Here is a 57,671-nt window from a genome sequence, read left to right as displayed (position 1 = left end):
CACGACATTGACGATATCGATGCCGCTTGATTGAGCCGCTACCCACTGCACCCGCTCTGCGCCTGGCGCGGTGGGTGTTTCACCGAGCCGAATGAACAGATCATCGCTGTGCTGGTGCTGGATTAATGTCAGCGTGCTGTGCGGCATCAATAGCGAAGTTGGCGCAGAAAGCGGCCTTATCCAGGCCGCTTTTCCGTCCGTATCTCTTCATTTCATGGACACAGTTATTTCGGAGGCGTTGGTGAGCCCTCTACCGGAAGATAGACATGCTTGGGATGCGGATGGCGCAGAAAGTCATGATGCGAAATGTGCCACGCATAGGCCCCGGCGTAAGGAAACACCACCAGATCGCCGGTACGCACGCGCTCGACCGGCGCGTCGTAGGCCAGCAGATCCTTCGGCGTGCACAACTGGCCGACCACGCTGACCCGCGTCCCGTGTACTTGGGGGCGCGGGTATGGGTGGGGCCAGTGGTCGATCGGCAGCACGCGGAAGGGGTGGCTATGCCCCTGCGCATAAGGGGTGCGGAACTGGTGGGTGCCGCCGCGCGCCACCACGAAGGTGCGGTCGAAGGCATGTTTCACGTCGATCACCTGCATCGCGTAGTAGCCGCAGAACGCGGTGACGTAGCGTCCGCATTCGAAGCGCACGGTGAGCCCGTCGCGCTGCATCGACAGCGCGGCAAGCCCTTCGGCGAAGGCCGGCCAGTCGAACTGGCGTTCCGGCTCCCGGTAGTTGACGCCGATACCGCCGCCGACGTTGACCTGATCGAGCGTGGAAAGTCCGTACTCGGCACGCCAGCGCCGCACCTGCGTGAGATAGGCGCCGAGCAGCCGCAGATGGGCGGCGGCGTCGAGCTGATGCGACATCAAGTGGAAATGGAACCCGCGCAGTTCGATCTCGGGATGCTCCCGCAGCCACGCCAGGCAGTCCGGCAACTGGTCGCCGGCGATGCCGAACGGGGTCGGCTTGCCACCCATCATCAGCGTGGTGGCTTGCAGTCCCTCGATGGCCAGATTGACGCGCAGCAGCACCGATGCGGTGACGCCGCGCTCGCGGGCGAGCCAGGCCAGCCGCTCCAGTTCGTGCCGGCTTTCGACGTGCAGCGCCTCGACGCCGAGGTCGAGCGCCTGGCCCAGCTCGGCGTCGGTCTTGCCCGGTCCGCTGAAGATGATCGGAGTGTCGGCGAAGTGCGAGCGCACCCAGGCCAGCTCTCCGCCGGAAGAAACCTCGAAGCCGTGCGTGAGTGGCGCCAGCGTCTCAAGGATAGGCAGATCGGAGTTCGCCTTGATCGCGTAGAACAACTCGAAGCCTGGCGGCAGCGCCGCCGTGAGCGAGCCGGCGTGACGGCGCAGCGCTTCGAGGTCGTACAGGTAGGCGGACAGGGGCGCGTCATCCCTGCCCACTTCCTGGCGCAGCCGCTCGAATACCGGCGCCCAGCGCAGTGCGTTCGCGTTCAGCACCATGCGTCCCCCCCTCCGGCCAGCGCGATCGGGTTGGTCACCGGCACGTAGGTCGAGGCGCGGTCGGCGCGCTGGAAAAAGCGGTTGCTGAAATTGGTCTTGGCCGGGAATGGCACGCCGGTCAACAGCGCGTTGATGCGCCGGCTGGACGCGGCATTCCCGTAGTGAGCCTGATAGTAATGCAGGTGATGACGCACGATGGACCACAGCCGCTGGGTCAGACCCGGCGTGCCCGCGCCCAGCTGGGTCACCACTTCACACAGGTTGTTGACGAACACGCAGTAGGCGATGCGGTTCCAGCCCAGTTCCTCTTCGTACCAAAGCGAGGCCCTGGCGCGCTCGCTGATGTCCGGCATGGTCTCGGCAGGATGGCGCGATGGCGTCAGCTTGACGCCCTCGAAGTCACGCAGGAACAACTGCTTCGGCCATCCCTTTTCCAGCCCCAGCACCACATTCTGCAGATGCGGTTCGAACACCACGCCGTGCGCGAAGAACAGATGGAAAACGGGGTAGATCAGCTGCTCGACGTAGGCGGAGAACCAGCGCTCGGTCACCGCCTCGATGCGGCCACCCTCGCGCGCGGCCAGGCCGGCGAGCAGTTTGCGGGTGCGCGCTTCGCCGTAATAGTGGTTGCCGAACAATGAGCCGGCCAACAGCGGCACGCTGTCGGGCGTGCGCAGCACATCCACGCTCTGGCGCAGGATCAGGCCGAAACCCTCGATCACCTGGCGGTTTTGTTCGGCATCGGCATCTTTCAGGTCGACCGACATGAAGGCCGGCTCCTCCATCAGCTGCAGCCCCGGGAACAGGCGGGCCAGTTCCGGCTGCAGCGGGCGCAGCACCCTGTTCACCTGCATCGCGCTCTCCAGCTCGTACCAGGCATTCTTGCGCACGCAATTGGTGATGCGGATATTCAGCGACAGCTTGTAGAAGTACGGATTACCCGGCTGGTACAGCGTGCGGATCGACGAGGTGGGATAGAAATCGCCCCCCTGCACGCCGAGGTCCTGCAGCCGGCCGCTGGCGAGCGCCTGGCGCACCAGGGGGTGCTGGCGCAGAAAACCCGCCTGCCACGGATGCACCGGCACCGCCACGCAGCCCTCCGGTGCCGCCGGGGCGTTCGGCGCGATCAGCTCATCGCAGCTTGCCGCCATCAACGATTGCTGCGCCAGATCCTCGCGCCGCACCGCGAACCAGGCCAGTGGGAAACGCGTGCGCAGCTCCGGCGAATAGCGCCGGAGATCGTCGTCGGAAAACCCCTGGCGGCTCTTCGGCGTAGGGTGGAAGGGGTGGCCGAAGGTCAGCGATTGCTCGGAGTCGATATACGCCTCGACCGGATCGGCCGGGATGGCATCCGGCACCGGCAGCGCCAGCACCTCGGTGCCGACTTCCACGCTGTTGCGGATCTGTTCCATCAGCTCGGCGTTCGGCGCAACCTCGTGCTGCAGCGCCATTTCGCGCAGCAGCAAGGCAGCCAGCGCTTCCCAGTCGAGCAGGGCCCACGGCTTGTTCTCCGCCTTGTGGAACACCGGCGAGCGGTAGCGGTAGTTGCCGGTGACCGAGGCCGCTTCGACGATGGTCAGCAGGCGGTCGTGGGTGTGTGGCAGTTGCACTTGCAGCACCTGCCCCTGGTCGCGCTGCAGAATCATCCGGATCGCCGCCGGCCAGTCGTTCTGGCCGAAGGGTGGCCCGATGCGCAACTGACCGTTGGGGCCGGCGATCTCGCGGCAGTAGCAGTTGAGCAGCGTCTCCTGGCAGCGCCGCTGTGCGGCCAGTTCCGCCGGGTTGGCACGTTCGGCGGTATTCACGTTCGATTGCATAGTATGTCCTCTCGAAGCCGATCGAGTCGGCCAAGAAATAGCTAGGGTGCGGCGCAAAGACGCACCCGCAAGGTGTTCAAGCCGTTTGCGCGCCCGGCGCCCGCCGGGCGATCAGCAACAGGTAGCCGAGAGCCGGAGCCAGCGCGGCGGCGCCCAGCAGGAAGGGGGCCCGCGTGCCGGCTGCGCCGACTGCCGCCCCGGCCATGACGCCCGCCGCGACCCCGCCCCACTTCGAACTGCTCTCGAACCAGCCGAAAGTGCGTCCGGCGTTGCCGGCGTTCACCACGCCCGCCACCAGGGCATGCAGGCCGATGAAGCCGACGGTCATCGCCATCCCCATCAGCAGCCGCCAGCCGACCAGTGCCGGCAGATCCAGCGGCACGGCCTGAGCGGCGAGGCTGAGCATCAGCGTGCCGTAGCCGGCGGCCAGCAGGCCCAGCGACGGCGTCGCCCCCACCCGGCGCGACAGCAACGGCGCCGCGAGCAGATAGACGAGGTGGGGCAGGCCGAACAGCAGGCCGGCGGCCGCCGCGGACAGCGTGGGCAGGCGCAGCTGCACATCGGAAATGAAGTACGGGAAGGTCGCCACGGTGGCGAAGATGAACGCAAACTGCAGCGCGTAGATCTGGCGCGGCGTGGCCGGAGCGGTCGGCACCGGGGTCGGCGTGCGCCGGGCCGCGCTTGCCGCCATGCCGCCAGCCGGCAGCAGCGCGATGAGCACGGCAGAAACGAGTGGCAGCAGTGCCAGCCAACGGTACAGCACGATGGGCGACTCCACCCCCATCCACAGCCCGAGGGCGGCCGGCGCCGCCACCAGCGCGGCGCGCGCCGACCATTGCATGGCGGTGAGGCTGCGCGTCAGCGTCGCCCCGCTGGCCACCGTCGCCAGGTACGCGTTCGACGCCGCGAAGGTGCCGCCGAGCACGCCCTGCAACACCAGCGCCGCGAAGAAGCCGCTGGTGCTGGTGGCGAAGCCGGCCAGGAGAAAGCTCAGCGCCAGCCCGAGCTGAGCGCGCAGCAGCAGCGGCTTCTTGCCGAAGCGGTCGGCCAGCCGGCCCCACCACGGCGCCGACAGCGCCGCCAGCAGCGTCGGCACCACGTAGAACGTGCCGGCAAGCCACGGGACGTCGTTGTTCAGCGAGCGCTGCAGGATCTGCGCGAAGAACGGCGGCATCCCGAGCGCCGCGAACGACGCGACGAAGTGGCATAACATCACCACCGCTACCACGCGACGTGTATTCGCGCTCATCGCACCGCCTTCAGGAAGTTGGGCGCGCGCTTGCCGTAGAACTTGTTGACGTCGGCGGCACCGGTCTGCGACTTGTCCTCGAGCGAGGCGGCGCGCAGCAGGTACTTCAGATACAAGGTATCGTCCTCGAGCAGCGCCTGCCGCGCGAACGCCACGTTTTCGCCCTCGGCCGCCAACTGCTCCAGCACGGCTTCAACGTGGCGGCGCACTCGCGCATAGCCCACGGCGGGATCGGTGCCACGACGCTCGGCGATGCCCTCGATCAGCACCGCGATGTTCAGCTGCAGGGTGATGGTGGTGAACATCTGCGCCAGCGGCAGTTCCTCGCTCACCGCGATGCGCGCATCCACCAGCCCGGCCAGCCTGTCTGCCAGTTGCGGCCAGCGGCGGGCGAGCAGCCCGGTGTCGATGCGCGCGGCATCGTTGTCCTTCAACAGCAGCCGCAAGCCCTCGCCGCCGTAGACCAGCACCGAGTTCTGCTGGTTCGATTCCAGCGCGATGCCGTAGCGCAGCCATAGTGTCAGGTGCAGCCGCAGCGTGAGCGCCAGGTACGCGTCGAGCCAGGCGTCCAGGTCGCCGCCGAAATAGCGCTCCGCCAGCTCCTCGACCACCATCCTGCCGTGCGGCGCCTCGGCCAGCAGACCGGCGATCGGCACCGCCGTGGCGCTTTCCAGCACCTGCGCCGGATAACGACGCAGGATGAAGCCCAGGAAAGGACGGTGTGCAACGTGCGCGCCGTTCTCTTCGTTGGTGAGCAGCACCTGGCCCGTCAGCGCGGCTTCGCGGGCGATGATGTCGCCGAGCAGCGTCTGAATGCGGTGGCCATCGGTGATGGTGCTGGGCTTGATGGTACGGATGTTCTTCGCGCCCAGCGTGCGGATGGTCAGGGGCAGCTTGACGTGCCATTCGGGCGTGTCGCGCAGCACCAGCGAGCGGACCGACAGCGTCGGCGTGACCGTGAGGCGGCTGCGTGGCGCGCGGATCACCTGTCCGGCCAGCCCGGCCTCGGCGAGGAAGCCGTCGAGATGGTGCTGCCAGACGAAGGGGTGCACCGGCACCAGCGCATGCTCGGCGGCGAGGCCGGCGGGCAGGCCGACATCTTCGAAGCTCGGCCAGCCGGGTGGCAGCGCATCCCCGCTCGGATGGTAGAGCGCGCGCGGCACCGCCAGCCAATTCAGCTCGAAGCTGGGCTGGAATTCCGGGGCGTAGCGGGCCAGGTCGCTGGGCTCGAAACCGAGCTTGGCGCGGGCCGTCGGGTAGTAAGGATGGTCGAGGAAGGCGGCCAGCCGGTCGTGGTGCAGCAGCCGTTGCTCCCAGCGCGGCAAGTTGTGGCCGGGCGCCACGTCCGGCTCGCCGAACCAGCGCGCGCGTTCGGCCTTCGCTGCACGGCGGTGCTCCAGCGCGGCGCGGCACTCGGTGACATAGTCGGTGAACAGGCGGGCGGCCTCGGCCGGCAGCCCGTCGGCGAAGGCAGCCAACACCGCGTCCACGTCATACAGCGGGATGTAGCCTGCGGCGTCCTCGCGCAGCAGCGGCAAGCGGGCGAGCTGCCAGCTCTGCATGTAGCGGGTCGGCGCCACCGGAATCCACAGCGTGGCCGATCCGAGGTGGGCGACGCGCAGCCAGCGCTGGCCGGCTTCGTCATTCCCGGTGAGCGCGGCCGGCAGGGCGTCGCCGCCCACCAGTTCGCCGCGGCTGGCGCAATCGCGCACGTCTTCGCGCAGCAGCGTGTCGATCACGCGGGTGCAGATGTAATCGGTATCGTGATCGATGTCGTGCCGGGAGAGCACGGATGCGGACAGGGGCGCGGTCATTGTGCGATCTCCCACGAGAGCTTCTGGCTGGCGCGCTCGACGGCGGCTTGCAGGCTGGGGGTGTCGGGGCCGCTGCCGCGCAGCACGCCGACGTAATCCTTGTTGGAATTCGTCAGCTGGATCGCCTCCCCGACGTGGCGCAGGGGCTGATAGGCCAGCCGGATCCCGTCGGCTTCGTGCTCGAACGCCGGCGGGGCCTGGTGCAAACGGCCTTCCTCCTGCGCGGTGAAATAGCGGATCCAGGCTGCACGCGGCGGCACGGCCAGTGTCGGCAGCGGCTCGCCCAGATGGAGGCGCAGCACCTGCTCGAACAGCGGGAACTGCAGCGCGTCGGACAGCAGGAACTCGCGATAGTCGCCGATGTTGCGGTAGTTGATCTCGATCAGGCGCGGGCCGCTCGCGGTCAGCACGTATTCGGTGTGGCAGGCGCCGAAGCCGACGCCGAAGCGGCGGATCGTCTCCAGCACCTCGGCTTCGACCGTCGCCGGCAGTTCGGTCCCCCACACCGCCTCGAGTTCGACGAAATGCGGCGGAGGCGACAGCGTGACACGAAAGCCCCCGAGGGCATGCAGCGCCTTGCCGTCTCCCAGCGTTTCCAGTGTGTAAAGCGGGCCGTCCAGGTACTCCTCCAAGAGCAGCGGCTGGCCGGGCTGCTGCGCCCAGATCGCAGCGCACTGCTCGGTCAGCTCGGCGCGGCTGCGCGCGAGGCTCACCTGCTGGCTGGCGACACCCTCGCGCGGCTTCACGACGCACGGCAAGGGCAGGTCGGTCAACGCCGCCAGCGATGCTGGATCGCACACCACGGCGTGCCACAGCGTATCGATGCCCAGTTCGGCCAGGCGGGCACGCATCTCGGCCTTGTTCTTGGCCGCGTAGGCGGTGCGCCAGTCCTTGCCCGGCAGCCCGAAGTAAGCGGCGGCGATGGCGGTGGAGGCCTGCAGATGATCGCTGTTGGAGAACACGGCCGCCGGGCGGGTGCTGCGTTTCGTGACCGCTTCGATCACCGACAGCGGGTTGAATACGTCGCATGCGACGATTTCGTCCGGGTAGGCGGCAAGCCCTGTCTGCGCGAAGTGAGCGCGGTGCGCATCGGCGCAATCGGTCAGCAGCACGACGGAAAGGCCAAGCGCCTTGGCGGCCGGGAGGAAGCCATCGTTGACCGGGGCGGTTGGCACGTGGGCCAGCAGGATCAGCTCTCGCATGATGCTCCTTGTCTTTCAAGTTCCGGCACATGGCCGGGCGGGTGGGTTATTAGGAATTCTACTAAATAATAATGAGAATGATAATCGTTAGCTTTTGCTAAGACAAGCATCCAGCGCGGAAGGCTGAGGGGATTGGCATCGGGGGGGAATTCGGCACCAGGACAGGCGCCGGGACAAGGAAGTAAAAAGCCGCCCACGAGGGGCGGCCGGTCTTGCGTTAGAAGCGCAGGCGCGCGGTCAGCTCGGCGCTGCGCGGTGCGCCGGGCACGTTGAGGTTGTTGCTGGCATCGTGACCCGACACGAAGTACTTCTCGTTGCTGAGGTTCTTCAGGTTCAGCGCCAGGTCATAGGACTTGGCCTTGTACAGCAGAGCCGCGTCGTAGGTGACGTAGCTGTCCAGCCTCACCGTGTTGTTGGTGCCGACGAAGCGCTTGCCCACGTAGTTGGCGCCGCCGCCGAGGCTGAAGCCGCCGCCGAGATCATGCATCAGCCAGACGTTGGCGCTGTGCTTGGGCACCAGCGCGGCCCGCTTCCCTTCCAGCGGGATGCCGTCGGTCTTGGTGGGCGATTTGGTGATGATGGCATCGAGGTAGGCGTAGCCGGTCGAGAGCTGCCAGCCCTTGGCGATTTCGCCCGCCAGCGTCAGTTCGAGGCCGCGCGTGCGCTGCTCGCCCACTGGCACCACCTTGCCGCCCTGAGTCGGGTCGGCGGTCTTGATGCCGTCGCGGGTCAGTTCGAACAGCGCAGCGGTGAAGCTGGCTCGTCCGTCCAGCAGATCCAGCTTGGTGCCCACTTCGACGTTCTGCGTTTCTTCCGGCTCGATGTCGGAACGGCTGGTGGACAGTACCAGCGTTTCGTACGACGGCTGGAACGAGTGGCTGTACGACACATAGTAGGACTGCCAGTCGGTCGGCTGGAACACCACGCCGGCACGTGGGCTCCACTCGCGGTCGACGCGGCGCAGATCGACCTCGCCCGCGCGGCGCTGGTCCAGGTTCTGGTCGAACTCGTCGTAGCGCACACCAACCAGGGCCTTCCACTGCGGCGTGAAGGTCAGCAGGTCCTGGATATAGGCGCTGGCCACCTTCACCGTCAACAGGTTGCTGGCGGTCACCGTGGTATTGAAATCAGGGCGCACCAGCACCGGGTCGTACAGCGATACGGTGGCGGCGTTGCTGCGGCTCTTGTTGACGAGGTCTTTCTGCTGCTCGCCGAATTCCAGGCCGTACAGCAACTGGTGCTTGATGCGGCCGGTGCTGGCGTTCTGGGTCAGCTCGAACTGGTTGAACCAGCCGTCGTCCTGGCGGCGCACATCGCCGCGGTTGAGCCGGACCTGGGCGCTGGCACCACTGCCGACAACCGATGCGGGGTTGGTATTGTGACGATCCAGCTCGTAGCGGTAGGTGCCGAACAGGTTGCGCAGCGACCAGTTCTCGTTGATCTTGTGGTCCAGCGTGACGCGGCCGGAGGTGACGGTCGACTGGCTGTAGTCGTCCTCGCGCGCGTTGGACGAGCCGTAGTAGGTCTTGATCGACACGTCAGCCGGGCGGCCGTTGATGGCCGGGATGCCCATGTCGGTGATGCGGCGGTCTTTCAGGTATTCGGCCTGCAGCAGCAGCTTGGTGTCGGGGCCGAGTTTCACGGCCAGCGACGGCGCCAGCGCCTCGCGCTCCACGAAACCCTGGTTGCGGAAGCTGTCGGAATCTTCCAGCGCGCCGGTCACGCGCAGGCTCACGTCCTCGCTCAACGGCTGGTTGATGTCGATCGCGCCGCGCTTCTGATCGTACGAACCGACAGTCAACTCGATCTCGCGCGAGGGCGTGGAGGTCGGTTTCTTGGTGACGCGGTTGATGATGCCGCCCGACGAGCCGCGCCCGTATAGCACGGCGGCCGGCCCCTTCACCACCTCGACACGCTCGGTATTGGACAGGTCACGATAGTACAGCGCATCGTCGCGGATGCCGTCGACGAACATGTCGCCCAGGGCGTTGAAGCCGCGGATGTAGAACTGGTCGCGTTGGCCGTCGCCGTTGTTGAACGACACGCCGGGGACGTTCTTGAGCACGTCCTGCACCGAGCGCGCGCCCTGGTCCTCGATCAGACTCTCGGTCACGACGTTCACGGTCTGCGGAATGTCGCGCAGCGGCGCCTTGATCTTGGTCGCCGTCGTCGAGACGACGGCTTGGTAGGTCTCGGGAGCCGCTTCGGAAGAGGCCTCCACGTGGACGGTCGGCAACTCGGTGTCGGCAAAGGCCGGCAGGGCGAGCGGGAGATAGGCTGCCGCGACGGCAGCGGCAATGCGCTTCATGGTCATAAGTTCCCCTTGCAAGCAAAAATCTTTGTAAATTTTTGTGAAGCAAAAGGGAATGATAATTTTTATCATTATCATTGTCAAAGCGTTATGACGATGAGGGTGGCTTTACCGCTTGGGGTGTGGGGGCCCGCCGCGGCGGTTTCACGAGGGATATGCCGTAACGAGAAGCGACTGATGAAAACCGGCGAGTGCGGTTATGGCGACGACGATGGGCGGTGCTGGCTGACGGCGATGTTGGTGACGAAGGGGGCATGCTCCACGCCAAGCAAACCGTGGTGGAACAGGCAGTGAGACCCGTTCCACCCAGGCGGCATCCCTCTTGATGATCAATCCCGGTCTGGGGCACCCAGCGGGAAGAGCGAGCGATAAGGCCGCGCCTCGTCCACCGCCCTGGCGAAGGAGGGGCGCGCCAGCAAGCGTCGCCGATAGCCATGGACGTTCGACCAGGCCTCGTCGATCGGATGGGCCCAGTCGGCGTAGAACAAGGCGGGTGCGGCGGCACAATCGGCGAGGCTGAAGGTATCTCCCGCCGCCCATTCGCGATCCGCCATGGTCTGGTCGAGCCAGCGGTAGGCCGTATCGAGCAACTTCCGCGCTTCGTTGACGCCGTGCGGGTCGCGATTTTCTGCCGAGCGAATCCGGTCGGAAACGATTTTCTGCATCGGCGTCATGATGTAGTTGTCGAAGAAGCGGTCCATCAGGCGCACGTCGAGTGCCGCGCGCGGGTCCTCGGGAAGCAACCGCACCGGCCCGGGATGATAGAGGCCGAGATATTCGATGATGATGCTCGCTTCCATCACCGTGCGGCCCTCGTCGACGAGCACGGGCATGCGCTTGAGCGGCCACAGGGCGGCGTGTTCGGCTACCGCCTGTTCATTGCCCGGCGCCAGCAATTGGAGCTCGAAGGGGATTCCGTTCTCGTAGAGCGCGGTCAGCACCTTCTGGCAGTAAGACGAAAAGGGGTGGGCGTAGAGTTTCATGGATATCGTGACTCCCTGGTTTGTCGAGCTTGCCGTTCCAGGCGCCTTGGCAAGGGGCGCGATTCGAGATGCGGCGCTTGCTGTTCGTCGCGAATCGGCCGGGAGAGTTCATTCTTCCGGCTTATCCATGTATCAAGTAAAGGCTAATGCCCTATGCGAATGGGAATCCGTCGGCGCCCGAACTGGCGGTCGAACTGCTCGAACCGTCCTGCAATCGGCGCGAGACACTCGGGGCATGCTCCGCCCCGGTTCAGCCGGTAGCGCTCGATCTCATGCCAATCGCGCACGATGAGCGGGGCGTGGCATGAAGGACAGTAAGTGGTGGCGCCTTCGGCATCATGGACGTTGCCGGTATAGACGTATTGCAGCCCTTCCGACAAGGCGATCGCGCGTGCCCGGCTCAGCGTGGCGGGCGGCGTCGGCGGCACATCGGTCATCTTGTAATCGGGATGGAAGGCCGTGAAATGCAGCGGCACGTCGCGCCCCAGCTCCTGCGCGATCCATCGTGCCTCGGCGCTGATTTCCTCATCGCTGTCGTTCTTGCCGGGAATCAGCAGCGTCGTGATCTCGAGCCAGACCGCGGTCTCGTGCTTCAGATAGCTGAGCGTCTCCAGCACCGGCTGCAAGCGCGCACCGGTGAGGGCGAAATAGAATTGGTCGGTGAAGCCCTTCAGGTCGACGTTCGCGGCGTCCATCTTGGCGTAGAAGTCGCGCCGTGCCTCCGCTCCCATATAGCCGGCGGTCACCGCCACCGTCTTGATGCCGCGCTCGTGGCAGGCATCTGCCACGTCCATGGCGTATTCGGCGAAGATCACCGGGTCGTTGTAGGTGAAGGCCACGCTTTTGCAGCCGTAGTCCGCGGCCGCCCTGGCGATGGCTTCGGGCCCCGCCGCGGCGGCGAGCGTCTCCATCTCGTGGGATTTGCTGATGTCCCAGTTCTGGCAGAATTTGCAGGCCAGGTTGCAGCCGGCGGTGCCGAAAGACAGGACGCTGGAACCGGGGTAGAAGTGATTGAGGGGCTTTTTCTCGATCGGATCGATGCAGAACCCCGACGAGCGGCCGTAGGCGGTCAGGATCATCTGGTCACCCACCCGCTGGCGCACGAAGCAGGCGCCGCGCTGCTCCGCGTGCAGGCGGCAGTGGCGCGGGCACAGGTCGCACTGGATGCGGCCATCATCCAGGAAATGCCAATAACGGCCGGGGTAAAGAGCTTCCTTCATGGCAGCAACAGTGTTGACGACTGCTCCAAAAAGCCGGGGCCGTGGGCGACCCGCTAGCGGGTATCCGAAGCAACAGACCCACGTCCGATCATTATCCACCAAACGGCTCCTGGCATGCAGAAAAACAGACTGGCTCGCCGCCCGGCTGCCAACGAAAGCCCGTCATCTGCTATCGTCGTATCCATGCAACCCATCATCACCATCTCGAATCTCTCCAAGACCTACGATTCCGGCTTCCAGGCCTTGAAGCATGTCAACCTGGACATTCGTCGCGGAGAAATCTTCGCCTTGCTAGGCCCGAACGGGGCAGGGAAAACCACGCTGATCAGCACGATCTGCGGCATCGTCAAGCCGACCGAGGGGAGCATCCTGGTCGACGGCCACGACATCGTGAGGGATTACCGCGCGGCCCGATCGATGATCGGCCTCGTTCCACAGGAACTGACCACCGATGCCTTCGAATCCGTGTGGGCCACGGTGTCGTTCAGCCGCGGCTTGTTCGGCAAGCCGAAAAACCCTGCCCATATCGAACAGGTGCTCAAGGCCCTGTCGCTATGGGACAAGAAAGACAACCGGATCATGACCCTGTCGGGCGGCATGAAGCGCCGCCTGCTCATCGCCAAGGCCCTGTCGCACGAACCCACCATCCTGTTTCTCGACGAACCGACGGCGGGCGTCGACGTCGAGCTGAGGCGGGACATGTGGCAACTGGTGCGCTCACTGCAAGAGCGGGGCGTGACCATCATCCTGACCACGCACTACATCGACGAAGCCGAGGAGATGGCCGACCGGATCGGCGTGATCAGCAAGGGCGAGATCATCCTGGTGGACGACAAGGCCGAACTGATGCGCAAGCTCGGCAAGAAACAATTGACCCTGCAACTGGAAGCCCCGCTCGAGCGCATTCCCCCCGAACTCGGCGCCTACGAGCTGGATCTGGCCAACGGCAGCAGCGAGCTGGTCTATACCTACGACGCCCAGGGCGAGCGCTCCGGCATCCTCGCGCTGCTGCAGGATTTGAACACGGCAGGCATCCGCTTCAAGGATCTGCAGACCACGCAAAGCTCGCTCGAAGACATCTTCGTCAGCCTGGTGAGGGAAAGAAAATGAACCTGTACGCAGTCCGCGCCATTTACCGCTTCGAGATGGCCCGCACCTGGCGCACGCTGATGCAGAGCATCATCTCCCCCGTCATTTCGACCTCGCTCTATTTCGTCGTGTTCGGCGCGGCCATCGGCTCGCGCATCCCGGACAGCCATGGCGTCAGCTACGGCGCTTTCCTCGTGCCGGGGCTGATCATGCTGTCGCTGCTGACGCAAAGCATCTCCAACGCCTCGTTCGGCATCTACTTCCCCCGCTTTACCGGGACGATCTACGAGCTGCTGTCGGCGCCGGTGTCCTATCTGGAGATCGTGGTGAGCTACGTCGGGGCGGCGGCCACCAAGTCCATCATCCTCGGCCTGATCATCCTGGCGACGGCGGGGCTGTTCGTGCCGCTCCAGGTCGCCCACCCGCTGTGGATGGCCCTGTTCCTGGTGCTGACCTCGGTGACGTTCAGTCTGTTCGGCTTCATCATCGGGGTCTGGGCCGACGGCTTCGAAAAGCTGCAAGTCATCCCGCTTTTGATCATCACGCCGCTGACGTTCCTGGGCGGCAGTTTCTATTCCATCGATATCCTGCCGCCGTTCTGGCAAACGGTCGCCTTGTTCAACCCGGTGGTGTATCTGATCAGCGGCTTTCGCTGGAGCTTCTACGGCGTCGCCGACGTCAGCGTGGGCCTCAGCCTGGCCATGACGACCGGGTTCCTCGTACTGTTCATGGCGATCGTGGCGTGGATCTTCAAAACCGGCTACCGCCTCAAGGCCTAGCTCTTGCGGCCCCCTGCATGCCAGGGGGCAGGCCTGGCGGGCCGTACTATCATGACAAATGTGGAGAGGCGGCCAGTACGTCCCGCCAGGACGAGCCAATATCGCAGCCAATACCGCAAAGCGGGCAGTTCCTATACTGAACACTCTGCCAGATCGATGGAGGTCATCGCATGAAAACAATCATTGTTACCCTCACGGCCATCGCAATCGGTGTCAGCGGCCTATCCGGCTGCGCCAACATGACTGAAACCCAACGCGATACCGGCACCGGCGCGGCGATCGGCGCGGTGGCCGGGGCGGTGATCGGCGGAGCGACCGCCGGCGGCCACCAAGGCAGAAGCGCCGCGACCGGCGCGGCCATCGGCGCCGCCCTGGGAGCGGGCGGGGGCTATCTGTGGTCGAAGCACATGCAGGAACAGAAAGCGGCGATGGAGCAGGCCACCAAGGGGACCGGTGTGGGCGTGAGCAAGACCGCCGACAACCAGCTCAAGCTCGACATCCCGAGCGATTTTTCCTTCGACACCGGCCGCTATGACATCAAGCCCAACATGCGGCCCATCCTGGATCGTTTCGCCACGACCCTGAATCAGAACCCGGTGACCACGGTCAGAATCATCGGCCACACCGACAATACCGGGACGGACGCCATCAACGGCCCGCTCTCGGTCAACCGAGCCAGCTCCACGCGCAGCTATCTCGTCTCGCACGGCGTGGCGACGAGCCGCATCAGCATCGACGGCCGCGGCTCGGCCGAACCCGTCGCCGACAACGGCACGGCAGCCGGCCGCGCGAAGAACCGCCGCGTGGAAATCTACGTCGGCGAAGCCGCCAAGTGATAATTCTACGGCCCATCCCGCCTTGTTGGCGCAGGATGGGCCGTTGCCTGGTCAAGCCATGCCGGCTCGCGGAAGAGGGAAGACGTCTCCCTCTTGCCGATTAAAACGAGAAATCACATAATAGCGGCACATCCGTTGTCATGACCGGCCATCTTCCCGGATGGCCAGACTGCACAGTTTCATGACAATTCAAGGGGCCGATAGCTCAGCTGGGAGAGCGCCGCGTTCGCAATGCGGAGGTCGGGAGTTCGATCCTCCTTCGGTCCACCATCCTGCTTTCAATCAAATGGCCGTTGCTTCTTCATGCCATAAAGCAGGCTCCTGACTACAGAAAACCCAAACATGGAATGCAGCGCCACCGGCCACTACGAACCCTCGATCGCGGCAGGTGAAGCCTGCCGTATGTCTGTGCCTGCGTTCCTGTCACCTTATCCGCCTCTCACTGTCGATGCCAGCCTCCAGGAACGGCTGGACCGGAAAGGCGAGCAATGACGAATCCGGAAACCTAATAGATGCCTCTGACCCTCCCCCAACTGGAGCGCCACCTGTTCAAAGCCGCCGACATCCTGCGCGGCAAGATGGATGCCTCCGAGTTCAAGGAATACATCTTCGGGATGCTGTTCCTCAAGCGCTGCTCGGACGTGTTCGAGCAACGCCGCGAGGAGATCGTCCAACTCGAGATGGAGGCCGGTCACAGCCACGTCCAGGCCCAAGTCAACGCGGAAAACCCGCGCTGGTACAAGAAGGATGGCTTGTTCTGGGTGCCGCGGCACTCGCGCTACAACTACCTGGTCAATGAGGCGCACCAGAACGTCGGCGATTACCTGAACAAGGCGCTCACCGGCATCGAGACGGAGAACACCAGCCTGCACGACGTGCTGGAACATATCGATTTCACCCGCAAGGTGGGGCAGAGCAAGATCCCCGACATCAAGCTGCGCCAGCTCATCAGCCACTTCAACCAGCACCGCCTGTGCAACGAGGATTTCGAATTTCCCGACCTGCTCGGCGCCGCTTACGAATACCTGATCGGCGAATTCGCCGACTCCGCTGGCAAGAAGGGTGGCGAGTTTTACACCCCGCGTTCGGTGGTGCGGATGATGGTGCGGCTGGTGAAGCCCGAACTCCGGCACGACATCTACGACCCCTGCTGCGGCTCGGGCGGCATGCTGATCGCCGCCAAGGAATACATCGACGAGCACGGCGAGGACGGCCGCAAGGCCAACTTGTTCGGCCAGGAGTTCAACGGCACGGTCTGGTCCATCGCCAAGATGAACATGCTGCTGCACGGCATCAGCAACCACGACACGATCAAGAACGAGGACACCCTGGCCGAGCCGCAGCATAGGGAAGGCGGCGAACTGATGCACTTCGACCGCGTGCTTACCAATCCGCCGTTTTCGATCAACTGGGGCAATACCGAGAAGAACGCCGACGGCACACCCGCCTGGGCGCCGAAGTTCCCGGAACGCTTCAAGTACGGGCAGGTGCCGCTGGGGGCGAAGAAGGCCGACCTGATGTTCCTGCAGCACATGCTCTACGTCACCCGCGACGGTGGCATGGTGGCCACCGTCATGCCGCACGGCGTGCTGTTCCGCGGCGGCGAGGAGAGAACCATCCGCGCTGGCATCATCGACGAAGATTTGCTCGAGGCCGTGATCGGTGTCGCGCCCAACCTGTTCTACGGCACCGGCATCCCGGCCTGCATCCTGGTATTGCGCCAGCGGGTGCAGAACGGCGCCAACCGTGTCAGCGGCAAGCCGGCCGAGCGCCAGGGCAGGGTGCTGTTCATCAACGCCGACCGCGAATTCTTCGAAGGCCGGGCGCAGAACCACCTGCTGCCCGAGCATATCGAGAAGATCGTCACCACCTTCGACGAGTTCAAGGCCGTGCCCGGCTTCTCGGCCATCGTCGACAACGCCACGCTGAAACAGAACGACTACAACCTCAACATCCGCCGCTATGCCGACAACGCCCCGCCGCCCGAGCCGCACGACGTGCGCGCCCATCTGGTGGGCGGCGTGCCCAAGGCCGAGGTGAAGGCCAAGGCCGCACTGTTCGCGGCCCACGGCCTGAACCCGCTCGACCTCTTCGACGAGCGCGATGCCAAGTACCTCGACTTCAAGCCCGACCTCGCCAAACGCCAGGACCTCAAGCCCGCCATCGAAGGCAATGCCGGCCTGCAAGCCAAGGAGGCCGCTATCCGCGCGGCCTTCGAACAATGGTGGCAACAGCACAGCCCGCGCATCACCCTGCTTTCCGGGCAGATGGACAACGCGGCCAGCCTCGTCGCCTTGCGCAACGATCTGCTGGAGAGCTTCAGCGAATCGCTCGAAGCCATCGGCATGCTCGATCCCTTCCAGGTGCGCGGCATCATCGCCGGCTTCTGGAACCAGACCAAGTACGACTTCCTCACCCTGATGGCGCGTGGCGCCAAGGGCGTGATCGACGCTTGGCGCACCAGCATCGTCACCGCCCTTGAAGATCAAAAAAGCCAAGGCAAGGCCAGTAAGGAAAGCCCGCTGGAGCACAAGCTGGTCAAATTCCTGATGGGCGATTTCGTCGAGGCCATCAACGAGCTGGAAGCGAAAAAGGCGGAACTGGACAGCCAGATCAAGGCGGCCAGCCCCAAGGGCACGGAAGATGAGGAGGACGCCGCCGCCGAGGACGCCGATGACGACAACGCGGTCAGCGAAGAGCAGCTCAAGGCCTGGAAGAAGGAACTGGCGACGGTGCGGAAGCAACTCAAGGCCAAGATGGACAGCTTTACCCACCACCTCAACCGCGAGGTGGATGGCCTCACTCCCGAGGCCGCCGCCGAACTGCTGTTGACCATCCTGCACAACGACATGAAGGCCATCGTGGAGCGTTACATCGCCGCCCAGCGCAAGGACATCGTCGCCGCTTTTGCAAACTGGTGGGACAAGTACCGTGTGACGCTGACCGAGATCGAGGACAAGCGCGATGCGGCGGCGAAGGCGTTGCAGGGGTTTTTGAGGGGGCTGCAGTATGTATGAAGCGAGCGTAATCCTTCATCCCATTAGCGAAGTCGCGGACACTAATCCGGAAACACTCCCGGCGACGACGCCGGGGAAGTTTCGTTTCCGGTACATCGACCTCAGCTCTGTAGAGAATGGCTTCATTAATTGGGGGGCTGTAGATGAAACGACGTACGGCACAGCCCCTAGCCGCGCTCGTCGTGTCGTCCAGCCGTTAGACGTATTGTTTGGCACCGTGCGTCCTAATCTCAAATCGCATGGGCTCATCAATGTTAGGGACTATGGGCCGCTAGTTGCATCCACTGGTTTCTCCGTCATCCGGGCAAAGGATGGCATCAGTCATCCCGTGTATCTTTTTCATTCGCTAATGAGCGGCGCGGTCGGCGCTCAAGCAGAGAGAGATGCGGTTGGTTCAAGTTATCCGGCGGTAAATGACGCTGATGTCAGGCGGTTCCAAATCTTCCTACCTCCCTATGGTGAACAAGAAACAATCGCCAAGATTCTTGACACCCTCGACACCGCTATCCACGAAACCGAGGCGATCATCGCCAAGCTCAAGGCCGTCAAGCAGGGCCTGCTGCACGATCTGCTGACGCGCGGCATCGACGCCAATGGCGAGCTGCGCCCGCCCCAGCCCGAGGCGCCGCATCTCTACAAGCAGTCGCCGCTGGGGTGGATTCCGAAAGAATGGGAGGTTGCTCAGGCAGAAAGTGTGTGTGATGCCGTAATTGACTGCAAAAACCGCACGCCGCCAATCACGGAGAGCGGTCATCCTGTCGTGCGTACCTCGAACGTCCGAGACGGAAGATTTGTATACGAAGGACTTGCGTTCACAGACAAGGCCTCCTACAGAATTTGGACGCAGCGTGGACGGCCTCGCCCTGGAGATGTGCTGATCACACGAGAAGCGCCTGTCGGAGAGGTTTGTTTAGTTCCTGCCAACATGCAGGATGCGTGTTTGGGGCAGCGCATGATGATGTATCAGCCTAACCCTGCACAGCTTCGGAATACCTTCATGCTGGTCGCACTTATTTCTCAGCCTGTCCAACGTATCTTGATTGACAAGGCAGGTGGATCAACCGTCGGTCATGTGCGCGTTGGAGACATTCGCTCCCTCGAGATACCCATTCCGCCATTACCAGAGCAAGAGCTCATTGCGGAGCGATATCAAACCGCTGCTAATCGGCTAAATGCTGAAGAGCGTAGCTTGGCAAAGCTGAATGGGAGCAAAGCGGGACTGATGGACGACCTCCTCACCGGCCGCGTCCGCGTCACGCCGCTCTTGGAGGAGGCTGCATCATGACCGCGCGTTCTGTCTCGCTCACCCCACCACCCGCCGGCTACGCCGATTGGCTCGCCGAGCTGAAAACCCGCATCCACAGCGCCCAGCAGCGGGCGGCCCTGGCCGTCAATCGCGAGATGGTCTTGCTGTACTGGCAGATCGGCTGCGACATTCTGGAGCGGCAGGCGCGCGAGGGCTGGGGCGCCAAGGTAATCGAGCGCCTCGCGCACGACCTGCGCAGTGCCTTCCCGGAGATGAAGGGCTTTTCCCGCGCCAACCTGATGCACATGCGCGCCTTTGCCGAGGTGTGGCCGGAGGGTGAAATTGTCCAACAGGCTGTTGGACAACTGCCGTGGGGGAACAGCCCACCGAGTTGCAGACCGGCCTGCCCAGCATCGAGCAGATCGAACGGGAGCTGGGCGCATTGCCGGACGCCCCGCCAGCGGAGGAAAACTGATGGGCTGGGAACTCGAAGACGTCGAAAAGCCCTTCGTCGCCAAGTTGCAGGCGCTGGGTCGTGTGCTGTCCGTCAGTACCAGTGGCTTTGCCGACTGGAAATGCTGTGGTGGCCCAACGCTGTGGCTGCGGCATGCAGGTGTCTATGAGCTGGAAAGGGAACTGCTGGGACACGCCGATGGAAAGCTTCTTCAACAGTTTAAAGAACGAACGCGTCTTCCACGAAAACTATGGCACGCGGGCGGAAGCCAAACAAGACCTCTTTAAAATACATTGAGGTGTTTTACAATCGAAAACGCCGCCATTCTTCCCTTGGCTACCGAACCCCGGAACAGCAGTACGCTGCTTGGTTCGACCTCCTCACCGGCCGCGTCACGCCGCTGCTGGCACCAGAAGAACATCACGAAACCGAAGGGAGCGCCTGATCATGCGCCTGTTGCATTACCTCGAAATCGAAAACTTCAAACGCTTCGGTGAGCGGCAGCGCATCGAACTGGACCATCCCGCTGTTTTGATCGGACCCAACAACTGCGGTAAGACCAGCGCCATTCAGGCGCTGGCTCTGTGGTCGCAGGCCGTGCAAACATGGTATGAGGCACGCCGGGAATCGTCCGCCAAAGAGCGTACGGCGACGTCACTCAACCGCTTGAACATTGTCGCTGTGCCGGTGCAGCGCACGCGATTCTTCTGGCACAACACCCAGGTGCGCAAGGGCAACAAGGACATTCCGCTGGTTATCACCGTGGGTGTGGAGTTCCAGGGCAAGGTTCGGCCGCTGCCCATGCGCTTTCGCAACCAGGGGGATGAACTCGTTTATTGCTCTCCGGATGCCTCGGTGATTGCCGACATGGAGTTGATCGCCCATGCTGCAAGCCTGAAGGTGGAATTGCTCTACCCCATGTCGGGGCTGGATACCGAAGAGCCCATCCTGCAACCCGGTCGCGTCGACGTGTTGCTCGGCCAAGGCCGCACGGCGGATGTGTTGCGCAACCTGTGCCTGTCTGTCGTGAAATCCTCAACTGAAGACTGGAAGCGGATCGTCACCCTCATGCGGCGCTTGTTCAATGTGGCGCTGGATAGGCCTGAGGAAACCGTTCGAGGCAGTATTTCACTGAGCTACCGCCAACCGGGGGTGAAAGAAGCCCTCGACGTGTCGTCGGCCGGGCGCGGTTTTCTGCAGATGCTATTGGTTTTCGCCTACCTGTATTCTCATAAGCGCAGCGTGCTGCTGGTGGACGAGCCGGACGCGCACCTGGAAATCCTGCGCCAAAAGCAGGTGTACGTGCTCCTGCGGGACATCGCCAGCGAGAATGGCTCTCAAGTGGTGATGGTCACTCATTCGGAAGTCATTCTCGACGAGGCGCTGGACAACAACCTAACCTTGCTGCTGGAAGGCCGTGCTGACGATCTGGCCAAGAAACAGGATATTCGCAACAGCCTCAAGCATTTCGGCGCTGAACACTATGTGAAGGCACGCGAACGCGGCTATGTGCTGTACGTGGAGGGCGGCACCGATGTCGACATGCTGCGCGCGCTTGCCGAACGCCTGGGGCACCCGACGGCATCCATCTGGGACGAGCGCATCAACACGTTCTATGTGCAGAACAATTATCCGCAGCAGGATGCCGAGGCCGAACTGGAACGGGTCGAGGGTGGTTTTGGCGTGACGCCGCGCGAGCATTTCAACGGACTGCGCAACCTGCTTCCCGACCTGAAGGGCTTGGCGATCCTCGACAATGATGGGCAGAACCGGGAGGACCGCAAAGAGGGCGCGTTGACGATTCGTTACTGGCGACGCTACGAGGCGGAGAACTATTTCATTACTCCCGATCTCTTGCGCACTTATGCCTTGAGCCAGTACCCGAGCAACGATCTATTCAGCGATGCGGCTGAAACGGCCATCGACGAGGCGTTGGCTGAAGTGCTTACCGAGCGTGTCTTCGATGGCATTGCGGGAGACTACGATGCTTGGCGTGGATTTCCCCCGGAGGCAGCCAGGCTGGTGTGGGAGGCAAAAACCGAAAGGCGGAAACTCAGCAGCGTGGCGGAAGAGTTCTTCCGGCGACTGGCAAACAAGCTAAGTGGCCCGATGTTGTTGACCAAGGGCGAACTGCACCGCTTGGTGCAGTTTGCTCCGGCAGAAGGGCTGTCTCCGGAAATCACACAGAAGCTTGATTTGTTAGCCGAGCTTTTTGCGATGGCCCGAATGAGAGAAGAGACGTCTGCTCAGGGCAACGAGAGCGTAGACAGGCTTGTGCTCGTCGAGGGGCAAGATTAGTGGGCTGGGAACTCGAAGACGTCGAAAAGCCCTTCGTCGCCCAATTGCAGACGCTGGGCTGGGACCATGTCGAAGGCAGCCTCGACGATCCGGCCGTCACCGGCCGCACGAGCTTCGCCGAGGTGATTCAGGAGCGCGTGCTGCGCGAGCAACTGCGTGCGCTGAACCCCGGCCCGGACGGTGCGCCCTGGCTGGACGATGCCCGTCTGTCCGAGGCCGTGGCCGCCATCACGCGGCTGGGTACGCCCAAGCTGATGGAGGCGAACCAGAAGGCCACCGAATTGTTGATCAAGGGCCTGACGGTGGAGGGCCTGCCGGGCTGGGACGGAGGTCGCGGCCAGACCATTCGCTATATCGACTGGGACACTCCGTCCAATAACCGCTTCACCGTCGTCAACCAGTACCGCGTCGATTGCCCGCCGGGCTTCAACTCGGCCAAGGCCTTCATCGTGCCCGACCTGGTGCTGCTGGTGAACGGCGTGCCGCTGGTGGTGGTGGAGTGCAAGAGCCCGTCCATCCCCGAGCCGCTGGCCGAGGCGGTGGACCAGTTGCGCCGCTACAGCAATCAGCGCAAGGCCGCCTTCGAGGTCGATGACAACGAGGGCAACGAGGCGCTGTTCGCCACCACCCAGCTGCTGGTAGCCAGCAGTTTCGACGAGGCTCGCGTGGGCTGCATCGGCTCGGCTTTCGAACACTACGCGCAGTGGAAGACGGTGGTCGGTCCCGACGGTGCCGGCAGCGAGATCGAGGTGGCGCAGGCGCTCGGCAAGGCCAGCCTGTCGGAACAGGAGCGCCTGATTGCCGGCCTGCTGCGGCCTTCGCATCTGCTCGACGTGGTGAAAAACTTCTTGCTCTTCATGCAGGCGGGCGGGCAGACCGTCAAGACGGTATGCCGCTACCAGCAGTACCGTGCCGTCAACCGCGCTATCGCCCGGCTCAAGACCGGCCAGACCCGCTTGCAGCACGGCGAGGTGGACCAGCGCGGCGGCATCATCTGGCACACCCAGGGCTCGGGCAAATCGCTAACGATGGTGTTCCTGGTGCGCAAGATGCGCGCCGATGTCCAACTGCGCCGCTTCAAGGTCATCGTCGTCACCGACCGCAAGGACCTGCAAAGCCAGCTTTCCGTCACCGCCACGCTCACCGGCGAGATGGTGGAAGTGGCCGAGAGCACACAGGGCATCAAGGCTCTAGCCCGCCGCAAGGGGCCGGGGCTGGTCTTCGCCACCATCCAGAAGTACCGTAATGCCGATACCGAAGGCGAGGCCCCGCTGACGGCGGACGATCTACCGAAGACGGCAGAACCCCTGGCCGCCTACAAGGTGGACGAGCCCTTCGAGGTGCTGAACGAGGACGAGACCATCCTCGTGCTGGTGGACGAGGCGCACCGCACCCAGGCGGGGGACCTGCACGCCAACCTGCTGGCGGGCCTGCCCAATTGTGCGAGGATCGGCTTCACCGGCACGCCGATCATCATGGGCGAGAAGAAGCGCACCCACGAGATTTTCGGCGAGTTCATCGACCGCTACACCATCAAGGAAGCCGAGGCCGACGGTGCCACGGTGCCGGTGCTCTACGAGGGGCGCACCGCCAACGGCGCCGTCAAGGACGGCGCCAGCCTCGACGAGCTGTTCGAGGACCTGTTCCGCCAGTACTCGCCCGAGGAACTGGAGGCCATCAAGAAGAAGTACGCCACCAAGGGCCATATCTTCGACGCGCCGGCGCTGATCGCCGACAAGGCGCGCGACATCCTCCGCCACTACGTCACCAACATCCTCCCCAACGGCTACAAGGCGCAGGTGGTGGCCTATAGCCGGTTGTCGGCGATACGCTATTTCGATGCGCTCAAGAAGGCCCGCGACGAATTGCTGGCCGAGGCGCAGGCACTGTCGCCGGAAGACAAGGCACTGGACGACGAGGCGCTGTGCCAGCGCCATCCGAAAGTGCAGGCGGTGGTTCAGGCCTGGCGTTACCGCGACACCCTGGCTTGCATCGAATTCGCGCCGATCATCTCCAGCAGCAACAACGATGACCCGGCGTGGAAACCGTGGACCGACGGCGCAGCGCAGGAGCAACTGATCAAGCGCTTCAAGAAGCCGTTGTTCGATGCCCGACCCGACAAGGCCGATCCGCTCGCCTTCCTGGTGGTGAAGTCCATGCTGCTGACCGGCTTCGATGCTCCCATCGAAGGCGTGATGTACCTGGACCGCCCCATCCGCGAGGCAGAATTGCTGCAGGCCATCGCCCGCGTCAACCGTACCGGCTTCGGCAAGCGTTGCGGCATCGTGGTGGACTATTACGGTGTGGCCCGGCATCTGAAGGAAGCGCTGGCCGCCTACGCCGACGAGGACGTGGAAGGCGCGTTGGCCAGCCTCAAGGACGAGGTGCCGGTGCTGCGCGACCGGCATCTGCGCGTGGCGGACCTGTTCCGCAAGCAGGGCATCGAATCGCTGGACGACACCGAAGCCTGCATCGAGGCGTTGGGCAGCGAGAAGCTGCGCGCCGAATTCGCCGTCAAGCTCAAAGCTTTCCTGGCGTCGCTGGATACCGTGCTGCCTCGCCCGGAGGGGCTGCCCTACGCCGCCGACGCCAAGCGGCTCGCCTATATCCATGCCCGCGCCCGCAACCGCTACAAGGACACGCCGGTCCTCGGCAAGGACGTGGGTGCCAAGGTGCGCAAGCTGATCGACGACCATGTGATCTCGCTGGGCATCGACCCTAAGATTCCGCCGATCCAGCTGACCGATGCCCAGTTCGATGCCCACGTTGCCCGAGCGGCTAACGACCGCGCCAAGGCGTCGGAAATGGAGCACGCCATCCGCTCGCACATTCGTCAGCACGTCGATCAAGACCCGGTGCTGTACCGCAAGCTCTCCGAGCGGCTGAACGACATCCTCAAGACCTTGGGCGAGCAGTGGAACGAGGTCATCGCCCAACTGCAGAAGATCATCGACGAACTGCGTACGGGCAAAGTGGAGGCCGCTGACGCCCCCGCCGATCTGCCGGTGCATTGCGCGCCGTTCCTGCGTACGGTGCTGGATGTGGTGTGTGACGGTGCGACGCCGTCGGATGCCGAGCTGCTCCGTCTGAAGGACGTGACGGTGGAACTGGTGGACCTGCTGGTGCAGGAACTGCAGAACAACCGCAACATCTGGACGCCGAGCAAGCGTGCGGCGCAGGATGACCTGAACACGCAGCTGTTCGAGCACCTGAGGCGCCTGCGCCCGCCCTTGGTGGACGTCGACAAGGCCGGCGTGCTGGCCGACAAGCTGATGGAACTGGCCCGCGCCAACCACGACAAGCTGGTGCAAGTGTGACGAGATGCCGATACCGCTGAAGCGCGACCCAGACCGTGCTGACGTCCCCTCCGAACGGGAGGACGGTCATTTGCAGGTGGATGACCTTCAATTCATCGTCCGCCGCAGCGCCCACCGCAGAACCATGCAGATCACGGTGGAACGCGACGGCGAACTGATCCTCAGCGCCCCGCCGGGGGTGGATATCGCCCGGCTGCAAGCGTTCGTGCGGGAGAAGCGCTTCTGGATCTACACCAAGCTGGCGGAGAAGGACCGGCTGCAGCGGCGGGTAGCCCGCAAGGAATTCGTGGGTGGCGAGGGCTTCCTTTACCTCGGGCGCAGCCATCGGCTCAAGCTGGTCGATGAGCAGGATGTGCCGCTGAAGCTGGCAGCGGGCCGCTTCTGTCTGCGCCGGGACGCCTTGCCTGCCGCGCGCGAGCACTTCATCCGCTGGTACAGCGAGCGGGCACGGGTGTGGCTGTCGGCCCGGGTCGCCGAGTATCAGTCACGCATGGAAGTGGCGCCCGCCGGCGTGAAGGTCCAGGACCTGGGCTACCGCTGGGGCTCGTGCGGCAAGGGGGATTGGCTCTATTTCCACTGGAAAACCATCCTGCTGCCGGCGCGCATCGCCGAGTACGTGGTGGTGCACGAGATCGCCCACTTGCACGAGCCGCATCACACCCCGGCCTTTTGGCTGCGGGTGGAGCGGGCGATGCCCGACTACGCGCAGCGCAAGGATTGGCTGGCCGAACACGGCATCGATGTCGAGGGAATCTGAAAAAGGGTGGTCACCAAGCCGGGGTTTTCGCTGCGCAGATATTTCCCATTCGCCGCGCCGCCCACAGGTTTGCCGGCAGCAAGCGGGTTTTCCCGTTGGGATAGGGGGGAGGAGGGCTTCATGCTGGAACTTTCAGGCCAAAATAATTCTGCATAAGGCCCCAAAGGGCGCCTTTATTACAGCCGATAGGCGCTCACCACCTCATGCATATTGCGCGATATCTCCTCCAGTCTTTCGGCCATGGCGGCCGCCTGGCTGGCGGCACTGCTGTTTTCCTCAGCCATGTGAGCGACCTTTTCAACCTGAATGGCAATGCTGTTGGTCGCCTCTCCCTGCTCGCGAATGGCATCGGAGATTTCGCTGACCAACTGCACGCTCTGGCTGGACGAGTCATAGATGGTGGTCATCGACTGCTGCGCGGAACTGGCCCCGGCGACGCCTTGCTCGACCCGTTGCACCGCGTTTTGCATGCGTTCCACGGCGTTTCCTGATGCGAGCTGGATGGAGTGGATGATGTCGCTGATTTCCTGGGTGGACGAGGCCGTTCTTTCGGCCAGTTTGCGCACTTCGTCCGCCACCACGGCAAAACCCCGGCCCGTATCGCCAGCCCTGGCGGCTTCAATGGCGGCGTTGAGTGCCAGCAAATTGGTCTGCTCGGCCACGTCGCGAATAACGCTGACCACGGTCGCTATCTCTTTGCTGCGGCCCTCGAGTTCCTGAATGTCATGGGCCGCGGCCTCTACGGCCGATGCTATGGCATGGATGTCACCGACGGTCTGGCCGATCACTTGCTGGCCATTCTGCGCGTTGCTACCGGCCGTGCTGGACAATTGGCTCGCCTCGCCGGCGCGCTCGGCCACATGATTGATGCTGACCGTCATCTGTTCTACGGATGCGGCCATGTGCGACGACGATTCACTCTGGACACTGGAGCTTTGCGCCACCTGTTGCGAGGCCCCCAACAGCTCGGCAGAGGTCTGCGAGACTTCTCCCGCCCCCTCTTGCAAGGTGCGCAGGCTGGACTGCAAACGGTCGATGAGGTGATTGAAGGCGTTGAGGGTTTGGCTGATTTCATCACGCCCGCTGATATCGGCGCGCAGGGTAAAGTCGAGGGAGGAACCGATCGCCGCAATGGTCTGCTGGGCATTGTGCAGGCTGCGGCTGATCTGACGGTAGGTGATCAGGCCAAGAGTACACACCACCAGCAGGGTAGCCAAGGCGATGCCAAACGCCAGGGTGAGGGCCATCGACTTGGTGGACTGGGCCGCCTTGTCGGCATGCTGTCCCAATTCATTGTTATATTGGCGATGGGCCTCCAGGGCGGCAAACGCGTTCTCGGCGATGGCCGCATTGGCGATCTGCTGGTCGCGTGCCTCCTCGAAACGGTTGGCACGGGACAGGGCAACAAGCTTCTCTACCAGTGCATCGTATTCGCTCAAGGCGGCCCGATCGGCGGCCAGCAGGGCACGGTCTTTATCGTCGGAGACGTTGTTCTGCTCGTACCGGTTCAACACCTCCACCAGTTTGGCATGGCTGGCTTTCAATTGGCCTTCTATTTCCGTCTTTTTGGCCTGATCGGGCTGGGTAATATGCCGCCAGACCAGCAAGCGCATGTATGACAGGGTGCCTTGGGCGTCCCCCAGGTTCAGCAGGCTGGGCATGCCGTTCACGGTGTTGACGCTGGCGGCGGTATAGACCTTTTCGAGCTGGTAGGCACCCAAGCCGGCGACCAGCAGCAGCCCCAGCACGGCAGAGGCAATCAGGAGCGCCAATCTATTTGCGATTGTCATGGTTCATGGTCCCTTATTAAAAGCTCATGTTGTTCGTATTTATTAAAGCGTCCCGAATAGGCAAAGCCACGTTATACCGTTGACATCGCCGGTGAATTGGCGTCATCTCGGGTATGGCCGGTTTGTCCGGTTGGCCTGGCCCGCCTGCTGGCGGAGATCAGGGAGTGGGGGCGCACGATGTTGTGCGGCAGGCCGATCAGCTCGGCCTCGTCGAAGCCACTGACCTCGGCGAAGGCCGGGCGGGAGCGGGTGATGCTGCCCGGCCACTTGCATGGGACTTCAGCCATTGAGAGCATGTCACCATGCTATGAGAATCTTGTTCCATGTCATGGAAATACTATTTTTGTTGTTTTATGCGATAAGCAGTTTGGCAGCAGCACGGCACCGACCGCCATCGGGCGGCGCTGATTTTCAGGTAGGGAATGGATGATGGCCTTGTAGGGCTATCCCTACGACCTCCGCTGCCCCAGCCACTCAGCTCGAGTGATGGCGAATACTGGCGCAGCGGACCCACTCCACATGTGGGGTGAAGCCCATTTTTCTCCATCAGGGCGTCTGTGGCGCCCGGCTCAAGGCCGCAAGGAGGGGAGGGTGCTCAGTGCAAGGATTAATGACTAAATCATTATTGATTCAGGGGGGAGCTTTCGTCCTGTTCAAGGCGGGCCGTGAAGGGGTGCAACTGGAAGCCTGGAAATACCCGCTCGGAAAGCAAATGTTGAAACTGTTCGGCTGGCAGCGGTTTGCTGAAGTAATAGCCCTGTACTTCGTCGCACCCACTTTTGATCAGTATGTCTAGTTCGGCGGCCTTCTCGACCCCCTCGGTAATGACGGTTAACCCCAGTGCATGGGCAATGACGATGATTTCCCTGATCAGCACCGCCGCGTCCGGGTCGTGCTCCAGGTCGCTCACAAAGCCGCGGTCGATTTTCAACTTGTCCAGCGGCAGGCGCCGCAGATAGGCGAGAGAGGAATAGCCGGCACCGAAGTCATCCATGGACACGGCAATACCCAGTTCGCCCAATGCGGTGAGCGCGGCAACCGTATCGTCCATATTGCGGATGACAACGCTTTCGGTGATCTCCAGCTCCAGTCCATCGGGATCACAGCCGGTTTCTCTTAAAACCCGGGCCACCATGGCCGACAAGTCACCATGCCAGAACTGCCGCGGGGAAACATTCACGGCCACGGCCGGTGGCGTCAGGCCCGCGTCTTGCCACGCCTTACGCTGCCGGCACGCGGTACGCATTACCCATTCGCCGATTGGGATGATCAGCCCGGTTTCTTCTGCCAGCGGGATGAAATGGGCGGGAGAGACCATGCCCAGCTCATTATTTTGCCAACGCAGCAGGGCTTCCATGCCGCTGATCTGCCCGGTATGCAAATCCACCTTGGGCTGATAGTGAAGCTGAAACTCATCTCGCTGCAGCGCCAGACGCAATGCCTGCTCCAGTTTCAGACGCTCGCTGGCTTCGGCATTCCTCTGGGAGGTATAGGTTTGCGAGCCATTTCCCCCCAGTTGCTTAACCTGGCGCATGGCTGATTGGGCATGGGTCAACAGCCACTCGGCCGCTTCGCCATCCCTCGGAAACAGCGCGATGCCGATGCTGCTGGTGACATGAATTTCTTGACCATTAACGGTAAAAGGGTGATCAAACGCTTCGCCCAGGTGAGCCGCCGCCGCGGCACTATTGGCCTCAGGCAGATCGGTCAAGAGCATGGCGAACTCGTCGGCCCCGAGGCGTGCTACCGTGTTCTGCTGTGTCACTGAGGCTTGCAGGCGCTCGGCGATGGCGCGCAGCAAAGCATCGCCAAAAGGTGCGCCCAGGCTGTCGTTAATGAATTTGAAGCGGTCTATGTCGATGACGGCCAAGGCCAGGCAATGCCCGGCATTGGCAGCCAGCGGGATGGCCTGGGTAGTCCGCTCCATCAGCAGATAGCGGTTCGGCAGGCCGGTCAGGCCGTCTCTCGTGGCCAGGTATTCGATGTGCCGCTGGTGTTCTTGCAGGCCCAGCGCCATGTCTTCGAACGCCTTTGCCAGTTCACCCAGTTCGCCTCCGTCGGGTGGAATCCGGGGGCGTGCCTCCAGGTCTCCGGCGCCAAGACGCCGTGCTGTTGCAGTGAGATCGCTCAGGCGCCGCAGCAGCAGGCGATCGCTCATCACCCACCCCAGTATCAGCACCATGCACGCGGCGAAAATCAACGTGCCGATGTTGCGTTTGAAGCCATAATCAATGCGGTTGAAGACTACCTCGCTGGGGATGCCAATCCGAAGATAAACCCCTCCGCCAGGCACGTTGTACAAGGGGGCCACGTGGGTAATGCGGAGCACACCGTCCCGCCAGAGGGCTTCCATGGTTCCTTGCCCGGCACTCGCTAGCAGCTTTTGGAAAAGGGCAATTTCGGCTATTTTTTTGCCCACAAGTCCATTGTGGTCCGGGCTGCGCGCGATAATGGTCCCTTGGCTGTCGACCAGGCTCAGCACTGTCCCTTGCGGAAAGCTTGCACCGTTGAGCATGTCATGCAGCCAGTCAAGGTCGATGCCCGCCGCGACGACCCCTTCTACTTCGCCGCCCCTCCCCATGAGGGGGTGCGCCAAGAAAACCGTGCTCTTGCCGGTAATGCGGCTGATCTGGAAATCACCTACCGCGAAATCGCGTTTGGCCAAGGCGCGGCGAAAATAAGTGCGGTCGGCTACGTTGATGGTGGATGTGACGGGGTTGATGCTGCATAGGATGTGGCCGTCCCGTCCAGCCACGAACAGATCCGAGTAATGGAAGGGAGTCGGTTGCCGCAAGTTGGCCAATATCTCCCCGCATCCCCCCCACCGAACGGCATCCCGCAGTAAAGGCTCGCGGGCCAGATTCTCCAGGAACAGATGGGAGTTATCCATCAGAACGCGTTGCTTGGCGGCAAAATCCCGGACGACTTTCAAGAACTGCTGCTCTGAAGCGTGACGCGCCTCATTTCGCTGCTCCCAAGCGGTATAGCTGATGATGACAAAAGCCGGCGCCATCGAGATGAGAACCAGAATCAGCAGGCGAATGTGTAGCCTGGCAAGAAGATTCTTAATCCTGGTTGGCAGTGGGTCGCGAGGCGCACGGAACATGGAGAGAGCCTTATGGTATGGCGGCACGCCAGGCGCCATCGAGGCGTTCTGTCACACAGCCCTCATTGGCGAGATGCTGGATGCTGAACCCGGATCGCTGCCCAATAGTAAGAGATTTAAAATGAGCCTGCGCGATTCTTGGTTTTGTGCTTGCCGATCTCTTCAATCGGAAATCTCGCCGAATCAAAGCCAAAAATACCCCTAATGTAACGACAAATCGCCGCAATATTGACTTTTGGTGAATTTCAAATTGCGAAAATCGACTGTTTTTTTCCAAAATGCCATGATTTTCACTGGTTTCTGCCTGCCTAAACGGCGTTTGGCTCCGCCCGCTGGACGCGGATCACCATGGCAGAAAAATCATGATCATAGCGTTTTGCGCAAAAAATCATATAAGCAAAGAGGAGGATATTCAGTTTGACATCCTCACGATGCCAGCCACCATAAGGCGACGCTGATTCTCGGGTAGGAAATGAATGTGATTGGGTAGGGATATCCCTACGATTGACCACCGTGCCCAACTGGTCAGCCTATGAGTTGGTGGGTGATGGCGTAGCGGACCAGCTCGGCATTGGAGGTAAAGCCCATTTTTTCCATCAGACGGGCCTTGTGGGTGCTCACGGTTTTGTTGGAAATGGTTAGGTGGGCGGCGATGTCGTTGACGCTGACGCCTTGGGAAAGCAGGCGCAGAACCTGGAATTCGCGGGGGGTGAGATGGTGATGTGTCGGCCGTTCGATGACACCGGAGGACTCGAAGGCCATCTGCTCTGCGAGCAGGGGATCGATGAAGCGCCCACCTGCGGCGACTCGGCGGATGGCGGCGATGAGGGTTTCCGGATCCCGATCCTTGGTAAGGTAACCGGAGGCCCCGGCCTGCAGTGCCCGCCGGGCAATCTGCGGTTCGTTGTGCATGGACAGCACCAGGATGGGCAGCGCGGGATGGTGGGCGCGGATGCGGGCGATGAGGTCCTCTCCGCTGGTACCGGGCATGGATATGTCCAACAGCAGCAGGTCCATGTCGCCTTGACGCAGGCGGTCGATGACCTCCCTGCCGTTGGTGGCCTCTCCGACAACTTTGATGTCAGCTACCAGACCGAAGAGTTGCTTGAGCCCCTCGCGCATGATGGTGTGGTCGTCGGCAAGTAGCAGGTGGATCATTGTTCCTCCATGGGGTCATGAATAGGTATGCATATCCGTATGACCGTTCCTTGGCCCGGCGCACTGGCTATGTTGACCTCGCCACCCAGCATGAGCCCCCGCTCGCGCATGCCAACCAGCCCGAAAGAGGCCTTGCCTGTGAGTGTGGGGTCGAAGCCTTTGCCGTTATCGCGAATCTCTACCCGATATTCATTGCTGCGGGACTCTAGCACAATATCAACCCGGCTTGCTTCGGCGTGGCGGACGACGTTGGTGAGGGACTCCTGGATGACGCGAAATACCGCTGTGGCGCGGTCGTCGTCAAGGTAGATCTTTTCTTCTGGCACGTTCAGTTGGTAGTCGATATTGGTATGACGAAAGAATTCGGTCACCAGCCAGTCCAGCGCGGCGGAAAGCCCCATGTCCAGCGCGGCGGGGCGCAGGGAGGAGGCCACGTCCCGGACCACCTGGATGGTCTTGTCCGCCAGGCTCATCATGTCGTTCACTCGTTCGGCCAGGAGCGGGTTATCCTGGCCGAACTGGAAGCGCAACATGGAAATGCCCATGCGCAGGGCGGTGAGATGCTGACCCAGTTCGTCATGGATCTCCCGGGCGATGCGCTTGCGCTCTTCTTCTCGTCCCCTCTCGAGGCGGGACGCCAGTCCGCGCAGCAGACCGTGGGACTCCCGCAGGCGTCGCTCGGCATTCTTGAGGGCGGTGATATTGTGGCCGATCGACAGCACTCCCACCACCTGCCCATCCGGGCCGTACTCGGGGGCCATGTTGACGGCATGGCTGATGAGACTGCCATCCGGGCGTCGCCATTCGCTGAGCATTTCGAGGGACATCCCGGTTTCCATGACCTGACGCAGCTTCGCCTTGTATTCCTCCACCGGCGTGGTGCTCAGCCAGTGTGTCTCGAGTGGTGTGCCCAAGGCCTGCCCCGTAGGGAATCCAATTTCCCTTTCAAAGGCAGGATTGGCGTAGGTGCGGCGGCAATCCAGGTCGTAGCGGACGATGAAGTTTGGCGAGTTTTCCGCCAGGTTACGGAACTGCTGCTCGCTGGCGTGCAACTGTTCCTCCATCTGTTTGCGTGTGGTGATGTCGCGGGCGAACCCCACCGTGCCCAGCAGCTCGCCGTCGACTTCCACCGGTGCCTTATAGGTTTCGAAGTATTTGCGCACGCCCTGGTCTGCGATCAATTCCTCGACGATTTTTCTCTGCTTCAGGCGCAGCACCTCGCGATCATCGGCGCGATAAGACTCTGCCAGGTCACGGGGCCAGAAATCCAGGTCGGTTTTGCCGAAGAATATATCGCTGGACGGCTGGCCGGCGGCCTCGGCAAACGGCTGGTTGACAGCGAGGAAACGGCTTTCCGTGTCCTTGAGCCACACCATGAACGGGAAATTGTCCAGCAAGGCGCGCTGGTAGCCATCCTTCGCGCGCAACACGCTCTCCAGCCTTTTGCGCTCGGTGATGTCGCGGGCGATGCCGACGATGCGATGGATGCGGCCACTGGCCGTGTCTCTAACTGGAATCAGCGTCGAGTGGTAGGAGCGGCGCCCGCTCGGCAGGTCCAGGTCGACTTCTTCTTCGGTGGCCGTGGCGGCCTCCACGCAGCGACGATATTTGGCGATGACGGCGGCGGCCGTTTCTGCCGGAACGGTTTCATCGACGTAGTTGCCGATCAGTTCGTCTTGAGACATCCCCACCGATCTTTCGAATGCGGGGTTGATCGCAAGGTTGCGGAAACGGCCATCCGGGCAGACTTCCAGCAGGTACAGTGCGTCCGAGACATTCTCGAATATCTCCCGGTAGCGCTGCTCACTCTCGCGCATGGCGGATTCAGCCTGCTGGCGTTCGGTGATGTCCTGTACGGTACCGATGGAGCGGAACGGCTGGCCTGAGGCGTCGTACAGGGTCTCGCCGTAGGCGATCACATGCTTGATGCGTTCGTCCGGAAAAAGCAGGCGGTGTGCAACAGTGTAGGGCGTTCGGTTTTTTACTGAATCGGTGTAAACCTGTTCCACCAAGGCGCGGTCGTCCGGGTGCACTATGTTGAGGAAGTCTTCGCAGGAAGCGTCGAAGCGGGCAGGGGGTATCTCGAAAATACGGGAGACCTCGTCCGACCACCGCAGACGCTTATCCGCCAAATCCAGTTCCCAGTTACCGAGCCGGGCCAGGCGTTCGGTTTCCGTGAGCCTTTGCCGCTTGCGTAGCAGTCTCTCCTCCATGTCGCGCCGTTCGGTGACATCGAGGACTTGGCAGATAAAGCAGGCTGGGGCGCCCTCTGCATCATGGGCCAGGGCCAGGCTGGTCCGCCCCCAAACTTCACGGCCGTTTCTGCCGAGGTATCTATGTTCAAGCCTGAAGTTGGTCGCGGCCCCCTGCTGTGCCCGGCCAAGCGACTCGACGAAGGACGTGTGGTCATCGCGGTGGATGAGATCGGCATAGGCTCTCCCGGTCAGCTCGGCTTCCCTATCGCCGATCAGGTCGCAGAACGCCCCGTTGGCCTTCAGCAAGCTGCCATCCAGCGCGACAATGGCCGTGGCAGTGACCGCCAGGTCGAATGCGGCTTGAAGAAAGTGGAAATCTTGTGGTGCGACCTTGTCTTTGGGGGGCATCGTATAGAGGACGGTTCGGCATGGAGCCGTTGATTATAATGGCATTCTCCGTGCCGTAACTCACGCCCCCTTTTACATGCAAAATCCGGGTTAAGGGGGAGGGGCGTGCTGGCGGATAGCCTCACCCGGCGGGCGTCACCTTGCAGTAGATGCCTGTAGAGGAATGCGTTTACCGGTGTGCAAGAGGGCGCTCATGCGGTCGGCCGACAGGGGCCGGCTGAAGAAATAGCCTTGGATCTCGTCGCATTGGCTGGCAGTGAGAAAGCCCAGCTGCTCTTCTGTTTCCACTCCTTCGGCCACGGTCCTGAGCCTGAGCGCGCGCGCCATGTTGATGATGGCCTGGGTGAGCGAGGCATCGTCCTTGTCATCGGTGACATCCCGGATGAAAGACTGGTCGATCTTCACGACGTCGAAGGGAAAGCGTTTCAGGTAGCTGAGGCTGGAATAACCTGTACCGAAGTCATCCAGGGCCAGCCGGACCCCCAGGGCCTTGATTTCATTCAGCGCCTGGCTCACCGTCTCGCTGCGTTCCATGATGGTGCTTTCCGTCAGTTCCAGTTCCAGATGGTGTGGCGCAAGCCCGGTTTCCGTGAGAACGGTGCGGATGGTCCGGGGCAGGTCCGACTGGCGGAACTGCCGCGCGGAAACGTTGACCGAGATGGAGAGTTCGGGGTAACCCAGCGCATGCCATTCCCTCGCTTGCCGGCAGGCCGTCCGCAGTACCCACTCGCCGAGGCCCACGATCAATCCGGTCTCCTCCGCCAGCGGAATGAAGCCATTGGGCGGTACCAGGCCGAAGCTGGGGCGGTGCCAGCGGACCAGGGCCTCGAGACCGACCACGGCGCCGCTGCCGAGCGCCACTCGCGGCTGGTAATGGAGTTCGAATTGGCCTGCTTGCAGGGCATGGCACAGCGAGCTTTCCAGGTCCACGCGCTCTCGCGCTTGGTGGGACATTTCACGCACGAAGAACTGGACACCGTTGGCGGTGCCCGACTTGGCCCGGTACATGGCCGCATCCGCGTGCTTGAGCAGCGACTCACAGTCCTCGCCATCCTCGGGGTACACGCTGATGCCGATGCTGGCGCTGACGTACAGCTCGTGCCCTTCCACCTCAAACGGCTGGGCGAGCGCGGCACGTATCGCTCGTGCCACGTTGCCGGCGTCTTCCATGTGGGCCAGATGGGAAATGGCGATGACGAACTCATCGCCGCCGAGCCGTGCAATCAGGTCGGTCTTGCGCACCGCCGCTTCAAGACGGGCGGCGACCATCTTCAGCAGCTCATCCCCGGCCTTGTGTCCCAGGCTGTCATTGATGTATTTGAAACGGTCCAGGTCGAGAAACAGGATGGCCAGCCGTTGTCCTGTACAACTGGCCCGTTCGATTGCCTGGAGCAAGTGCTGGTCCAACTGCTTGCGGTTGGGCAGGCCGGTCAGGGTGTCGTGCGTCGCCAAATGGTAGAGCTCCCGCTCGTAGGCCTCGCGGTCCAGTAGTGCAGCCTGCAGATGATGTGTCCGCTCCGCGACCCGTTGCTCAAGGTCGTTCAGCCTGAGCTCGCGTTCGCGTTGCAAAGCCCACTTCTCCGCCAGCGCGTAGGCGAACTGCAGCACCTCGATCGGCTCGAACGGCTTGCGCAGGAAGAACAGGCGATCGGTGCGTCCCAGCCGGGTAGTGATGGCATCCCAGGAATGATCGCTATAGGCGGTGCAGATCACCACCTGCAGTTGGGGGTCCGCCTGCCATAGTGCTTCGATGGTCTTGAGGCCATCCCAGCCGCCGGGCATGCGCATGTCGACGAACGCCACGGCGTAGGGCCTGCCTTCCTGCCGAGCCTGTCGGACCCGTTCGCGCCCCGCGGCGCCACTCTGCGCCAGATCGACCGAGAAGCGCGGCAAGGCTGGCGGCGCCGCTTCGCTGGCGCCGAACACTGCGGTCTCCAGCGCTTCGAGCGCCGCATCGTTCTCGTCGTCCTCCCCGGCCAGAATCTTGTTGAACAGGGCCAGCACGGACAGGTTGTCGTCGATGACGAGAATCCTTGGCCGCACCGCGCACGCCAGGCCGCTGTTTCCGGGCATGTCGGTGTGCGGCGTCAGCGGAGATGTGCCGATTGGCGCCGGCCCCACGGTGGCTGGCTGATGTTCGACCGGGGGCGCCGGCTGCAGCGTCGGCTCATCGCGTGTATCAAGATGGACCATGTCAGGGGCTCTCACTCGAATGCTTGCGCCACGCCGTGGGTAGCGCAAGAAGGCAGGGGGGAGATGGCTTCGTCGTGTGGTGCCAGGGGCAATTCCAGCGTAAAGCGAGCGCCGCAGCCAGGGCCATCGCTGTGAGCGGCGAGGTCTCCTCCCAGCTCATGGGCCCAGTTGGCGCTCGAATGCAGGCCGTAGCCGTGGCCATCGGCCTTGGTGGTGAAGCGCTGGTCGAACAGGGTGGACAAGTGGTGCGCCTCGATGCCCATGCCGTTATCGCTTACCTCCAGCCGGACGTGGGTTTCGGTCTGCACGGTACGCAGTTCGATCCAGCCGCTGCCATCGTGGCGGTCGTGCAGGGCATGGCAGGCATTGGAAAGCAGGTTCAGCAGAATCTGCAGCACCTTGTGGCGATCGACCAGCATTGCCGCGCTGCTTTGGTAGTCGCGCCGGATCTCGATGCGGCGCAGGTCGCAGGTGTTTTGGCCGAGCTTGAGCGCCATCTCCATCAGGCTGTCCGCGGCAAGCCGCTCGCGCGGCGCCTGGGCTATCCCGGTCATGCTCTGCTGGGAGGCGATGACGGCCGTGGCATGCTCGGTACAGGTTCTGAGGGTCTCTACCTCGCTGAGCAGGGCCTCATGCTCCGCCTGCAGGTGCTCGGTGAGCCGGGCGAGATAGGCCTGCATGGCTTCTCGTGGGGCCGTGGCGGTCACGGCTTCTTCTGGCGGGGCCGGGAGCAGCCCGGCAAGCCGCTGCAGCTTGGCCAGCTTGGAGCGGCGCAGTTTCTCCTCGATGGTCGCCGAGGCAACGTTGATCCCGACGAGTGCATTGCCGAGATTGTGCAGGATACCCGTGGCCAGCATGTTGAGACCCGCCTCGCGGGTCTTGTCGCGCAATTGCTGCTGCAGCCGGCTCATGCGCAGTGCGGCCTGTACGCGGGCCAGGAGTTCCTGCGGTGCGAAGGGTTTGCAGATGTAATCGTCGGCACCGCCTTGCAGGCCCGACGCGCAGGCCTCGGCACCGCCGCGGGCCGTGAGCAGGATGACCGGCAGGTGGGCGAGCTCGGGGGTTGCCTTGATCCGGCTGACCAGCTCGAGGCCGTCCATGGCCGGCATCATGACATCGGAAACCACCACGTCGATAGCCTGTTCCTGCAGCAAGTGCCACGCCTCCAGGCCGTTTTCGGCGACGAGGACCTGGTAGTCGTCGCCCAGCAGCCGGGCGAGGTAGTCGCGCATGTCCGGATTGTCGTCCGCCACCAACACGTGGGGTCGTTGTGCCGTGGTGCTTGTGCCGGGGCAGGGGGCGCCCATCGTTCCTCTGGTTTCGGCGAGCCCCTCGCCGAAGCGGGCGCGGCGCAGTGCGGCCCGTGCCTTGCCGTCTGCCGGCTGTGTGGTTTCATGGTCGCCGGTGGCCACCGTCGCCATTGGTTGCACCGTCCGCGGTAGTTGCACGTAGAACCGGGAGCCCTTCCCCGGCGTGCTCTCCACGCCGACATGCCCCCCCATCAGTTCCGCCAGCTCCTTTACCAGGGCGAGACCGATGCCGGTGCCGCCGTACTGGCGCGTGCTTGAGCTATCCACTTGCTGGAAGCGGGTGAACAGCAGGGGAAGTTTGTCCTCCTCGATGCCGATGCCCGAGTCGGTCACCTCCAACTGGAACCACTGCTCGTCTCGCGCCGTGGCTTCAAGGCGAATCCAGCCTCCGGCAGGGGTGAACTTGAGTGCATTGGCCAGGAGGTTCAGCACAATTTTTTCGAAGTGGTTCTGGTCTACGCATACCGTGTCGAGCGCGGGGTCGATGTGCCAGTCGAGGGTACAGCCCTTGCGTTGGGCGACGGCGGCGGTATCTTCGGCGATCGGGGCCAGCACCGCTGTGGGGTTGATGGTTTCCCAGCGCACGTCGAATTTGCCGGCCTCGGCCTTGGAAAAGTCCAGCAGATCGTTGACGCGGTTGAGCAGCATCAGCGCGTTGCGCTGCACCCGCGCCAGTTGCTCGTGCCATTGGTCTGGCGGGGTTTTGGCACTCCTCAGCTCGTCCAGCGGTGCCAGGATCAGGGTGAGCGGCGTGCGCAGCTCATGGCTGACGCTGGCCAGGAACGCGCTTTTTGCCCGGTTGGCCGCCTCGGCGGTCTCCTTGGCCTGTTCCAACTCCTGCGCGAGCTGGGTGCGTTCGGCGATTTCTCTTTGCAGGCGGCGATTGACGTGAGCAACCTCCCGGCTGCGCTGGCGGTTGAGCGACGACGACCAGACGAAGGCAGCGAACAGCGCGCTGATCAGCAGCCCGCCGAGCAGGATCAGGCGCGGCTTCTGTTGATCGATGGCACTCTCGAAGGCCGGCAACGAGCCGAAGTGCAGCGTCCAGTGGCGGCCGGCGAATTCGATCACCGACGTCGCATAGAACACCGACGCGTCGCGCTCGTGCAGATGTTCGGGTGAGCTGTCGAACAGCAGGCTCTGCGACGAGTCGTCGCGGCCGTCGTGGATATCCAGGTCGATGTCGGGCAGCGCGTTGCGACCGAGAATGCCTTGCATCAGGTCGTTCATGCGGAACGGTGCGTAGACGTAGCCGAGCAGGGCGGCGCGGCGTTCCTCGACCGTTCCCAGCGGGGTGTCGTTCCGGTAGACCGGCAGATACATCAGGAAGCCGTTTTGCACGGCCTGTTTCGTTTCCTGCACCAGCTGGACCTTGCCGGAGATCGACGGTTGTCCCGTGTCGCGCGCGCGTACCATCGCCTCATGGCGTACCGGCTCCGAGAACATGTCGTAGCCGAAGGCGCGCTGGTTACGCCAGTCGAAGGGCTCGAGATAGACGATCGAAGTGTATTCCGAGCGCTCGCCCGCAGGCCGTAGGGCATAGTGCGGAAAGCCTTCCGCGCGTACCGCCTGAACATGGGTAGCCAGTTCGGGAGGCAGGATACGCCGTGAGAAGCCGATGCCACGGATGCCGGGGTAGTTGTGACCGATGGCGAGGGTGCCGACATAGGTGCGCCATTCATCACGCTTGACTTCGTCATTCGCCGCAAACAGGCCGACGCCCCCGCGCAGTACCTGTTCGTAGGCCAGCAGGCGCTGTTGAACGGCGAACTCGATCTCGTTCACCTTGAAATTGAAGCGGGCACGGGCGGTGTGGATGGCTTCTTCCGTGGCGCTCGCCCACAGCCACAGCGTCATGCCGAACAGGGCGGAGAAGGCGAGCAGGGCGGCCAGCAACGGGCGATGCTGGCCGGACAGCAACTTGCCCCACATGGTCGCGCCTCTTTCAGCCCGGAACGGACACTGCGCGCAGGAAAACGTGTCTTCAGGAGCGGGAGCGGGAGCCGCAGTCGGACGCATGGCGGGTCCTCCTGGATTCACGGGCGATAGGCGGCGCCCGCGGACTTCGAACGCCGGCACGAGGGGAAGGACATGGGGTAGGGGGCACGAACCGCGCAGGCGTCGTGAAAGGACGAGGCGGCTTCATTTCCGGCAATCCCGCTATCATAGGGTGTCCACCCCTTAGACCGGTGACTTTGCGCCCCCGCCTTTCGACGGGTTTGCCTTTAATACGGATGTTTTCGGAACGGTCGTATGACCTTGGGCTTGTCACAAAGGGCCGGGCACCGGCATGGCGGCACCAGGCGGAATCGACCGGAACCGGCAGCATCTCGAAGGGATGCGACCCGCAGAAGCCTCGCCGTGGCGTGGCTCCCCAGGACCGTCTCCCCTGCTATGCCGATATCTTGGTAAAGCTATAGATACTCATGCCATACCAGTCAAGAGGAATTATGGAGGGCGTTTGGGGGCGTCTTCATGGCTCCCGCCGGGAGATGCTGCGCCAGGAAGCTCCCCAGTTCCGCGCGCCAGGTCTCCCGCATGAACAGAAAACCGTCGTTATGGCCACCGGTCATCTCCACGAACGCTTTCGGTCCTTTGACGGCGGCAAACAGCGTCTCGCCGTGGCGAAACGGCACGATGTCGTCCTGGCGGCTGTGGGCGATCAACACCGGGCTCGAGACGCGGCCGAGAGCTTCCCGCGTGTCGTAGCGGTAGCGCGCTAGCCACCGCGCCGGCAGCCAGGGGTAGAGCTCCGCCGCCAGCTCGGGCACCGAAATGAAGCTCGATGCGAGCACCAGCGCCCCCGGGCGCTCGGCGACGGCGAGCCGGGCGACGACCGCTCCGCCCAGCGATTCGCCCACCAGTACGATGCGTTCGGGCGGGATTCCCCGCTCCTCCACGAGATGGCGCCAGGCGGCGCGGGCATCGGCGTAGGTGCCTTCCTCGCTTGGCTTGCCTTCGCTGCGGCCGTAGCCGCGGTATTCGAGGAGCAGCAGGGAGTAGCCGAGGCGGTGGAACATGGGAGCGTAGTCCAGCCTGTGGGAGATGTTGCCGGCGTTGCCATGGGCGAGGAGCGCCGCACCGCGCGCCGCCGGCACGGGGATATACCAGCTCTCGATCCGGACCCCGTCTTCCGTCGTCAGCCACACCTCTTCATAGTCGAGCCCGACGTCCTTGGGGGTCCGCAGAATCTGCCGTCCCATTTCGGGGAAATAGAGGAGGTAGCCCTGCAGCACAAACACGCTGCCCAGCAGCGCGGCACACGCCGCGCCACCCACCGTCAACGCTTTTAGGAAGGCTTCCATGCTGATCAGAATCGCTTTCCCTCATAGCTTGTAGCCGATCTGGCGCAGCAGATTCTTCCGCCACTGGATGTCGTCGTCGCCTTCGATGTCATGGGCACAGAAGCCGTCCACCACGCCGAGCACGCTGCGCCCCTGTTCCGTCTCGGCGAGAATCACCTCGGTGGGATTGGCGGTCGCGCAGAAAATGCGGCAAACCTCGGGCACCATCTTGACGGTGTTCAGCACGTTCAGCGGATAGTATCCCTCGCCGAGGAAGATGATGAAGCAATGGCCGGCGGCAACGGCTTGCGCATTCTGCTGGGCCAGTTCGATCATGGCGGGGTCGGTGCCGGACCAGCGCACCAGGCATTTGCCGGAGGCTTCGCAGAAGGCCACGCCAAACTTGATGCCAGGGACGGCCGCTATCAGCGCTTCGTGGATGTCCTCGACTGACTTGATGAAGTGCGTCTGACCAAAAATGAAGTTGATCGCTTCCGGCTTATCGATTTTTTGAGTGATGAGCTGCATCTCGAACGTCTCCTTATCCGGTGTCGCCTGATGGCGCGGAAATCATGCAGTGGATGAGTGGCCGCCTCGGGTCACGGCTCGGGCCAAGTGGGAGAGGGGCGGGGGCTGGTCCACCCGGTTGGCGGGCATGTCGACGACTTCTTGGCCGATCACTTTTAATCTTATGCGGATCATCCCTAAAGTGAATGGCCGGTTTGGGCCGTCAGGCATGGCCTCGATAACGGCCAAGCCCCTTCTTCCGGGTGTCCTATGAGGGAGGCTGGAACGATTCCATCCGCACGTGCCGGCTACGGGCTGTAGTACACTCCGCAGGGTTATTCGGGGCCCGGCCGCCATGGGCTTGCACCGTGCGGTCAATTTAGGGTGCCGTTCTCGCTATCATCGGCACGCCCGTTGCCGGTTTGATGCCGGCAACGCGGCTGGTCTGGTTTGTCACACAGGATTTTGTTTTCATGGCTCTTCCCAGCATTCTGATCACCGGCTGCTCCAGCGGCATCGGCTATACCGTGGCCAAGGGGCTCCAGGCGCGCGGCTGGCGCGTGTTTGCCAGCTGCCGCCAGCCACAGGATGTGCAACGGCTGGCCGATGAGGGGCTGGAATGCCTGCGGCTGGACGTGGACGATTCGGCCTCGATCCGCGCCGCCGTCGACGAGGTGTTGCTGCGCACGGGCGGCACGCTCGACGCGCTGTTCAACAACGCCGGCTTCGGCCAGCCCGGCGCGGCCGAGGACATCACCCGCGCGGCGCTGCGCGAGCAGTTCGAGACCAATCTGTTCGGTGCCTGGGAGCTGACCAATGCGGTGCTGCCGTCGATGCGCCACCAGGGGCATGGCCGCATCCTGTTCAACAGTTCGGTGCTGGGCTTCGCCGCGATGAAGTACCGCGGCGCCTACAACGCCAGCAAGTACGCGATGGAAGGGCTGTGCGACACCTTGCGGCTGGAACTGGAGGGCACGGGGATCTTCGTTTCGCTGGTCGAGCCAGGGCCGATCGAGAGCCGATTCCGGCCCAACGCGCTAACGCATTTCCTGAAGAACGTCGACATCGAGCACAGCGCGCACCGCGCTTCGTATGAAAAGCAGCTGGTGCGGCTGAAGAAGGAAGGGCATGCCGCGCCGTTCACGCTGCCGCCCGAAGCGGTGCTGGACGCGGTGCTCGAGGCCTTGCAGAGCAGGCAACCGGCGGCACGCTACCGGGTGACCTTCCCGACCAAGCTGTTCTGGCATTTGAAGCGGCTGCTGCCGACGAGGGCGCTGGATTGGGTGCTGCAGCGCGCGGCCTGACTGTACCTCAGCTGGCGCAGACGCGATTGCGCCCGCCCTGTTTGGCCTTGTACAGGCGCTCGTCGGCCAGCTTCAGCAGTTCGCGCACGTCCGGTGCCGTGGCGGCGGCCATGCCGATGCTGATGGTGTAGCGGACCGCCCCCTTGGGACTGTCCACCACCTGTCTTTCCACGTCCTGGCGCAGCTCCTCCAGCCGCTGTGCCAGCGGGTGAGCGGCATCGCGCTTCATCAGCACCACGAATTCCTCGCCGCCGAAGCGCGCCACGATGGCGCGCGGGAAATGCTCGCGCAAGCGGTCGGCTAGGTGCTGGATCACGATGTCGCCGACGTCGTGGCCGAAGCCGTCGTTGATCTGCTTGAAATGGTCGATGTCGAGGATGGCGATGCCGTAGGCGCCGCGCACCTGCTGCACCTGCTCGAACAGGTGGCGGCGGTTGGACAGGCCGGTGAGCGGGTCGGCGTGGGCCAGGTGTTCCAGCGTCATCAGGTTTTCGACGAACTCGACGTTGCGCGTGATGCGGCAGGTGAACTCCTCGAAGGTGAACGGTTTTTGCAGGTAGTCGTCGGCGCCGGCCTTGAGGAAGCGCGGCGTCATGGTCTTGTCCTGCTGCACCGAGATGCCGACGATGGCGAGCCGGGTGTGGGTGTAAAGCCGGCGAATGGCGCTGGTCATCTGTGCGCCGTCCATGCCGGGCATGCCGTAATCGGCCAGCACCAGCCTCACGTCGCTCTCCTGGCGCAGGATCTGCAGCGCTTCTTCGGCATCGCTCGCCTCCAGCACCTGGTACAGCTGCCGCTGCAGGTAGTCGCGCAGCAGCGAGCGGGTGGTGTGCGAGTCGTCCACCACCAGCACCTTGATCTGCGGGTTGCGGTCGACGCGCTTGAGCATACGCATCAGGTAATCGAGCGCCGACGGGCTGTCCTTGGGGATGTAGTCCACCACCGGCATGCTCAGGATGTCTTCCCGCGTGGCCTGGTCGCTATACGCCGTCAGGACGATGGTGGGGATGCCGCGTCTCAGCAGCAAGGGCAGCGCTTCGCCGTTGGGGGCGTCCGGCAGGCAGTAGTCCGCCACAGCCGCGCTGAAGTGCGCGCCGTCCACCAGTTTCTCTTGCAGTTCGGCGAGACTCTGCACCGGCTCGGCCTCGAAGCCCAGCTCTTCGACCATGCGGCACACCGGACGGATCAGCATGGTGCTGTCCTCGATAACCAGTACGCGTTTAGGGTTTTTCATAAGTGGATTCATTGGCGATTGTCATTTATAAAAAGCAATCGCTTCAAAATGTTGTTGTTTTGGCTTTTAAGCTCAAAAGAGTACGCCAATCGGCTCATGCTGTCCAAATAACATAGTAGTACTCCGAAGGTGGGCCGATTCGGTTTATAATCGACACTATTTTTCTGCTTTCCTCACGGACACGAATTCAGACCATGGAACTCGCCAAGAGCTTTGAACCGGGCGACATCGAACGCCGCTGGTACGCCATCTGGGAAAACGCCGGCTATTTTCAGCCGCACATGGATTCCGACAAGCCATCGTTCTGCATCCAGCTGCCGCCGCCCAACGTCACCGGCACCCTGCACATGGGCCATGCCTTCAACCAGACCATCATGGACGGCCTGACCCGCTACTACCGCATGAAGGGCGACAACACCGCCTGGATTCCAGGCACCGACCACGCCGGCATCGCCACGCAGATCGTGGTGGAGCGCCAACTGGCCGAGCAGGGCGTGAGCCGCCACGATCTGGGCCGCGAGGCGTTCATCGACAAGGTGTGGGAGTGGAAGGAAAAATCCGGCGGCACCATCACCCAGCAGATGCGCCGCGTCGGCTGCTCGGTGGACTGGAGCCGCGAGTACTTCACCATGGACGAGACCCGTGCCAACGTGGTCACCGAAGTGTTCGTGCGCCTCTACGAGCAGGGCCTGATCTACCGCGGCAAGCGCCTGGTGAACTGGGATCCGAAGCTCGGCACCGCCGTGTCCGACCTCGAAGTGCTGTCGGAGGAAGAAGACGGCTCGATGTGGCACATCCGCTACCCGGTGGTGGGCAGCGATGAAACCGTGGTGGTCGCCACCACCCGCCCGGAGACGCTGCTGGGCGACGTGGCCGTGGCCATCAATCCGACCGACGAGCGCTACCAGCACCTCTTGGGCAAGATGCTCGAGCTGCCGCTGACCGGCCGCCAGATTCCGGTAATCGCCGACGACTACGTCGACGCCGCCTTCGGTACCGGTTTCGTCAAGATCACCCCGGCGCACGACTTCAACGACTACCAGGTCGGCAAGCGCCACAACACCCAGCTCGTCAACGTGATGAGCCTGCAAGCCACCATCCTCGACAAGGCCCAGGTGTTCGGCTTCGACGGCTCGGCGCAGGGCACCATTGAGCTGCCGGCCGCCTACGCCGGCCTGCACACCTCCGAGGCACGCAAGAAGATCGTTGCCGACCTCGAGGCGCAGGGCCTGCTGGTGGAAGTGAAGCCGCATAAGCTGATGGTGCCGCGCGGCGACCGTACCGGCTCGGTGATCGAGCCGATGCTGACCGATCAGTGGTTCGTCGCCATGACCAAGGTGGGCGAGGGCGACGCCACCGGCAAGACCATCACCGAGAAGGCCATCGACGCCGTCGAATCCGGCCAGGTGCGCTTCATCCCGGAAAACTGGGTCAACACTTACAACCAGTGGATGAACAACATCCAGGACTGGTGCATCAGCCGCCAACTCTGGTGGGGCCATCAGATTCCGGCCTGGTACGACGAAGACGGCCAGGTCTACGTCGGCCGCAGCCTGGAAGAAGCCCAGGCCAAGGCGCCGGGCAAGACCCTGCGTCGCGACGACGACGTGCTCGACACCTGGTTCTCGTCCGCGCTGGTGCCGTTCTCCACGCTAGGCTGGCCGGAAGACACGCCGGAGCTGCGCGCCTTCGTGCCGTCGCAAGTGCTGGTGACCGGCTACGAGATCATCTTCTTCTGGGTGGCGCGCATGATCATGATGACCACCCACTTCACCGGCAAGGTGCCGTTCCGCGACGTGTACATCCACGGCATGGTGCGCGACCACGAAGGCAAGAAGATGTCCAAGTCCGAGGGCAACGTGATTGACCCGGTGGACCTGATCGACGGCATCCCGCTGCAGCCTCTGATCGAGAAGCGCACCACCGGCCTGCGCCGCCCGGAAAAGGCCCCGTCCATCGCCAAGGCCACCGAGAAGCTGTTCCCGGAAGGCATCCCGGCCTACGGCAGCGACGCGTTGCGCTTCACCATGGCGAGCTACGCCACGCTCGGCCGCTCGGTCAACTTCGACTTCAAGCGCGCCGAAGGCTACCGCAACTTCTGCAACAAGCTGTGGAACGCCACCCGCTTCGTGATGATGAACGTCGAGGGCAAGGACTGCGGCCAGGATGAGAGCCTGCCGCTGGAATACAGCTTCGTCGACCAGTGGATCATCGGCCGCCTGCAGCAGGCCGAAGCCGATGTGACCAACGCGTTGGAAACCTACCGCTTCGACCTCGCAGCCCAGACCATCTACGAGTTCATCTGGAACGAGTACTGCGACTGGTACGTCGAGCTCGCCAAGGTGCAACTGCAGAACGGCAACGAAGCGCAACAGCGCGCCACCCGCCGCACCATCGTGCGCGTGCTGGAAGTGGCGCTGCGCCTGACCCACCCGATCATGCCCTTCATCACCGAAGAGCTGTGGCAGACCGTGGCGCCGCTCGCCAACGCTCGGACGACCGACTCGATCATGCTGGCGGCCTGGCCGGTGGCGGTGCCCGAGAAGATCAGCGCCGAAGCCAACGCGCGCATGGAAGCGTTCAAGGACATGGTCAACGCCGTGCGCAACCTGCGCGGCGAGATGAACATCGGCCCGGCCGTGAAGGCGCCGCTGTTCATCGAAACCGCCGACCAGACGCTGGCCGACTTTGTGCCCTACCTCAAGCTCTTGTGCCGCCTCACCGATGGCATGCTGCTGGCCAAGCTGCCGGAAGACGACTCCCCGGTGGCGATCAGCGGCGACGCCCGCCTGATGCTCAAGGTGGAAGTGGACAAGGCCGCCGAAACCGCCCGCCTGACCAAGGAAATCGGCAAGGTCGAGGCCGAACTGGCCAAGCTCACGGCCAAGCTGGAAAAGCCGGGCTACGTCGACAAGGCCCCGGCGCATCTGGTGGAGCGCGACAAGGCACAACTGGCCGAGTTCAGCGACAGGCTGGAGAAGCTGAAGGGGCAGTTGGCGAAGTTGGGTTAATTTTAATTTTACCCCTCTTTTAGAGGGGTATTTTTTGATTGCCGATAATGACAATGGAGAGTCATTTTGGGTGAAAATACTGCATTTAATAATTTGATAGCTGAGTTGATGCCTAGGCATGTTGGGATATATGCACAGTATGAACCAGGAGAGTTTGATGCCGTACGTTTCCTCATGGCATATCAAAAGGCTGTTGCTGCATTTGAACGAGCCAACCAAATCTTTCTAAGAAGAGTGGCGCCTGGTAAAACTGGTTTAAGGTATAAGCTTTATGGCTTTGATACGGGCTCTCTTTTTTCGGATGTGTTTCCCTCTCATGAGGGTGAGGACGTTGATGTGGCTCAGAAGTCATCGTTTTCGCTTTTTGATGTTTTTGATGGGGTGGAGTTGCCTGATATGCAGCGTTTGATATCGGCTTCTGATGATATCAATAAGGAAATGAGCCAGTTTGCATTGATTGATGGTGAAATTGTTAACCCTGAAATCCTTTTATCTGATGCACTTAAGGTTGCGAAGCTTTTGAAAGGTTTTCCTGATGGGCATAAAGTTTTAATAGCAGCGAATGATGAGTGTGTTTCAGTTTCCGGGATTGCTAGGGTAAATGAATATTATGTGGATGATATTTTGTATCGAGAGGAGAGCTTTGAAGTTAGACAGGCTCAAACATTAGAGGTGAAGAAGCCGGAATATATTGATAGGTCTGCTTGGTCCTTTGTGTATGAAGGTAGGGTCATCGTGGCCAAAATTATGAATGAGGAATGGCTTCAAGGTTTTCAGCGTGGGCATATCAGTGTGCCGCCTGGTACGAAGTTGGTGGTTGATCTAATTGTTTCAAAGATGCGTAGCATTAAAGGTAAAGGTATTAAGGAGAAATTTGCAGTTAAAGAGATTGGGGGTGTTGTATGATTAAAGCTAATCTAAGTAAGGCTGCATTAATTGACTTTATTTTCATAATATTGCCTTTTTGTGTTTTTCTTATGGTAAATGCGGTATCCGGCGATGGTGCAATAGAAAAGACGTTTTATTCATCAGAGGTTGGGTTTGCGGCAACTATTCTCTATGGGCAGCTTGTGGCAAAGTTTGTGAGTGAGGTTGCTAGTATTGAAGGTCAGGTTGAACCAGATCGTGCAGCTTTGGTCGTCACAGTTTTGGTGGCACTGTTGCTAATATCATCGATTGTTTTGGCTGTTGTTCTTATAAAGAGCCCAATTCAAGTTTGGGTTTACTGGGTGCAGTTATTTTTGTTTGTGATTTCTATCTATCTGCATTTTGATTTTTATGAAAAAATTGAGAGGTTTAAACGGGGCAGAGCTTTGCAAGGAGCTCCGATGGGAAAGACCATGCCTACCACTGCAGGGTCTTAAGGACGCACTTCATATCACAGAACAAGGTACTGTGGGTGCTGGCCGCGTACCCCGTAGCAACGCATGGCGTGTAGCACGTAGGATGGGTGAAGGCGCTGGCGCCGTAACCCATCAATAAAAGGCGCTCTTGTCGTGATGGGTTGCGCTGCGCTCCACCCATCCTACGAAAGCATCTTACGGGGGTATCCGATGAGCAATTACCGCCGCCATTATGTACCGGGCGGTTGTTATTTCTTCACGGTGGCTTTGGTGGACCGCCGCTCGGATGCCTTGGTGCGGCACGTCGATCATTTGCGCGAGGCTTTTCGTACGGTCAAACGTGATTTTCCCTTCGAGATGCCGGCGGTGGTGGTGTTGCCGGATCATCTGCACTGTATCTGGACTTTGCCGGAGGGGGATACGGCGTATCCGGAGCGTTGGAGGCGTATCAAAGCCGGTTTTTCCCGGTGTGTCGGTGATTTGCTGGTGCCTTCCGCGAGCCGTATCGGCAAAGGGGAGAGGGGTGTGTGGCAGCGGCGGTATTGGGAGCATACCTTGCGCGATGAGAACGACTTTGCCCGCCATGTCGATTATATCCATCGCAACCCGTTGAAACACGGTTTGGTGTCGCGTGTGGCGGACTGGCCATTCTCGTCGTTTCGCCGTTATGTGAAAGCCGGTATTTATCCGCCGGATTGGTGCGGTGTTGATGAGGATGTGGGTGGCGAATAGCATTTATGGGTTACGCTTCGCTCCACCCATCCTACGGCCTGCGTTTCACCTCAACAGCCGTCTGATATAGCTATCCATAATCGCCTGATAGCTCCCATCCTGCTTCATTTCCCGTAGCACTTTATCGAACACCTCGCATATCGAGTTTTTGCGGCGTGCCTTCGAGAACGCGAGGTAACTCGGCACGGTGTCGATAACCTGCGGCAGTTGCCTGACCTGGCCCAGCAGGTTCTGCCGTTGCAGGTAGAACTTGCCGACGTACTCGGATGCCACCAGCACGTCGAAGCGGGCGGCGCCGAATTTCTTGACCGCCTCTTCGAAATTGTTCGACATCTCGATTTTCTGGTATTTGCCGGCCTTGACCTGCTGGTCGAAGATCGGTCCGTAGCTGATCTGGTTGACCAGCCCCAGCCGCAAGTCGGCCAGTGCGGCGTTACCGTTCTTCGCGACGGCGAGGCTGTCTTTTTTGACGAACATCACGATGTGCTGGTCGATCAGGGATTCGTGGCAGTAGTCCAGATAGCGTTCGCGCTCGGCGGTTCTGAACACCGTGAACAGGCCGTCCACCTCGCCGTCTTGCGCCGCGCGCAGCACCCGTGGCCAGGGAATGACCTCGATGGTCACGTCGCGCTCGCTACGACGAAAGGCTTCCTTCACGATCGCCGGCATCATGCCCTTGACCTCGTTGCCCTCCTGATATTGGAAGGGCGGGTAGTTGATGGTATAGAGCGTGAGCACTTCGGCGACGACACCGGCTCCCCAGGTGACGAGAGCGATCGCTGCCAGGACGTTGATGAGAGGTTTCATACCCCTCGTTATAAGCTGCGCGCCGGCTGGGTGCAGCCAGGGGATTGGGTGGTGCGGCTTTGCGTGTCAGGCGCAGGCAGTGTCGGTGTGTTGCGTCGGAGGGGAAGGGTGATCGGCGGCGACGCGAGGCCGCTTGCCGACCAAGTACGTGAGGCACAAAGAAAAACCGGGCATCTCGCCCGGTTTCGTGCTTCCGCCTGTCGGCCGGCTTACTGCGCCGTCATCGAATAGCCTTCGATCTTGGCTTCTTCCACCAGCTTGCTCAGGTATTCGTGCATCGCCTGGCGGCCGGCCATTTCGTTCAGGTACTGGCCCAGACGCTCCTTGATGTCTTCGAAGGCGATCTGGCCGCCGCTCTGGCGAGCGTTGACCTGGATGATGTGGTAGCCGAACTGGGTTTCGACCAGGTTCGGGGTGATCTGGCCGGCTTCGGTGCTGAACACGGCCTGTTCGAATTCCGGCACCATCTGGCCGCGGCCGAACTGGCCGAGGTCGCCGCCCTGTTTGCCGGACGGGCAGGTGGAGTGTTCGCGGGCGAGGTCGGCGAAGCGGGCCGGGTTGGCCTGCACTTCGGCCAGCACGCCTTCGGCCTTGGATTTGGCGAGCATGTTGGAGAGTTCGTCACCCTGACCCAGCGGGAACAGGATGTGGCTGGCCTGGGCGCTTTCGCCTTGACGGAATTGTTCCGGGTGTTCGTTGTAGAACGCCAGGCAGGTGGCTTCGTCGACCGGGGTGAACGCCAGTTCCTTGTCGAGCAGGGCGCCGATGGCCTGGCCTTCGTTGCTGGTGTCAAGGCCGCTGGCCTTGGCTTTTTGCAGCAGCAGTTCGTGCAGAATCAGTTGTTGCACGGCGGCGTCGCGCGGGCTGGGGGCATCTGCCTGGTTTGCCAGCTCGGCTTGCACCATTGCTTCGGTAATTTCAACGCCGTTTACGGTAATGGCCATGAGGGAGTCCTGATCGAGTCGGTGAATACGCCCGCGTGAGTGCGTGCGCGGAATAATCCCGGTATTAATGGGGGCATCGACGGCGGTTTCAAGTGCCGGGTGTGGTGATGGTCTACAGCCAGCCCACGCGCTTGAAGCGCCTCCACAGCAGGAAATCCAGCACCACCATCACCAGCAGCGCCAGCGGGTAGCCTTCGCTGGCTTTCAGCTCGGGCATGTACTGGAAGTTCATGCCGTAGATGCCGGCGATCATGGTCGGGATGGCGAACAGCGCGGCGTAGCCGGCCAGCTTCTTGCTGACGGCCGATTCGTCCAGCGAGATCATCGCCAGGTTGACCTGTATCGCCGTGGCCAGCATGTCGCGCAGCGAGTCCAGCGTACGGGAGATGCGCGACAGGTGATCGTCCACGTCGCGGTAGTAGTCCTGTACCGGCCGGCACATGTCCGGTACACGTCCGCCGTGCAGCCGCGCCACCGCCTCATTCAGCGGCACCACGGCGTGGGTGATGATGACCAGCTTGCGCTTGAGCCGGTACAGGTCCTGGATGGTCTGCCGGCCGGCGCCCCCTTGGGTGAACAGCCGTTCCTCGATTTCCTCCAGCTCGTCTTCGAGCTTGTGCACCACTGAGAAGTAGCGGTCGACCACCGAGTCGATCAGGGCGTAGAACACGAAGCCGGCGCCGTAGCGCAGCAGATGCGGCTCGCGCTCGCAGCGCGCACGCACGTTGCGGAAGCCCTGCTGCGAATGGCTGCGCAGCGACAGCACGTAGTTGTGGCCGACAAACAGGTCCATCTCGCCCACCTGCAGCTCGCCGGCGTCGTCGGTTTCGAGCAGTTGCAGCGCGCAGAACAGCATGTCGTCGTATTGCTCCAGCTTGGGACGCTGGTGGCCGTGGCGGGCGTCTTCCACGGCCAGTTCGTGCAGCTGGAATTCGTCAGTCATGTGCTGCAGCTCGTCGGCATCCGGGTCGAGCATCGCCACCCAGACGAAACAGTCGGGCCGGCCCAGGTAGTCGTGGATCTGATCGATGGGCAGGTCGGCCAGCTTCTGGCCGTTCTGGTAGGCGACGCAGTTGATGAGCATGGCCTCTCCTTGGCGCGGGACTTGTATTCATCCAAGCCGTTAAACAGCCGACCCGCAAGTCGGGACGCGGGGCGGGGTGGGTGGCTGAGGCGATCGAAGCGCCGTGTCGGCCCGACGCTGGGGAGGCGAGGCGGGTAGCGTCTTGGGCGCCAGGGGACAGGGTGTTGCGTGCACGCTGCGTCGCTTGGGTCGAGATTGCCTTTTGTTTCAAGCATTAATAAAATACCGTCCAGACGGATAAATTAAGGGGTAACCCATGGGGCGGACTTCCACCATCGAACCGGACCGCATCCTTAACGCCACCGAGCGGGTCATCATGCGCGACAGCGTCGCCCGCCTGACCATCGACGCGGTGGCGGCGGAGGCCGGGGTCAGCAAGGGCGGGGTGCTCTACACCTTCCGCACCAAGGAGGCGCTGATCCAGGCGCTGATGGAGCGGATGGTGCGGCGCTACGACGAGGAGATCGAGCGTTGCTGGCCGGCAGAGGGCATCAAACCGGAGCTGGCCCATCTCAAGGCCTACATCGATGCGGTGCTGGGGCTGACCGGGCAGGACCACCGCACTGCTGCGGCGATGCTGGCTGCCGCCATGAACAATCCGACCCTGCTGGCGCCGATGCAGGATTTCTACGCCCGCCACTTGCCGCGGATTCGTGCTGCACTGCCCGACGATCGGGCGCTGACGGCCTTCCTGGCGATCGAGGGGATGGTGTTTCTGGAGCTGTTTGGGCTGGTCGGCTTCAGCCAGGCCGAACGCGAACACGTGGTACGGAGCCTGCACGCGCTGATCGACGGCGCGGCGGCTTCCTGAACCGTGCGCCGCCCGCGGCGATCATCAACGAGCATAAGGAGAAGAACATGCCCTGGATCTTTCTGACGATGGCGGGATTGTTCGAGGTGGGCTGGCCGTTGGGGATGAAGATGGCGCAAAACAGCGGCCATACCGTCAAAGGCATCGCCTTCGCCATCACCTGCATGGCGCTGAGCGGCTTTCTGCTGTATCAGGCGCAGCGTACCATCCCGATGGGCACGGCGTACGCGGTATGGACCGGCATTGGCGCGGCCGGCACCTTTCTGGTCGGGGTGATGTTCTTCGGCGATGCCTCGTCGCTGCTGCGCTACCTCGGCGTGCTGCTGATCATGTCCGGCGTGATCTTGCTGAAGTTCGGTGGCTGAGCGACGTGTCCTTTTCACGCCTCGGACGGCTCGTCGCGGTACAGCGCCAGCTCGCGCCGTCCTTCGCCATCCACCATCGCGCGGTACATGGCCGCGCAGTTGAACGGCGTGGCGATATGCCCTTGTACATCGACGGCGATGACGCCGCCGCTGCCTCCCAGTTCCAGCAAGGTGCCGTTGACCACGCTGTCGGTGGCCTCGACCAGCGTCTGCCCGGCATAGGCGAGGCGAGCGGCGATGTCGTGGGCGACGACGGCGCGGATGAAGTATTCGCCGTGCCCGGTGGCTGATACCGCACAGTGCTGATCGGCCCAGGTGCCGGCGCCGATCAGCGGGCTGTCGCCGATGCGGCCGGGCCACTTGCCGGCGCGCCCGCCGGTGGAGGTGGCGGCGGCGAGCCGCCCCTGGCTGTCCAGCGCCACCGCACCGACGGTGCCGTGCTTCATGCTCTCCTGGCCGGCGGCCAGGCGGGCCTTTTCCTGCTGCAGCGCCTGCCAGCGTTGTTCGGTGAAAAAGTAATCCGGTGCGACGCACTCCAGCCCCTGAGCACGGGCGAAGGTGTCGGCGGCGGCAAAGCCGAGCATGACGCACGGCGAGGCTTCCATCACCCGGCGGGCGAGCTTGACCGGGTTCTTGGCGACACTGACGCCGGTGACGCTGCCGGCGGCCTGGGTCTGGCCGTCCATGATGGCGGCCTCCAGTTCGACGGTGCCGTCCAGGGTGAAGTCCGCGCCGCGCCCGGCGTTGAACAGCGGGTCGTCCTCCAGCAGCGCGACCGCCGCGGTGACGGCGTCGAGCGCGCTGCCACCAGCCTGCAGCAGGCGGTAGCCGGCATCGAGCGCCGCTGCCAGTCCGGTGCGTAGCGCGGCATCCCGTTCGGGGTCGATATCGGCACGGCTGATCGGGCCGGCGCCACCGTGCACGGCGAGGGCGATGGTCATCGGTGCAACTCCCCTGGTTTTGACCGCCAGCCGGATGTGGCTTGGCTATGCTTTATATAGCGTAGCCCGCCGAGAGGAGGTCGGGTCTTGCTACGCTGGGGGGCGTATCATGCAAAACGAGAAAACAAGACAAGTGTACGAGCTGATGCTGTTGTCACTGGCCTGGTTCGCGCTGGCGCTGCAACTCTATCTGGGCGTGATGGCCGAGCTCGAACTGGGCGTGGCGTGGCAGTGGACGGTGTTCAACTACTTCAGCTATTTCACCATTCTTACCAATCTGTTCCTGGCGGCCGGGCTGACTGTGCCGCGATTGCGACCGCAATCGCGCTTCGGACATTTCCTGTTGCGGCCGACGGTGCGCTCGGCCTCGCTGGTGTATATCGCCATCGTCGGCGTGGTGTACGCGCTCCTGCTGCGCCACTTGTGGAATCCGACCGGCTGGCGCTGGCTGGGGGACGTGCTGCTGCACGACGTGATTCCGATCGGCTACTTCATCCATTGGGTGCTGTTCGTGCCTCCGGCCCGGCTGCGCTGGCGTGATGCGCTGGTCTGGCTGGTTTTCCCCGGAGGCTATCTGGCCTACACGCTGCTGCGGGGCGAGTTCGTCGGATTGTATCCCTACCCCTTCCTCAACGTGCTGCGCCTGGGCTACGAGGGGGTGCTGGTCAACTCGGCTTTCCTCGCGCTGGCTTTCCTGGCGATGGGCTGGCTGGTGGTGGTGCTCGATCGTCACGTCAAGAGCATGGTGGCGGCACGGGTGTCCAGTCGTGGCGGGCCGAAACGGGCTGTCGGCCCTTGATGCGTGATTTTTGCCGGTAACTGACTGACCCCCTCTTCGTGAGGGGGTATTTCATGCCTGTGGCTCTTGCTGACCTTCCCGTATGCTCTTCGACCTGGCTTGGCGTCTCCGGGCTCATTTGCCGGGAGCCCGGCGTCGGTGTTACAACGTCAGGCTTTGGGCGGTGGCGGCCGCCGCTTTCTGGAGAGGTCATGCCTCATTCTCAGCCTCTGTCCGGCAAGGGGGTCATGCTGTCGGTACTGGCATCGGTACTGTTCGCGCTGCTGTCCGGCTATACCACGTTGCTGAAGCCGCTGGACGGCTTGGCGATCTACGCCTGGCGGGTGTTGTGGACCTTGCCCGGGGTGCTGCTGCTGGTAGCCGTGCGCGGTCAGTGGTCGTCGTTGCGGGGGCAATTGGCCCGGCTGCGAAGCGAGCCCGCGCTGTGGCTGGCGCTGCCCGCGATGGCGGCGCTCTTGGCGACGCAGTTGTGGCTGTTCATGTGGGCTCCGCTGCATGGGCAGGCGATGGCGGTGTCGATGGGCTATTTTCTGCTGCCGCTGACCATGGTGCTGACCGGCTGCCTGCTGTACGGCGAACGGCTGTACCGTTTGCAATGGCTGGCCGTGGCCTGCGCCATGCTGGGGGTGGCGCACGAGCTGTGGCTGACGCGCGCTTTCGCCTGGCCGACGCTGCTGGTGGCGATAGGCTATCCGCCGTATTTCGTGCTGCGACGCTGGTCGAAGCTGGAGCCGGTCAGCGGCTTCGTACTGGAGCTGGCCGCGATGAGCCCGGTGGCGCTGGTGCTGCTGTGGCAACTGGGCGAGGCGGGCTGGGGCGTCCTGGCCGAGCCCCGGTTCTGGCTGCTGCTACCGGGGCTGGGCCTCATCAGCACCGTGGCGCTGGTGTGTTATCTGGTTGCCGGCCGGCTGTTGCCGCTCGGGCTGTTGGGCATTCTCGGCTACGTCGAGCCGGTGCTGTTGTTCGTGCTGGCGGTGACGCTGCTGGGCGAGCCGCTGTCGGCCGATAGCTTGCTGACCTATGGGCCGATCTGGCTCGCGGTGTTGCTGACGGGCGTGCATACCTTGCTGCATCAGCGCGGTTCGCTGCGTGCCGCTTAGTCGTCCGCTCTAGCGGGTCGGTTCATCCCGCCGCCTCATCTCTTCCCGTATCTTCAATCCCAGAATGATCGACGACAGCAACAGCGTGATGGCGTTGGAGACGATCAGCGGACCGGCACCCAGCAGGATGCCATAGGTCAGCCACAACGCCACGCCGCTGACGAACATCAGGTACATCGACAGCGAGATGCCGCTCAGGTCGGGTGCGCGCAGCGCGTGCAGCACCTGTGGCAGGAAGCTGGCAGTGGTGAGAAAAGCGGCCAGGTAGCCGAAATATTCCAGATTCATGATGTGCTGCCGGGATCAAAAATGTGACAGCTTATCAGACCCGGCCCTTTCCACGATCAGATCCCCAGCCGTTTCACTACATCGCTGCCGGCGGGTGTGGCAAAGGCAGGACAACTCGGCGGCAGGGGCCTCAGATGCGGGAGGCCGCTTGTTCGGCGTTTACCAAGTCCATGATTGGCCAGCTTTTTGTTAAAGGTCAACCGACACAACCCTGCGAATGGGGTTACTTCAATTCGGCTTGCCACAAGAGTGTTTTGTCCTACGTCTCATGCTGATTGTCGGGAGAGAGAGGGTTGCACACTTTTGCTTATGATCAACGCAAACGGAATTTTTACTATAAAAATAAACTCCATTGTCCTATTCATTTGTTATATTAATACTGGGGATGCCGATGTCAGGTGCGAGGCGAATTGATGGAATGTCGCTGGTATGACGTATGGGTGTAGTGCCTGGGGTTAGAAAGATCAATAGGATGAATGGAGCACTTGATGGCGGAGTTGACCACCTTCCTCGAAGGCGAGCTGCGTCTGAAGGTGAACCGCGACAAGAGCGCAGTGTCCCGGCCGTGGGAACGGAAGTTCCTCGGTTACAGCTTCACCTGGCACAAGCAAACCCATATCCGGATTGCCCCGAGCAGTCTCGAGCGGCTGAAGGCTCGGGTGCGCGAGCTGGTGCGGATCGGTCCGCAACCTTGTGGCGACGATCGACGCACTGGCTCCTGTGCTACGCGGCTGGATGTCGTACTACCGGCTGTCCGAAGGACGGGGTGTGCTGGAGGAAGTGGATGGGTGGATACGTCGGAAAATGCGCCACATCCTGTGGCGTCAGTGGAAGCGGCCGTTCACGCGTGCGTGCTGCAGAAGAAGGGGCTGAGCGAAGAACGGGCATGGCGCTCTGCGACCAACCAACGCGGGCCATGGTGGAACGCGGGGGCGCGGCACATGAACGAAGCCTGCCCGAATAAATGGTTCAGTCTACTGGATCTGGTCTTGCTGCTGGACAGTCGGCAGAGCTTCCAGTGTGTTTGATGAGCCGCCGTATACGGAACCGTACGTACGGTGGCGTGAGAGGCCGGCGGGCCGCCTCCTACTCGATTTCGTAT

At 62.5% G+C, this 57,671-nt stretch carries 41 protein-coding genes, 1 tRNA gene, 2 pseudogenes and 1 riboswitch; of the genes and pseudogenes, 21 read left to right on the top strand and 23 right to left on the bottom strand.

What is annotated here, in order from left to right; translation table 11 throughout:
• Positions 1-224: 224 nt before the first annotated feature.
• The 8 genes from PSEMAI1_RS0112665 to amrS form a co-directional block, all read right to left on the bottom strand.
• Positions 225-1,466, bottom strand: a complete 1,242-nt coding sequence (locus PSEMAI1_RS0112665; RefSeq protein WP_029770696.1) for a type III PLP-dependent enzyme — start codon at positions 1,464-1,466, stop codon at positions 225-227.
• A complete protein-coding gene (locus tag PSEMAI1_RS0112660) occupies positions 1,457-3,283 on the bottom strand; it encodes an IucA/IucC family siderophore biosynthesis protein (RefSeq protein ID WP_024303227.1) in 1,827 nt (608 codons plus the stop codon). Before PSEMAI1_RS0112660 ends, PSEMAI1_RS0112665 begins: the two co-directional genes overlap by 10 nt.
• 76 nt (positions 3,284-3,359) lie before the next feature.
• Positions 3,360-4,532 carry an MFS transporter gene (locus PSEMAI1_RS0112655; RefSeq protein WP_024303226.1) on the bottom strand — a complete coding sequence of 391 codons (1,173 nt, stop codon included), beginning with the start codon at positions 4,530-4,532 and terminating at the stop codon, positions 3,360-3,362.
• Positions 4,529-6,346, bottom strand: a complete 1,818-nt coding sequence (locus tag PSEMAI1_RS0112650; protein ID WP_024303225.1) for an IucA/IucC family siderophore biosynthesis protein — start codon at positions 6,344-6,346, stop codon at positions 4,529-4,531. Before PSEMAI1_RS0112650 ends, PSEMAI1_RS0112655 begins: the two co-directional genes overlap by 4 nt.
• The gene (locus PSEMAI1_RS0112645) at positions 6,343-7,548 is read right to left on the bottom strand and encodes an acetyl-CoA carboxylase biotin carboxylase subunit family protein (protein WP_024303224.1); all 1,206 of its coding nucleotides are present in this window, start codon (positions 7,546-7,548) and stop codon (positions 6,343-6,345) included. The genes PSEMAI1_RS0112650 and PSEMAI1_RS0112645 overlap by 4 nt, the downstream gene beginning before the upstream one ends.
• Positions 7,549-7,765: 217 nt before the next feature.
• On the bottom strand, positions 7,766-9,856 hold the full coding sequence (locus tag PSEMAI1_RS0112640; RefSeq protein WP_198019615.1) for a TonB-dependent siderophore receptor: 2,091 nt from the start codon (positions 9,854-9,856) through the stop codon (positions 7,766-7,768).
• 332 nt (positions 9,857-10,188) lie between these two features.
• A complete protein-coding gene (locus PSEMAI1_RS0112635) occupies positions 10,189-10,842 on the bottom strand; it encodes a glutathione S-transferase family protein (protein WP_029770695.1) in 654 nt (217 codons plus the stop codon).
• Positions 10,843-10,985: 143 nt separating this feature from the next.
• Positions 10,986-12,062 (bottom strand): AmmeMemoRadiSam system radical SAM enzyme, encoded by a 1,077-nt coding sequence (gene amrS, locus PSEMAI1_RS0112630; protein WP_024303221.1) that lies wholly within the window; start codon positions 12,060-12,062, stop codon positions 10,986-10,988.
• Positions 12,063-12,245: 183 nt separating this feature from the next.
• Here amrS and PSEMAI1_RS0112625 point away from each other — a divergent pair, with 183 nt between their 5' ends.
• The 11 genes and pseudogenes from PSEMAI1_RS0112625 (at position 12,246) to PSEMAI1_RS0112570 (ending at position 25,855) form a co-directional block, all read left to right on the top strand.
• Complete coding sequence (locus PSEMAI1_RS0112625) at positions 12,246-13,172, top strand: ABC transporter ATP-binding protein (protein ID WP_024303220.1); 927 nt, start codon at positions 12,246-12,248, stop codon at positions 13,170-13,172.
• Positions 13,169-13,930: an ABC transporter permease gene (locus tag PSEMAI1_RS0112620; RefSeq protein WP_024303219.1), complete on the top strand. Its 762-nt coding sequence runs from the start codon at positions 13,169-13,171 to the stop codon at positions 13,928-13,930. The genes PSEMAI1_RS0112625 and PSEMAI1_RS0112620 overlap by 4 nt, the downstream gene beginning before the upstream one ends.
• A gap of 170 nt (positions 13,931-14,100) precedes the next feature.
• Positions 14,101-14,766: an OmpA family protein gene (locus PSEMAI1_RS0112615; protein ID WP_024303218.1), complete on the top strand. Its 666-nt coding sequence runs from the start codon at positions 14,101-14,103 to the stop codon at positions 14,764-14,766.
• Positions 14,767-14,960: 194 nt separating this feature from the next.
• Positions 14,961-15,036, top strand: a tRNA-Ala gene (locus PSEMAI1_RS0112610).
• 242 nt (positions 15,037-15,278) lie between these two features.
• Positions 15,279-17,783, top strand: coding sequence for a class I SAM-dependent DNA methyltransferase (locus PSEMAI1_RS0112605; protein WP_024303217.1), 2,505 nt, complete (start codon positions 15,279-15,281; stop codon positions 17,781-17,783).
• On the top strand, positions 17,776-19,068 hold the full coding sequence (locus PSEMAI1_RS21375; protein ID WP_024303216.1) for a restriction endonuclease subunit S: 1,293 nt from the start codon (positions 17,776-17,778) through the stop codon (positions 19,066-19,068). The genes PSEMAI1_RS0112605 and PSEMAI1_RS21375 overlap by 8 nt, the downstream gene beginning before the upstream one ends.
• A pseudogene (locus tag PSEMAI1_RS22520) lies at positions 19,065-19,349 on the top strand (DUF1016 N-terminal domain-containing protein); the annotation flags it as partial. The gene PSEMAI1_RS21375 and the pseudogene PSEMAI1_RS22520, both read left to right, overlap by 4 nt.
• 284 nt (positions 19,350-19,633) lie before the next feature.
• A pseudogene (locus PSEMAI1_RS21365) lies at positions 19,634-19,928 on the top strand (IS3 family transposase); the annotation flags it as partial.
• Between the two features lie 2 nt (positions 19,929-19,930).
• Positions 19,931-21,781 (top strand): ATP-dependent endonuclease, encoded by a 1,851-nt coding sequence (locus PSEMAI1_RS0112580; RefSeq protein WP_024303214.1) that lies wholly within the window; start codon positions 19,931-19,933, stop codon positions 21,779-21,781.
• Entirely contained in the window at positions 21,781-25,098 is a 3,318-nt protein-coding gene (locus PSEMAI1_RS0112575; RefSeq protein WP_024303213.1) for a type I restriction endonuclease subunit R, read from the top strand. The genes PSEMAI1_RS0112580 and PSEMAI1_RS0112575 overlap by 1 nt, the downstream gene beginning before the upstream one ends.
• Positions 25,099-25,102: 4 nt before the next feature.
• Positions 25,103-25,855 (top strand): M48 family metallopeptidase, encoded by a 753-nt coding sequence (locus tag PSEMAI1_RS0112570; RefSeq protein WP_084612691.1) that lies wholly within the window; start codon positions 25,103-25,105, stop codon positions 25,853-25,855.
• A gap of 176 nt (positions 25,856-26,031) precedes the next feature.
• Here PSEMAI1_RS0112570 and PSEMAI1_RS0112565 read toward each other — a convergent pair whose 3' ends face one another.
• From PSEMAI1_RS0112565 to PSEMAI1_RS0112525, 9 genes are all read right to left on the bottom strand, one after another.
• Positions 26,032-27,645, bottom strand: coding sequence for a methyl-accepting chemotaxis protein (locus PSEMAI1_RS0112565; RefSeq protein ID WP_024303211.1), 1,614 nt, complete (start codon positions 27,643-27,645; stop codon positions 26,032-26,034).
• 71 nt (positions 27,646-27,716) lie between these two features.
• Positions 27,717-27,932, bottom strand: coding sequence for a hypothetical protein (locus PSEMAI1_RS0112560; RefSeq protein ID WP_024303210.1), 216 nt, complete (start codon positions 27,930-27,932; stop codon positions 27,717-27,719).
• 335 nt (positions 27,933-28,267) lie between these two features.
• Complete coding sequence (locus PSEMAI1_RS20930; RefSeq protein ID WP_051460219.1) at positions 28,268-30,751, bottom strand: EAL domain-containing protein; 2,484 nt, start codon at positions 30,749-30,751, stop codon at positions 28,268-28,270.
• Positions 30,752-31,276: 525 nt separating this feature from the next.
• Positions 31,277-31,909 carry a response regulator transcription factor gene (locus PSEMAI1_RS0112550; protein WP_024303208.1) on the bottom strand — a complete coding sequence of 211 codons (633 nt, stop codon included), beginning with the start codon at positions 31,907-31,909 and terminating at the stop codon, positions 31,277-31,279.
• On the bottom strand, positions 31,906-34,512 hold the full coding sequence (locus tag PSEMAI1_RS20925; RefSeq protein WP_024303207.1) for a PAS domain S-box protein: 2,607 nt from the start codon (positions 34,510-34,512) through the stop codon (positions 31,906-31,908). The genes PSEMAI1_RS0112550 and PSEMAI1_RS20925 overlap by 4 nt, the downstream gene beginning before the upstream one ends.
• A 135-nt stretch (positions 34,513-34,647) precedes the next feature.
• The gene (locus tag PSEMAI1_RS0112540) at positions 34,648-36,705 is read right to left on the bottom strand and encodes a bifunctional diguanylate cyclase/phosphodiesterase (RefSeq protein WP_024303206.1); all 2,058 of its coding nucleotides are present in this window, start codon (positions 36,703-36,705) and stop codon (positions 34,648-34,650) included.
• 11 nt (positions 36,706-36,716) lie between these two features.
• Complete coding sequence (locus PSEMAI1_RS20920) at positions 36,717-39,947, bottom strand: CHASE domain-containing protein (protein WP_024303205.1); 3,231 nt, start codon at positions 39,945-39,947, stop codon at positions 36,717-36,719.
• A gap of 215 nt (positions 39,948-40,162) precedes the next feature.
• Positions 40,163-40,249: riboswitch (cyclic di-GMP riboswitch) on the bottom strand.
• A 204-nt stretch (positions 40,250-40,453) separates the two neighbouring features.
• Entirely contained in the window at positions 40,454-41,320 is an 867-nt protein-coding gene (locus PSEMAI1_RS0112530) for an alpha/beta hydrolase (protein WP_024303204.1), read from the bottom strand.
• A gap of 21 nt (positions 41,321-41,341) precedes the next feature.
• The gene (locus PSEMAI1_RS0112525) at positions 41,342-41,827 is read right to left on the bottom strand and encodes an adenosine-specific kinase (protein WP_024303203.1); all 486 of its coding nucleotides are present in this window, start codon (positions 41,825-41,827) and stop codon (positions 41,342-41,344) included.
• A 452-nt stretch (positions 41,828-42,279) separates the two neighbouring features.
• Here PSEMAI1_RS0112525 and PSEMAI1_RS0112520 point away from each other — a divergent pair, with 452 nt between their 5' ends.
• A complete protein-coding gene (locus PSEMAI1_RS0112520; RefSeq protein WP_024303202.1) occupies positions 42,280-43,110 on the top strand; it encodes an SDR family oxidoreductase in 831 nt (276 codons plus the stop codon).
• Positions 43,111-43,117: 7 nt separating this feature from the next.
• Here the strand turns inward: PSEMAI1_RS0112520 and PSEMAI1_RS0112515 are convergent, their stop codons facing one another.
• Positions 43,118-44,344, bottom strand: coding sequence for a diguanylate cyclase (locus tag PSEMAI1_RS0112515; protein WP_024303201.1), 1,227 nt, complete (start codon positions 44,342-44,344; stop codon positions 43,118-43,120).
• A gap of 194 nt (positions 44,345-44,538) precedes the next feature.
• Between PSEMAI1_RS0112515 and PSEMAI1_RS0112510 the strand changes: the two genes are divergently transcribed.
• The 4 genes from PSEMAI1_RS0112510 to PSEMAI1_RS21360 all read left to right on the top strand — a co-directional run bounded on the left by PSEMAI1_RS0112510 (position 44,539) and on the right by PSEMAI1_RS21360 (position 49,430).
• Positions 44,539-47,355, top strand: a complete 2,817-nt coding sequence (locus PSEMAI1_RS0112510; protein ID WP_024303200.1) for a valine--tRNA ligase — start codon at positions 44,539-44,541, stop codon at positions 47,353-47,355.
• 66 nt (positions 47,356-47,421) lie between these two features.
• Positions 47,422-48,261, top strand: coding sequence for a hypothetical protein (locus tag PSEMAI1_RS0112505; protein WP_156943131.1), 840 nt, complete (start codon positions 47,422-47,424; stop codon positions 48,259-48,261).
• Positions 48,258-48,719 carry a hypothetical protein gene (locus PSEMAI1_RS21810; RefSeq protein WP_156943130.1) on the top strand — a complete coding sequence of 154 codons (462 nt, stop codon included), beginning with the start codon at positions 48,258-48,260 and terminating at the stop codon, positions 48,717-48,719. The genes PSEMAI1_RS0112505 and PSEMAI1_RS21810 overlap by 4 nt, the downstream gene beginning before the upstream one ends.
• Positions 48,720-48,908: 189 nt before the next feature.
• Positions 48,909-49,430, top strand: coding sequence for a transposase (locus PSEMAI1_RS21360; RefSeq protein ID WP_084612689.1), 522 nt, complete (start codon positions 48,909-48,911; stop codon positions 49,428-49,430).
• Positions 49,431-49,475: 45 nt separating this feature from the next.
• On the opposite strand, the gene PSEMAI1_RS0112495 is transcribed toward PSEMAI1_RS21360, so the two are convergent.
• The 3 genes from PSEMAI1_RS0112495 to corA form a co-directional block, all read right to left on the bottom strand.
• A complete protein-coding gene (locus tag PSEMAI1_RS0112495; RefSeq protein WP_024303197.1) occupies positions 49,476-50,237 on the bottom strand; it encodes an ABC transporter substrate-binding protein in 762 nt (253 codons plus the stop codon).
• Between the two features lie 209 nt (positions 50,238-50,446).
• Positions 50,447-51,181 carry a peptidylprolyl isomerase gene (locus PSEMAI1_RS0112490; RefSeq protein WP_024303196.1) on the bottom strand — a complete coding sequence of 245 codons (735 nt, stop codon included), beginning with the start codon at positions 51,179-51,181 and terminating at the stop codon, positions 50,447-50,449.
• Positions 51,182-51,293: 112 nt separating this feature from the next.
• Positions 51,294-52,265, bottom strand: coding sequence for a magnesium/cobalt transporter CorA (gene corA / locus PSEMAI1_RS0112485; RefSeq protein WP_024303195.1), 972 nt, complete (start codon positions 52,263-52,265; stop codon positions 51,294-51,296).
• Positions 52,266-52,521: 256 nt separating this feature from the next.
• Here corA and PSEMAI1_RS0112480 point away from each other — a divergent pair, with 256 nt between their 5' ends.
• The gene (locus PSEMAI1_RS0112480) at positions 52,522-53,076 is read left to right on the top strand and encodes a TetR/AcrR family transcriptional regulator (RefSeq protein ID WP_024303194.1); all 555 of its coding nucleotides are present in this window, start codon (positions 52,522-52,524) and stop codon (positions 53,074-53,076) included.
• A gap of 47 nt (positions 53,077-53,123) precedes the next feature.
• A complete protein-coding gene (locus PSEMAI1_RS0112475) occupies positions 53,124-53,441 on the top strand; it encodes a multidrug efflux SMR transporter (protein WP_024303193.1) in 318 nt (105 codons plus the stop codon).
• 14 nt (positions 53,442-53,455) lie between these two features.
• Here PSEMAI1_RS0112475 and PSEMAI1_RS0112470 read toward each other — a convergent pair whose 3' ends face one another.
• Positions 53,456-54,382, bottom strand: coding sequence for an isoaspartyl peptidase/L-asparaginase family protein (locus tag PSEMAI1_RS0112470; protein WP_024303192.1), 927 nt, complete (start codon positions 54,380-54,382; stop codon positions 53,456-53,458).
• A 109-nt stretch (positions 54,383-54,491) separates the two neighbouring features.
• Here PSEMAI1_RS0112470 and PSEMAI1_RS0112465 point away from each other — a divergent pair, with 109 nt between their 5' ends.
• Both PSEMAI1_RS0112465 and rarD read left to right on the top strand, forming a co-directional pair.
• The gene (locus PSEMAI1_RS0112465) at positions 54,492-55,181 is read left to right on the top strand and encodes a Pr6Pr family membrane protein (RefSeq protein ID WP_024303191.1); all 690 of its coding nucleotides are present in this window, start codon (positions 54,492-54,494) and stop codon (positions 55,179-55,181) included.
• Positions 55,182-55,372: 191 nt separating this feature from the next.
• Entirely contained in the window at positions 55,373-56,281 is a 909-nt protein-coding gene (rarD, locus tag PSEMAI1_RS0112460; RefSeq protein ID WP_024303190.1) for an EamA family transporter RarD, read from the top strand.
• Positions 56,282-56,290: 9 nt separating this feature from the next.
• Here the strand turns inward: rarD and PSEMAI1_RS0112455 are convergent, their stop codons facing one another.
• The gene (locus tag PSEMAI1_RS0112455) at positions 56,291-56,569 is read right to left on the bottom strand and encodes a SemiSWEET transporter (RefSeq protein ID WP_024303189.1); all 279 of its coding nucleotides are present in this window, start codon (positions 56,567-56,569) and stop codon (positions 56,291-56,293) included.
• A 735-nt stretch (positions 56,570-57,304) separates the two neighbouring features.
• On the opposite strand from PSEMAI1_RS0112455, the gene PSEMAI1_RS22515 reads away from it, so the two are divergent.
• Complete coding sequence (locus PSEMAI1_RS22515) at positions 57,305-57,442, top strand: group II intron maturase-specific domain-containing protein (RefSeq protein WP_369793196.1); 138 nt, start codon at positions 57,305-57,307, stop codon at positions 57,440-57,442.
• Positions 57,443-57,671: the final 229 nt, after the last annotated feature.

Origin of the sequence: Pseudogulbenkiania sp. MAI-1 (assembly GCF_000527175.1) — a bacterium.
In the GTDB taxonomy this organism is placed as follows: domain Bacteria; phylum Pseudomonadota; class Gammaproteobacteria; order Burkholderiales; family Chromobacteriaceae; genus Pseudogulbenkiania.
The sequence above is the reverse complement of the archived record's forward strand: the minus strand, read 5'-3'. Positions and strand labels throughout refer to the sequence as shown.

What these genes read in the sequence shown, in the direction of transcription:
- PSEMAI1_RS0112665 (WP_029770696.1), bottom strand. Translation starts at nt 1,466, where the DNA reads ATGGTGCTGAACGCGAACGCACTGCGCTGGGCGCCGGTATTCGAGCGG.
- PSEMAI1_RS0112660 (WP_024303227.1), bottom strand. Translation starts at nt 3,283, where the DNA reads ATGCAATCGAACGTGAATACCGCCGAACGTGCCAACCCGGCGGAACTG.
- PSEMAI1_RS0112655 (WP_024303226.1), bottom strand. Translation starts at nt 4,532, where the DNA reads ATGAGCGCGAATACACGTCGCGTGGTAGCGGTGGTGATGTTATGCCAC.
- PSEMAI1_RS0112650 (WP_024303225.1), bottom strand. Translation starts at nt 6,346, where the DNA reads ATGACCGCGCCCCTGTCCGCATCCGTGCTCTCCCGGCACGACATCGAT.
- PSEMAI1_RS0112645 (WP_024303224.1), bottom strand. Translation starts at nt 7,548, where the DNA reads ATGCGAGAGCTGATCCTGCTGGCCCACGTGCCAACCGCCCCGGTCAAC.
- PSEMAI1_RS0112640 (WP_198019615.1), bottom strand. Translation starts at nt 9,856, where the DNA reads ATGAAGCGCATTGCCGCTGCCGTCGCGGCAGCCTATCTCCCGCTCGCC.
- PSEMAI1_RS0112635 (WP_029770695.1), bottom strand. Translation starts at nt 10,842, where the DNA reads ATGAAACTCTACGCCCACCCCTTTTCGTCTTACTGCCAGAAGGTGCTG.
- amrS (WP_024303221.1), bottom strand. Translation starts at nt 12,062, where the DNA reads ATGAAGGAAGCTCTTTACCCCGGCCGTTATTGGCATTTCCTGGATGAT.
- PSEMAI1_RS0112625 (WP_024303220.1), top strand. Translation starts at nt 12,246, where the DNA reads ATGCAACCCATCATCACCATCTCGAATCTCTCCAAGACCTACGATTCC.
- PSEMAI1_RS0112620 (WP_024303219.1), top strand. Translation starts at nt 13,169, where the DNA reads ATGAACCTGTACGCAGTCCGCGCCATTTACCGCTTCGAGATGGCCCGC.
- PSEMAI1_RS0112615 (WP_024303218.1), top strand. Translation starts at nt 14,101, where the DNA reads ATGAAAACAATCATTGTTACCCTCACGGCCATCGCAATCGGTGTCAGC.
- PSEMAI1_RS0112605 (WP_024303217.1), top strand. Translation starts at nt 15,279, where the DNA reads ATGCCTCTGACCCTCCCCCAACTGGAGCGCCACCTGTTCAAAGCCGCC.
- PSEMAI1_RS21375 (WP_024303216.1), top strand. Translation starts at nt 17,776, where the DNA reads ATGTATGAAGCGAGCGTAATCCTTCATCCCATTAGCGAAGTCGCGGAC.
- PSEMAI1_RS0112580 (WP_024303214.1), top strand. Translation starts at nt 19,931, where the DNA reads ATGCGCCTGTTGCATTACCTCGAAATCGAAAACTTCAAACGCTTCGGT.
- PSEMAI1_RS0112570 (WP_084612691.1), top strand. Translation starts at nt 25,103, where the DNA reads ATGCCGATACCGCTGAAGCGCGACCCAGACCGTGCTGACGTCCCCTCC.
- PSEMAI1_RS0112565 (WP_024303211.1), bottom strand. Translation starts at nt 27,645, where the DNA reads ATGACAATCGCAAATAGATTGGCGCTCCTGATTGCCTCTGCCGTGCTG.
- PSEMAI1_RS0112560 (WP_024303210.1), bottom strand. Translation starts at nt 27,932, where the DNA reads ATGGCTGAAGTCCCATGCAAGTGGCCGGGCAGCATCACCCGCTCCCGC.
- PSEMAI1_RS20930 (WP_051460219.1), bottom strand. Translation starts at nt 30,751, where the DNA reads ATGTTCCGTGCGCCTCGCGACCCACTGCCAACCAGGATTAAGAATCTT.
- PSEMAI1_RS0112550 (WP_024303208.1), bottom strand. Translation starts at nt 31,909, where the DNA reads ATGATCCACCTGCTACTTGCCGACGACCACACCATCATGCGCGAGGGG.
- PSEMAI1_RS20925 (WP_024303207.1), bottom strand. Translation starts at nt 34,512, where the DNA reads ATGCCCCCCAAAGACAAGGTCGCACCACAAGATTTCCACTTTCTTCAA.
- PSEMAI1_RS0112540 (WP_024303206.1), bottom strand. Translation starts at nt 36,705, where the DNA reads ATGGTCCATCTTGATACACGCGATGAGCCGACGCTGCAGCCGGCGCCC.
- PSEMAI1_RS20920 (WP_024303205.1), bottom strand. Translation starts at nt 39,947, where the DNA reads ATGTGGGGCAAGTTGCTGTCCGGCCAGCATCGCCCGTTGCTGGCCGCC.
- PSEMAI1_RS0112530 (WP_024303204.1), bottom strand. Translation starts at nt 41,320, where the DNA reads ATGGAAGCCTTCCTAAAAGCGTTGACGGTGGGTGGCGCGGCGTGTGCC.
- PSEMAI1_RS0112525 (WP_024303203.1), bottom strand. Translation starts at nt 41,827, where the DNA reads ATGCAGCTCATCACTCAAAAAATCGATAAGCCGGAAGCGATCAACTTC.
- PSEMAI1_RS0112520 (WP_024303202.1), top strand. Translation starts at nt 42,280, where the DNA reads ATGGCTCTTCCCAGCATTCTGATCACCGGCTGCTCCAGCGGCATCGGC.
- PSEMAI1_RS0112515 (WP_024303201.1), bottom strand. Translation starts at nt 44,344, where the DNA reads ATGAAAAACCCTAAACGCGTACTGGTTATCGAGGACAGCACCATGCTG.
- PSEMAI1_RS0112510 (WP_024303200.1), top strand. Translation starts at nt 44,539, where the DNA reads ATGGAACTCGCCAAGAGCTTTGAACCGGGCGACATCGAACGCCGCTGG.
- PSEMAI1_RS21810 (WP_156943130.1), top strand. Translation starts at nt 48,258, where the DNA reads ATGATTAAAGCTAATCTAAGTAAGGCTGCATTAATTGACTTTATTTTC.
- PSEMAI1_RS21360 (WP_084612689.1), top strand. Translation starts at nt 48,909, where the DNA reads ATGAGCAATTACCGCCGCCATTATGTACCGGGCGGTTGTTATTTCTTC.
- PSEMAI1_RS0112495 (WP_024303197.1), bottom strand. Translation starts at nt 50,237, where the DNA reads ATGAAACCTCTCATCAACGTCCTGGCAGCGATCGCTCTCGTCACCTGG.
- PSEMAI1_RS0112490 (WP_024303196.1), bottom strand. Translation starts at nt 51,181, where the DNA reads ATGGCCATTACCGTAAACGGCGTTGAAATTACCGAAGCAATGGTGCAA.
- corA (WP_024303195.1), bottom strand. Translation starts at nt 52,265, where the DNA reads ATGCTCATCAACTGCGTCGCCTACCAGAACGGCCAGAAGCTGGCCGAC.
- PSEMAI1_RS0112480 (WP_024303194.1), top strand. Translation starts at nt 52,522, where the DNA reads ATGGGGCGGACTTCCACCATCGAACCGGACCGCATCCTTAACGCCACC.
- PSEMAI1_RS0112475 (WP_024303193.1), top strand. Translation starts at nt 53,124, where the DNA reads ATGCCCTGGATCTTTCTGACGATGGCGGGATTGTTCGAGGTGGGCTGG.
- PSEMAI1_RS0112470 (WP_024303192.1), bottom strand. Translation starts at nt 54,382, where the DNA reads ATGACCATCGCCCTCGCCGTGCACGGTGGCGCCGGCCCGATCAGCCGT.
- PSEMAI1_RS0112465 (WP_024303191.1), top strand. Translation starts at nt 54,492, where the DNA reads ATGCAAAACGAGAAAACAAGACAAGTGTACGAGCTGATGCTGTTGTCA.
- rarD (WP_024303190.1), top strand. Translation starts at nt 55,373, where the DNA reads ATGCCTCATTCTCAGCCTCTGTCCGGCAAGGGGGTCATGCTGTCGGTA.
- PSEMAI1_RS0112455 (WP_024303189.1), bottom strand. Translation starts at nt 56,569, where the DNA reads ATGAATCTGGAATATTTCGGCTACCTGGCCGCTTTTCTCACCACTGCC.
- PSEMAI1_RS22515 (WP_369793196.1), top strand. Translation starts at nt 57,305, where the DNA reads ATGTCGTACTACCGGCTGTCCGAAGGACGGGGTGTGCTGGAGGAAGTG.